Below are 55,641 nucleotides of genomic sequence, written 5' to 3'. Positions count from 1 at the left end.
CGCGGGCAAGCCAGCTCCCACATTTGATTGGGTTTATTCAGTGAACCTGCATAAGCAATCTGCATGATGAGCCTGACATTTTATGATTTTACGGATGCCAGGGCTTGGCGCAGTTTACCTCTTCAAGTCAATTTGGAGAGTGTCATGAGTCCGGTTGCCCACAAAAGCTACGAAGTACGTCTCACCTCACCGTTACCCATTGCCTTCATTCTGCTGTGGAGCTCCGGTTACATCGGCGGCGCGTTCGGCGTCCGTTATGGCGAGCCGTTCACCATGACGTTCTATCGATTTGCCCTGGCGGCGCTGGTTTTCCTGGGAGTTTCACTTGCGATTAAAGCTGAATGGCCGAAAAAGCTGACGCCTTACCTCCACGCTGCTGCAGTTGGGGTGCTTCTGCAGGCGTTGCAGTTCGGTGGCTTGTACACCGGCATTAGTCAGGGCGTTCCGGCAGGGCAAGCCGCCTTGATTGTTGGGTTGATGCCGGTATTTGTCGTGATCGGTGCTTATTGCTTTTTAGGTGAGCAATTGAGTTGGCGCGACCTGCCTGGGTCCATCCTGGGCGTCGGCGGTGTGGTCATTGTCGTAGCCAGCAGCCTTTCCGGCTCCGAGGCGTCATTAGGCGGGTACGGCGCAGTGGGCCTGGCGTTGTTGGGTATCACGTTCGGCACGCTCTATCAGAAGCGCTTTCTAGGTGGCGTGAACCTGTGGGTGGGCTGCTTCATTCAAATGGTTGTCGCGTCGCTGGTTATGTTGCTGCTGGCCTACACCACCGAAACCATGCGCGTGACTGAATGGGCACCATTTGCAGCATCGGTGGCCTGGATCACGTTGATGAATTCAGTTGGGGCGCTGACGCTGCTGTATTTGATGATTCGCCGGGGTGAGGCAAGTAAGGCGACTAACTTGTTTCATGTGATTCCTGCTGTTGCGCAGATCATGGCGTCGTTGGTGTTGGGTGAAGTTCCCAGTGTGGTGGCGATTGTGGGGTTTGTTGTTTCGGCGGTTGGGGTTTATTTGATGAATCATTCGCGGACGAAGTAAGTGGTATTGACAGAAATGCCGGGTGCCTAGCACTAATGCTTGGCGTATTTACTCACTCGCATTGGTGTGTCATGAGAGTCAATCTTGATATTCAGTCGCTGCGCAGTTTTCTCAAGGTCGCTGAGTTGGGTAGTTTTACTCGGGCTGCGCAGGCGCTGAGCCTGACTCAGCCGGCGATCAGTCAGCAGATTCGGCGGTTGGAGGATTTGCTAGGTGTTGAGCTTTTTTGCCCGCGATAACCGTCAGGTGTTGCTCACGCTTGAGGGTGAGCGCCTGACCGGCTACGCCCAGCAGATGGTTAGCGTCAACGATAAGGTGGGGAGCCTGTTTGATGTCAGTCGCACTCAGGAGTCCGTGACGTTGGGCATTCCCGAGTATTTCAGCGAGGAGATCCTGCAGCGCGTTATTCCTGCTGTCGCGCTTGAATTACCTGTAGTACGAATTGTGGTCAAAGTGGCGCGATCCGCAGTGCTCGCGGAGGCTTTCAATGAGGGGCGAGTCGATGTTTGTCTGATGATTGACGAGTTGCAAAAAGTCGCTGGACAGCCTTTGCACGAGCTCTCGTTGGTATGGCTGGGTGGTGAGCGTGGAGCGGCCCTGGTGGCTGGCCAGGAAGTGGCGCTGGCCTTGTTCAAGGCGCCTTGCGTGTTCAGGAGTCTGGCGATTCGACGTCTCGAAGAGAGTGGGGTCAAGTGGCGCTGTGTGTACGAGTGTGAAGATCTGATGTCCTTGCGTTCGGCGGTCCACGCAGGAGTTGGCGTGACGCTTCTGCCTTGGTTCGCCCAAGTGCAGGGCTTGAATAAGCTGGACGCGCTCGCGCATCTTCCGGCGTTGCCCGGATTTGGCGTGGAGCTTAAGCAGAGGGTGGGCTGGGAGCCTTGGTACAGGCCTCAGTTGTTGGCGATTATTGAGGCTGCGTGGCGCGAGGAATACGGCGTTGCATGAATGCTGAAAACACAAACCCCGGCACATGGCCGGGGTTTGTGATGTCACCTTACAACCTTACTTCAACTTGGCAATCGCCGCATTGAGGGTGTTGCTTGGGCGCATGGCCTTGCCTGTCAGCTCCGGGCTCGGCGCGTAGTAGCCGCCGATGTCCACTGGCTTGCCCTGTACGGCGTTGAGCTCGGCAACGATGGTTGCTTCGTTCGCGGTCAGGGTTTCGGCCAGTTCGCCGAACTGCGCTTGCAGTGCAGTGTCTTCGCTCTGGGCGGCCAGGGCTTGTGCCCAGTACAGCGCCAGGTAGAAGTGGCTGCCGCGGTTGTCGATGTTGCCGACTTTGCGCGATGGCGACTTGTTGTTGTCGAGGAACTGGCCAGTGGCCTGGTCCAGGGTCTTGGACAGGACCAGGGCTTTCGGGTTGTTGTACGTCACACCCAAATGCTCAAGGGAAGCCGCCAGGGCCAGGAACTCGCCCAGGGAATCCCAGCGCAGGAAGTTCTCTTCCACCAGCTGCTGCACGTGCTTCGGAGCCGAACCGCCGGCGCCGGTTTCGAACAGGCCGCCGCCGTTCATCAGCGGCACGATGGACAGCATCTTGGCGCTGGTGCCCAGTTCCATGATCGGGAACAGGTCGGTCAGGTAGTCGCGCAGTACGTTGCCGGTCACCGAGATGGTGTCCAGGCCCTTGCGGGTGCGCTCCAGGGTGAACTTCATCGCATCGACCGGGGCCATGATGCGGATGTCCAGGCCTTCGGTGTTGTGGTCTTTCAGGTAGGCCTGAACTTTCTCGACCACGACGCCGTCGTGCGCACGCTTAGGGTCCAGCCAGAAGATCGCTGGGGTGTTGCTGGCGCGAGCACGGTTGACGGCCAGTTTGACCCAGTCCTGGATCGGCGCGTCTTTGGTCTGGCACATGCGGAAGATGTCGCCGGCTTCGACGTTCTGTTCCATCAGCAGGTTGCCCTTGCTGTCGGTGACGCGGACTACGCCGTCAGCCTTGATCTGGAAGGTCTTGTCGTGGGAACCGTACTCTTCGGCTTTCTTCGCCATCAGGCCAACGTTTGGCACGCTGCCCATGGTGGTTGGGTCGAACGCGCCATTGGCCTTGCAGTCTTCGATGACGGCTTGGTAGATGGTGGCGTAGCAGCGATCCGGGATCACGGCCTTGGTGTCGTGCAGCTGGCCGTCGGTGCCCCACATCTTGCCGGAGTCACGGATCATCGCTGGCATCGAGGCGTCGACGATGACGTCGCTCGGTACGTGCAGGTTGGTGATGCCTTTGTCGGAGTTGACCATCGCCAGGGAAGGGCGAGCGGCGTAGACCGCCTGGATGTCGGCTTCGATCTGCGCTTGCTGGTCGGCCGGCAGGGCCTTGATGCGAGCGTACAGGTCGCCGATGCCGTTGTTCAGGTTGAAGCCGATCTGCTCCAGCACGACAGCGTGCTTGGCCAGGGCGTCTTTATAGAACTCGGCAACGATCTGGCCGAACATGATCGGGTCGGAGACCTTCATCATGGTGGCTTTCAGGTGGACCGACAGCAGCACGCCTTGTTGCTTGGCGTCTTCGATTTCAGCGGCGATAAACGCGCGCAGGGCTTTCTTGCTCAGTACGGCGGTGTCGATGATTTCGCCGGCCTGTACCGAAGTCTTTTCCTTCAGGACAGTGGCGGTGCCGTCTTGGGCGATCAGTTCGATCTTCACGGCGTCAGCGGCTTCGATCTGTACGGCTTTTTCGCTGCCGTAGAAGTCGCCGTTGTTCATGTGGGCGATGTGCGACTTGGAGTCGGCCGCCCAGGCGCCCATCTTGTGCGGGTGCTTGCGTGCGTAGTTCTTGACCGACAGCGGTGCGCGGCGGTCGGAGTTGCCTTCGCGCAGTACCGGGTTCACGGCGCTGCCCTTGACCTTGTCGTAACGTGCACGGGTTTCTTTTTCCGCGTCGGTGGTTACGGTTTCCGGGTAGTCCGGCAGGGCGTAGCCCTGGGCCTGCAGTTCCTTGATCGCGGCTTGCAGCTGCGGGGTCGAGGCGCTGATGTTAGGCAGCTTGATGATGTTGGCTTCAGGCGTAACGGCCAGGTCGCCCAGTTCGGCGAGGTGGTCCGGGATAGCCTTGGCGCCCAGTTGCTCGGGGAAGCTTGCGAGGATGCGCGCGGCGAGGGAGATGTCGCGGGTTTCCACGGCAATATCAGCGGAAGCGGTGAAGGCCTCTACGATAGGCAGCAGTGAATAGGTGGCGAGGGCCGGGGCTTCGTCGGTGAAGGTGTAGATGATCTTCGAGCGGGTGGGCATATTCGGATTAACTCTCTTCTTTGCTGAAAGCGTGCGCAGAAACTCGAGATGCGCCGGGTGGAGCGCGTTCGTTCAAAGTCATCCATGAGCGAAATGTCGAGGTTTCTTCGCGGTGATGTTGGGTTGCATCAGTCGAGCGTCAAGCGTTTGGACTATTGTAATAGTCCTGCTTTCTGGCTGAAGGCTACTGTCTAGAGCGGTCAGCCGTCGTGACTCTTGGGTCAGCGGCGGCATTATACATAGGTCGCTATGCTTACGCCGAGCCTTCATACAAAAGGTGTGTCGTCCATTGGTCTAAAGGTCGCAGGTACCGAGCTACGCCAAAAGTCGCAGGATGTGCTCATGATTGGCGATTTTGCCTTTGATTTCAGGCTTGTAGGCGACTAAATATGCTGTTTTCGATGCAAGTGAGCATGACGCGAGGTTTCGGTCGTCATTTATCTGGAGTAGGCTCGAACGCAGCCAGATGTTCAATCCATAGATGGAGTTCAGCATGGGATACAAGAAGATTCAGGTTCCAGCCGTCGGCGACAAAATCACCGTCAATGCAGACCATTCTCTCAATGTTCCTGATCACCCAATCATCCCGTTTATCGAAGGTGACGGTATCGGCGTCGACATCAGCCCGGTGATGATCAAGGTGGTCGACGCCGCTGTTGAAAAAGCCTACGGCGGCAAGCGCAAGATCTCGTGGATGGAGGTGTATGCCGGCGAAAAGGCCACGCAAGTCTACGACCAGGACACCTGGCTGCCCCAGGAAACCCTGGATGCGGTCAAGGATTACGTGGTTTCCATTAAAGGCCCGCTGACCACGCCGGTGGGTGGCGGCATCCGTTCGCTGAACGTGGCCCTGCGCCAGCAGCTCGACCTGTATGTGTGCCTGCGCCCGGTGCGCTGGTTCGAAGGCGTGCCGAGCCCGGTGAAAAAGCCGGGGGATGTGGACATGACCATCTTCCGCGAGAACTCCGAGGATATTTACGCCGGCATCGAATGGAAAGCCGGTTCGCCGGAAGCCATCAAGGTGATCAAGTTCCTCAAGGAGGAAATGGGCGTTACCAAAATTCGTTTTGACCAGGATTGCGGGATTGGCGTGAAGCCGGTTTCCAAGGAAGGTACCGAACGTCTGGCGCGTAAGGCCCTGCAATATGTAGTGGATAACGATCGCGACTCGCTGACCATCGTGCATAAAGGCAACATCATGAAGTTCACCGAAGGCGCCTTTAAAGAGTGGGCCTACGGGATTGCCGAGAAAGAGTTCGGCGCGACGTTGCTCGATGGCGGCCCTTGGATGCAATTCAAGAACCCGAAGACCGGCAAGAATGTCGTGGTTAAAGATGCCATTGCTGACGCCATGCTCCAGCAGATCCTGCTGCGTCCGGCCGAGTATGATGTAATCGCCACCCTCAACCTCAATGGTGATTACCTGTCTGACGCCTTGGCGGCAGAAGTGGGTGGTATTGGTATTGCGCCAGGGGCCAATCTGTCTGACACCGTGGCGATGTTCGAAGCAACCCATGGCACTGCGCCGAAATATGCGGGCAAGGACCAGGTCAACCCCGGTTCGCTGATCCTGTCGGCGGAGATGATGCTGCGCCATATGGGCTGGACCGAAGCGGCCGACCTGATCATCAAGGGCACCAATGGTGCGATTTCGGCCAAGACCGTGACCTACGACTTCGAGCGCTTGATGGATGGCGCGAAATTGGTGTCATCGTCCGGCTTTGGTGAGGCGTTGATCTCTCACATGTAAAGGCAATACAAATAAAGGCCACCCCAAGCTGATTGGGGTGGCCTTTTTTTATCGCGGCGCTCTCACTTGTCGGCGGATCAGGCCGTTTGTTTCTTTTCTTTGTGAGTGTGCGAATGTGCGTGATCGTCAGGCTGCGGTTGTATGGCGTTGGTGATTGCCACGGCGTGCAGCCCTTTGGGTCCTTGAATAATCTCAAAATTCACAGGTTGCCCCGCTTTCAGCGTCTTGTATCCATCCATTTGGATCGCTGAGTAATGCGCAAAAAGATCTTCGCTTTTACCATCTTCAACGACGAAGCCGTAGCCTTTGGCATTGTTGAACCACTTGACCTTACCACTAGCCATCTCCATATCCCTCTGCACCAGACTCCATCACTGGAGTATCATCCAGTTTATCCGTCCTAACCCGAATAAATAAGGTTGACTGCGCGGACCTTTTTTACCCACTGTGGGTTCTATTGGTTGTAACACTGATTTGCCGATAGTCAAGGCGACCAGTCGGTCAGAGTTGAAATTCTGACAGGTCGCCCCCACCACTGTATTTGAACCACTGACGAACCTTTCTTTCCATGCATGCAAACAGCCAGATTCGACTAACATTCAATCAGGATCGCCCGGATCAGGAACATGATGACGACGGTTCTGCAGGCGTTGCTGTCCAGGAGGCCAAGCCTGCTCTACAGGCGCCGCCGATGTACAAGGTGGTTTTGTTTAATGATGACTACACACCGATGGATTTCGTCGTCGAAGTGCTCGAGGTGTTTTTTAACCTGAACCGCGAGTTGGCGACCAAGGTAATGCTGGCCGTTCATACAGAAGGACGGGCAGTATGTGGAGTGTTTACCCGCGACATCGCCGAGACAAAGGCCATGCAGGTCAACCAGTACGCCAGGGAAAGCCAGCATCCGCTACTCTGTGAAATCGAGAAGGACGGTTAACGCCGACCACTTGGGTATGAGGTGAAGCTATGTTAAACCGCGAGCTCGAAGTCACCCTCAATCTTGCCTTCAAGGAGGCCCGTTCGAAGCGTCATGAATTCATGACCGTCGAACACCTGCTGCTGGCACTTTTGGATAACGAAGCAGCCGCCACCGTCTTGCGTGCGTGCGGCGCCAACCTCGACAAACTCAAGCATGATCTGCAGGAGTTTATCGACTCCACAACGCCACTTATTCCAGTCCACGATGAAGACCGTGAAACCCAGCCAACCCTGGGCTTCCAGCGGGTGCTTCAGCGTGCCGTGTTCCATGTGCAGAGCTCCGGTAAGCGTGAAGTCACAGGCGCCAATGTGCTTGTGGCGATCTTCAGCGAACAGGAAAGCCAGGCAGTGTTCCTGCTCAAGCAGCAGAGCGTTGCCCGTATTGATGTCGTCAACTACATCGCCCACGGTATCTCCAAGGTGCCCGGGCACGGCGATCATTCCGAGGGTGAGCAGGATATGCAGGACGACGAGGGCGGTGAGTCTTCTTCTTCGGGCAATCCATTGGATGCCTATGCCAGCAACCTCAACGAACTGGCGCGCCAGGGGCGGATCGATCCGCTGGTGGGGCGCGAGCTTGAAGTTGAGCGCGTAGCGCAGATCCTTGCACGTCGTCGCAAGAACAACCCGTTGCTGGTGGGTGAGGCGGGCGTGGGTAAAACCGCGATTGCCGAAGGCCTGGCCAAGCGCATCGTCGATAACCAGGTGCCGGATCTGCTGGCCAACAGTGTCGTCTACTCCCTGGACCTGGGCGCCTTGCTCGCCGGGACCAAGTACCGTGGCGATTTCGAGAAGCGCTTCAAGGCGTTGCTCGGCGAGCTGAAAAAACGCCCGCAGGCGATCCTGTTCATCGACGAAATCCACACCATTATTGGTGCCGGTGCGGCGTCCGGCGGGGTAATGGATGCGTCCAACCTGCTCAAGCCGTTGCTGTCGTCGGGTGATATCCGTTGCATCGGCTCGACCACGTTCCAGGAATTTCGCGGCATCTTCGAGAAAGACCGTGCCCTGGCGCGTCGCTTCCAGAAAGTCGACGTGTCCGAGCCTTCGGTTGAAGACACCATCGGCATCCTGCGCGGGCTCAAGGGGCGTTTCGAAGCGCACCATGGCATCGAGTACACCGACGAGGCCCTGCGTGCAGCTGCCGAGCTGGCGTCACGCTACATCAATGATCGGCATATGCCGGACAAGGCCATCGACGTGATAGACGAGGCGGGCGCCTATCAGCGCCTGCAGCCGGTCGAGAAGCGTGTGAAGCGCATCGACGTGCCTCAGGTCGAGGACATCGTCGCGAAGATCGCGCGGATTCCGCCTAAACACGTCAACAGTTCCGATAAGGAGCTGCTGCGTAACCTGGAGCGCGATCTCAAGCTCACCGTGTTTGGCCAGGATGCGGCCATCGACGCGCTGTCCACCGCGATCAAGCTGTCCCGTGCGGGGCTCAAGGCGCCGGACAAGCCGGTAGGTTCGTTCCTGTTCGCCGGCCCGACCGGCGTCGGCAAGACCGAAGCGGCGCGGCAGTTGGCCAAGGCCATGGGGATCGAGCTGGTGCGGTTCGACATGTCCGAATACATGGAGCGGCACACTGTGTCGCGCCTGATCGGTGCGCCTCCGGGCTATGTCGGCTTCGACCAGGGCGGTCTGCTGACCGAAGCGATCACCAAGCAACCGCATTGCGTATTGCTGCTCGATGAAATCGAGAAGGCCCACCCGGAAGTCTTCAACCTGCTCCTGCAGGTGATGGACCACGGGACCCTGACCGACAACAACGGGCGCAAGGCGGACTTCCGCAACGTGATCGTGATCATGACCACCAACGCCGGTGCCGAAACGGCCGCGCGGGCCTCGATCGGCTTCAGCCATCAGGATCACTCTTCCGATGCGATGGAAGTGATCAAGAAGAGCTTTACGCCGGAGTTCCGCAACCGCCTGGACACCATTATCCAGTTTGGTCGCCTCAGCCATGAGGTCATCAAAAGCGTGGTGGACAAGTTCCTTACCGAGCTTCAAGCGCAGTTGGAAGACAAGCGCGTGCAGCTGGAAGTGACGGACGCGGCACGCAGCTGGCTGGCCGAAGGTGGCTACGACGCGGCAATGGGCGCACGCCCGATGGCGCGTCTGATCCAGGACAAGATCAAGCGGCCCTTGGCCGAAGAGATTCTGTTCGGCGAACTTTCCGATCATGGTGGCGTGGTGCATATCGATCTGAAGGATGGCGAGCTGACCTTCGAGTTCGAGACCACGGCTGAAATGGCCTGATCGTTGATTGCAATACAGCAAAAAGGCGCCGAAAGGCGCCTTTTTGCTGTCTCCAGGTTTGGAATACCGCCTTCAAGGCAGCAGAGATCAAATGTGGGAGCTGGCTTGCCTGCGATAGCGGTGTATCAGCTAAAAAATTCTTCTCTGACCGACCGCTATCGCAGGCAAGCCAGCTCCCACAGGGAATTCAGGGTGTTCGGTAAATAGCGCACACACAAAAACGCCCGGCATAACCGGGCGTCTTGTATTGACTTGCTTAGCGAGCGCGGTAAGTGATGCGCCCTTTGCTCAAGTCATAGGGCGTCAGCTCGACGCGCACTTTGTCACCGGTAAGAATACGAATGTAGTTCTTGCGCATCTTGCCGGAGATATGCGCGGTTACGACGTGCCCATTTTCCAACTCCACACGAAACATGGTGTTGGGCAGGGTGTCGACGACAGTGCCTTCCATTTCGAAGCTGTCTTCTTTCGACATGCAGTAAAGCCCTCGGTATCCAGTGAATGGCCCGGTGCAACTGCGCCAGGCAAAAGCGGCGTGCATTGTGCCCGAAAAAGGGTGTTTAAGCCAAGGGGTTCTAGTTAAGCGTGACCCATCTTTGATTAATCAGCAGTTCTATGGGGCGATATTGGGTCTTGTAGTTCATCTTTTTGCAGTTTTTGATCCAGTAACCCCAGGTACACCGCCTCCAGTTCCAGGCGCAGGGCTTCACCGATTTGCCACAGGATCGCAAAGCGCCCCAGGCTGCGGCGCTCTTCGGCGGGCTCGTAGAAGGTTGTACACCGCCGACAGCCCGTTGGGCAGCAGGTCGGTCACGGCGACGGCCACCAGCCGACCGTCGAGGCGGAACTCGTAGAAGCGCGAGAAGGGCAGGTCGCGCACCAGGAAGGTGGAAAACTGGTCGCGGCTGGGCGGAAACATATCGCCGTCAGCGTGGCGTTGTTCGATGTAGCGCTGGTAAAGGTCGAAATATTCTTCGCTGTAGCGTGGCTTGGTGGCGGTCACCGTCAGGTCGGCATTGCGCTTGAGAATGCGCTTCTGGTTACGGTCCGGCAGAAATTGCGCCACAGGAATGCGCGCCGGTACACAGGCATTGCAATTCTGGCAATGGGGGCGGTACAGGTGGTCGCCGCTGCGCCGAAAGCCCATTTCCGAGAGGTCGGCGTACACGTGCACGTCCATCGGCTGGCTGGGGTCGAGGAACAGGGTGGTGGCCTGCTCGTCGGGCAGGTAGCTGCAAGAGTGGGCTTGAGTGGCATAAAACTTCAAGCGCGCCAACTCGGTCATGATCAACCCTCGGGGTAAGCTTTGAAACAAGTGTAAGCCACGTGCGCGAAAGTCGCCTAGGAAACCCAGGGTCCGGCATTGGGTTGGTCCAGATGGTCGTGCAGGTACTGTGCAAAGTCACTGCGCGGGATGGCGCGGGCGCCCAGGCTGTGCAGGTGATCGTTGGGCATCTGGCAGTCGATCAGCACAAAACCCCAGGCCTGCAACTGCCGGGTCAGGGTGGCGAAGCCGAATTTCGAGGCGTTGTCGGCACGGCTGAACATGGATTCGCCAAAGAACAATTGGCCCATTGCCAGGCCATAGAGCCCGCCCACCAGCTTGCCCTCGTCCCACACCTCGACGGAATGCGCGTAACCGCGCTGGTGCAGCGCCAGGTAGGCGTCCTGGATGCCTTCGGTGATCCAGGTGCCATCGGCATAGGCACGAGGTGCGGCGCAGGCCTGGATGACGGCGGCGAAGTCCTGGTCGAAGGTCACGGTATAGCGTTGTTGGCGCAACAGTTTGCCGAGGCTGCGGGACACATGCAGTTCTTCGGGGAAAATCACTGTGCGCGGGTCGGGTGACCACCAGAGGATCGGCTGGCCCTCCGAGAACCACGGAAAGCAGCCGTGGCGGTAAGCCTGCACCAGGCGTTCGGCCGACAGGTCGCCACCGGCGGCCAGCAGGCCATTGGGTTCGCGCATGGCCTTGGCCAGCGGCGGGAAGGTCAGGGAGTCACGTTGCAACCAGGTCAGCATGGCATCCAGGCTTGAGGAAGGGGAGGGGAGCGGCAGGTGCCGCGCGTGAGGGTGATTATTGTCGACGCGGCGCCTCAGGGCCAGCCCGAATCGGGCGCAAGTCAGGATTAGCGTGAGCGGGTGTTTCTGCAACTCTCTGCCGGGGATGTGGTCGTAACCGGGGTTACACCATGCAGGCCATTTGCCAAGCTTGCCTTGTTTGGTAAAAACAGCCCATAAGCCTTTGTCAGCAAAGACAATGCATGCTCAAATTGAACATGTTGCAACACTTGAATTGTCTATGCTGCCGGGGGAAGGGCAAGGGCGTGGCAACGGGGGCACAAACCCGTACAATGCGGGCACTGTGGCGTTATCGCCGTTTCACCGCTTCTTCTCCCAGTGTTAAACGTAGAATCAACGACGTTCGTTTAATTTTCAGCTGCTCGGATTGGGCAGTGGTTGCAGTCATTCAATAGATGGACGCGCTAAAAGCGCAGGAAAAGACCCGTTTTGAAGAAATCCGCCGCAACACCTAAAGCAGCAGTCGTGCCGGCCTGGCGCCAGCACCTGCACTACCGCCTCAAGGAAGGTGCGCTGATCGCGATCGGCGCCCTGTGCCTGTTCCTGATGATGGCCTTGCTCACCTATGGCAAGGACGATCCGGGCTGGAGCCACAACAGCAAGATCGACGACGTACAGAACTTTGGCGGCCCCGCCGGCTCCTACAGCGCCGATATCCTGTTCATGGTGTTGGGTTACTTCGCATATATCTTCCCCTTGCTGCTGGCGATCAAGACCTGGCAGATCTTCCGCCAGCGCCACGAACCGTGGCAGTGGAGCGGCTGGCTGTTCTCCTGGCGCCTGATCGGCCTGGTGTTCCTAGTGTTGTCCGGCGCGGCCCTGGCCCATATCCATTTCCATGCACCCACCGGCCTGCCGGCGGGCGCCGGTGGTGCGCTGGGCGAAAGCCTGGGCGACCTGGCGCGCAAGACCCTGAACATCCAGGGCAGCACGTTGATGTTTATTGCCCTGTTCCTGTTCGGCCTGACCGTGTTCACCGACCTGTCGTGGTTCAAGGTGATGGACGTGACCGGCAAGATCACCCTCGACCTGCTGGAGCTGTTCCAGGGCGCCGCCAACCGCTGGTGGGCGGCGCGAGTCGACCGCAAGCGCATGGTCGCGCAATTGCGTGAAGTGGACACCCGCGTCAACGAAGTGGTGGCCCCGAGCACGCCGGACCGCCGTGAACAGGCCAAGGTCAAGGAGCGCCTGATCGAGCGCGAGCAGGCCCTGAGCAAGCACATGTCGGACCGCGAGAAGCAAGTGCCGCCCGTGATCGCACCGGCGCCGCCCAAGGCCCCCGAGCCGAGTGCCCGTGTGCAGAAAGAGAAACAGGCGCCGCTGTTTGTCGACAGCGCCGTCGAAGGCACCTTGCCGCCGATCTCGATTCTCGACCCGGCCGAGAAGAAACAACTCAATTATTCCCCGGAGTCGCTGGCTGCCGTTGGCCATCTGCTGGAAATCAAGCTGAAGGAATTCGGCGTCGAAGTGACCGTGGACTCGATCCACCCCGGTCCCGTCATCACCCGTTACGAAATCCAGCCGGCCGCGGGCGTCAAGGTCAGCCGCATTTCCAACCTGGCCAAAGACCTGGCCCGTTCCCTGGCCGTGACCAGTGTGCGCGTGGTGGAAGTGATCCCCGGCAAGACCACCGTGGGCATCGAGATTCCCAACGAAGACCGCCAGATCGTGCGCTTCTCCGAAGTGCTGTCGACGCCTGAATACGACAACTTCAAGTCGCCAGTCACCCTGGCCCTGGGCCATGACATCGGCGGCAAGCCGGTGATCACCGACCTGGCGAAAATGCCCCACCTGCTGGTGGCCGGTACCACCGGTTCCGGTAAGTCGGTGGGCGTGAACGCGATGATCCTGTCGATCCTGTTCAAGTCCGGCCCGGACGACGCCAAGCTGATCATGATCGACCCGAAGATGTTGGAACTGTCGATCTACGAAGGCATCCCGCACCTGCTGTGCCCGGTCGTCACCGACATGAAGGACGCCGCCAACGCCCTGCGCTGGAGCGTGGCCGAGATGGAGCGGCGCTACAAGCTGATGGCGAAGATGGGCGTGCGCAACCTGGCGGGCTTCAACGCCAAGATCAAGGAAGCCCACGATCGTGGCGAGACCATTGATGACCCGTTGTACAAGCGCGAAAGCATTCATGACGAAGCGCCGAAACTGACCAAGCTGCCGACCATCGTGGTGGTGGTGGACGAATTCGCCGACATGATGATGATCGTCGGCAAGAAGGTCGAAGAACTCATCGCCCGTATCGCCCAGAAGGCCCGTGCGGCCGGTATCCACTTGATCCTCGCGACCCAGCGTCCGTCGGTGGATGTGATCACCGGTCTGATCAAGGCCAACATCCCGACGCGCATGGCGTTTCAGGTATCGAGCAAGATCGACTCCCGGACCATCATCGACCAGGGTGGCGCCGAGCAACTGCTGGGCCACGGCGACATGCTCTACATGCCACCAGGCACCAGCCTGCCGATCCGCGTACACGGCGCCTTTGTTTCCGATGATGAAGTGCACCGCGTGGTGGAAGCCTGGAAGTTGCGCGGAGCACCTGAATACAACGACGACATCCTCAACGGCGTCGAAGAAGCCGGCAGCGGCTTCGAGAATGGCGGCGGTGGCGGTGACGACGATGCGGAAACCGATGCCCTGTACGACGAAGCCGTGGCCTTCGTGCTCGAGAGCCGCCGCGCCTCGATTTCTGCGGTGCAGCGCAAGCTGAAGATCGGCTACAACCGCGCCGCCCGCATGATCGAAGCCATGGAAATGGCTGGCGTTGTGACAGCCATGAACACCAACGGCTCGCGCGAAGTCATCGCCCCCGGGCAGATGCGCGACTGACCCCGTGCCGCGTGGCAGCACGCGGCGCGCCCTTACGACTCAATGAGGACTCCCATGCGCCTTATCCGCATGCTGTTGTTGCCGGCACTGGCCCTGACCGCTGTTTCGGCCCACGCCGACCCGGCCTCCGTCGCCAGCCTGACCAACCTGTTGGACAAATCCAAGACCCTGACCGCGCGCTTCTCCCAGCTGACCCTGGACGGCGGCGGCACCCAGTTGCAGGAAACCGCCGGCGAAATGGCCGTGCAGCGCCCTGGCCTGTTCTTCTGGAAGACCGACGCGCCGAACGAGCAGACCATCGTCTCCGACGGCCAGAAGGTCACCCTGTGGGACCCGGACCTGGAGCAGGTGACCATCAAGAAGCTCGACCCGCGCCTGAACCAGACCCCGGCGCTGTTGCTGTCGGGCGATGTGTCGAAGATCAGCGACAGCTTCGAGATCACCTCCAAGCAAACCAGCAACGTGATCGAGTTCACCCTCAAGCCGAAGTCCAAGGACACGCTGTTTGACACCCTGTCCCTGTCGTTCGGCAACGGCGTGATTAACAACATGCGCCTGATCGACAGCGTCGGCCAACGCACCGATATCCTGTTCTCCGGGGTCAAGGCCAACCAGCCGGTGCCTGCCTCCACGTTCAAGTTCGACATCCCCAAGGGTGCCGACGTGATCCAGGAGTAAAACGCTGCCCATGGACCTGTTTCGCAGTGACCCGATTGCCCAACCCCTGGCCGCGCGCTTGCGCTCGACCAACCTGGATGAGTACGTCGGCCAGGAGCACCTGCTCGCTCGCGGCAAGCCTTTGCGTGAAGCCCTGGAGCAAGGTGCGCTGCACTCGATGATTTTCTGGGGCCCGCCCGGGGTGGGTAAAACCACCCTGGCGCGCCTGCTGGCGAAAGTCTCGGATGCACACTTCGAAACGGTCTCGGCGGTACTCGCCGGGGTCAAGGAGATCCGCCAGGCGGTCGAGGTGGCCAAGCAGCAGGCCGGGCAATACGGCAAGCGCACCATCCTGTTCGTCGACGAAGTGCATCGCTTCAACAAGTCACAGCAGGATGCGTTCCTGCCCTATGTGGAAGACGGCACGCTGATCTTTATCGGCGCCACCACCGAAAACCCGTCGTTCGAATTGAACAACGCCTTGCTCTCGCGGGCGCGGGTCTATGTGCTCAAGAGCCTGGACGAAGTGGCGATGCAAAAGCTGCTGCACCGCGCCTTGAGCGAAGACAAGGGCTTGGGCAAGCGCCAGCTGAGTGTCAGTGAGGAAGGCTTCAAGATTCTGCTGAGCGCCGCCGATGGCGACGGGCGGCGCTTCCTCAACCTGCTGGAAAACGCCTCCGACCTGGCGGAAGACGGCAGCGAGATCGGCGTCGACCTGCTGCAAAGTCTGCTGGGTGACACACGCCGGCGTTTCGACAAGGGCGGTGAAGCCTTCTACGACCAGATCTCGGCGCTGCACAAATCCGTGCGTGGCTCCAACCCCGACGGCGCGCTGTACTGGTTTGCGCGCATGATCGACGGCGGTTGCGACCCGTTGTACCTGGCCCGTCGCGTGGTGCGCATGGCCAGCGAAGACATCGGCAACGCCGACCCGCGTGCGCTGAGCCTGTGCCTGGCGGCATGGGACGTGCAGGAACGCCTCGGCAGCCCGGAAGGCGAGCTGGCCGTGGCCCAGGCCATCACCTACCTGGCCTGCGCGCCGAAAAGCAATGCGGTGTACATGGGCTTCAAGTCCGCCTTGCGCGCCGCCGCTGAATACGGCTCCCTTGAGGTGCCGATGCACCTGCGCAATGCGCCGACGAAGCTGATGAAACAGCTGGGCTACGGTGATGAATACCGCTACGCCCATGACGAGCCGGACGCTTATGCCGCCGGCGAAGACTACTTCCCCGATGAGCTGGAACCGCTGCCGCTCTATCAGCCGGTGCCCCGTGGCCTGGAGCTGAAAATCGGCGAAAAGCTGAATCACCTCGCCCAACTCGATCGACTCAGCCCCCAGACAGCGGAGAAAGTAGTGCTCAAGACGATTCTTGCCGTGTCCACAGCCGGCATCGCTGGTACATTATTGCGTTTCGCCACCGGTACCTGGGTCAGCGCCCATTGGCCGAAGCATTTCTATGCGGCGACCCTGGCGGTCAACCTGGTGGGCTGCTTGATTATCGGGCTGTTGTACGGCTGGTTCCTGTTGCGCCCGGAAGTGCCGATTGAGATTCGCGCCGGCTTGATTGTCGGCTTTGTAGGCGGTCTGACGACCTTTTCATCCTTTTCACTGGATACGCTGCGCCTGCTGGAAAGCGGGCAAGCCCTGGTTGCCTTCGGGTACCTGGGCATCAGCGTGTTCGGCGGGCTGCTCGCCACCTGGGCTGGCCTGTCCCTGACCAAACTTTGATAAACGAGAGACCGGACATGCTCGATTCCAAACTGTTACGTAGCAACCTTCAGGACGTAGCGGACCGCCTGGCATCCCGTGGCTTTGCCCTGGATGTTGCGCGCATCGAAGCGCTGGAAGAACAGCGCAAGACCGTCCAGACCCGCACCGAGGCACTGCAGGCTGAGCGTAATGCCCGTTCCAAATCCATCGGTCAGGCCAAGCAGCGCGGCGAAGACATCGCGCCGCTGATGGCCGACGTCGAGCGCATGGGCACTGAGCTGTCCGACGGCAAGGTCGAGCTGGAAGGCATCCAGTCCGAGCTGGACTCGATCCTGCTGGGCATCCCCAACATCCCGCACGAGTCCGTGCCGGTGGGTGAAGACGAAGACGGTAACGTCGAAGTGCGCCGCTGGGGCACGCCAAAAGCCTTTGATTTCGCGGTCAAGGACCACGTCGCCCTGGGCGAATTGACCGGTGGCCTGGACTTCGAAACCGCCGCCAAGATGTCGGGTGCACGTTTCTCCCTGCTGCGTGGTCCGGTGGCCCGCCTGCACCGCGCCCTGGCGCAGTTCATGATCAACCTGCACACCGGCGAGCACGGCTACGAAGAAGCCTACACGCCGTACCTGGTACAGGCGCCGGCGTTGATGGGCACCAGCCAGCTGCCGAAATTCGAAGAGGACCTGTTCAAGATCAGCCGTGAAGGCGAAGCCGACCTGTACCTGATCCCGACGGCCGAAGTGTCGCTGACCAACATCGTTGCCGGCGAGATCCTCGACGCTAAAGAGCTGCCGCTGAAGTTCGTGGCTCACTCGCCATGCTTCCGCAGCGAAGCCGGTGCCTCGGGCCGCGACACCCGCGGCATGATCCGCCAGCACCAGTTCGACAAGGTCGAGATGGTGCAGATCGTCGAGCCGTCGACCTCCATGGACGCCCTGGAAGGCCTGACCGCCAACGCCGAGCGCGTCCTGCAACTGCTGGAGCTGCCGTACCGCGTCCTCGCGCTGTGCACCGGCGACATGGGTTTCAGCGCCGTGAAGACCTACGACCTCGAAGTGTGGGTGCCGAGCCAGGACAAGTACCGCGAGATCTCGTCGTGCTCCAACTGCGGTGATTTCCAGGCCCGTCGCATGCAGGCGCGTTTCCGCAACCCGGAAACCGGCAAGCCGGAACTGGTGCACACCCTCAACGGTTCGGGCCTGGCCGTAGGCCGTACCCTGGTGGCCGTGCTGGAAAACTACCAGCAGGCTGACGGTTCGATCCGTGTGCCGGACGTGCTCAAGCCGTACATGGCGGGCGTTGAGGTCATCGGCTAAATGGAATTTCTGCCGCTGTTTCATAACCTGCGCGGCAGTCGTGTGTTGGTCGTCGGTGGCGGGGAGATTGCCTTGCGCAAATCCCGGCTGCTGGCCGACGCCGGTGCGTTGCTGCGGGTGGTTGCTCCCCAGATCGAACGCCAGCTCAACGAGTTGGTCCTGGGCAGTGGCGGGGAACTGATTTTGCGCGGTTATCAGGAGGCCGACCTCGACGGTTGCACCCCTGATCATCGCCGCCACCGACGATGAAACGCTGAACGCGCAAGTGTCCAGCGATGCCAAGCGTCGGTGCGTGCCGGTCAATGTGGTCGATGCGCCGGCCTTGTGCAGCGTGATCTTCCCGGCGATTGTCGATCGTTCGCCGTTGGTGATTGCGGTGTCCAGCGGCGGCGATGCGCCGGTGCTGGCACGCTTGATCCGCGCCAAGCTGGAAACCTGGATTCCGTCCACTTATGGCCAATTGGCCGGGTTGGCGGCGCGCTTTCGTGCCCAGGTCAAAGGCTTGTACCCGGATGTGCAGCAGCGTCGCGCGTTCTGGGAAGAAGTGTTCCAGGGCCCGATTGCCGATCGCCAACTGGCCGGGCAGGGCGCCGAAGCCGAGCGTTTGCTGGTGGAAAAAGTCAACGGCAAGGCGCCCCATGCGCCGGGTGAGGTCTACCTGGTGGGCGCCGGCCCCCGGTGATCCGGACCTGCTGACCTTCCGCGCACTGCGCCTGATGCAGCAAGCCGACGTGGTGCTCTACGACCGCCTCGTTGCGCCAGCGATTCTGGAACTGTGCCGCCGCGATGCCGAGCGCGTGTACGTCGGCAAGCGTCGCGCCGACCATGCCGTGCCACAGGACCAGATCAACCAGCAACTGGTGGACCTGGCCAAGCAAGGCAAGCGCGTGCTGCGCCTCAAGGGTGGCGATCCGTTCATCTTTGGCCGTGGTGGCGAGGAGATCGAAGAGCTGGCGGCCCATGGCATCCCGTTCCAGGTCGTGCCGGGCATCACGGCGGCCAGTGGTTGCGCGGCGTACGCCGGGATCCCGCTGACCCACCGCGACTATGCGCAATCGGTGCGTTTCATCACCGGGCATTTGAAGGACGGGACTTCGGACCTGCCCTGGCATGACCTGGTGGGGCCGTCCCAGACCCTGGTGTTCTACATGGGCTTGATTGGCTTGCCGATCATCTGCGAACAGCTGATCAAGCACGGACGCGCAGCCGATACCCCGGCGGCGTTGATCCAGCAAGGCACCACCTCCAACCAGCGCGTGTTTACCGGCACCCTGGCCGACTTGCCGCGCATGGTGGCGGAGCATGAAGTGCATGCGCCGACACTGGTGATCGTGGGTGAGGTGGTGGTGTTGCGTGAAAAGCTCAAGTGGTTCGAAGGCGCGCAGTCTCAGGTCTAAAGCCTAAAAGCATCGCGGGCAAGCCCGCTCCCACAGGGGATCGCATTCCAACTGTGGGAGCGGGCTTGCCCGCGATGAGGCCTTCAAGTCCAGCGAGAAACCCGGATCAGCTCCAAACTGCGTTGCCCTTCAATTTCAAGCGATCATGCTTGGTATCAAATGCTTGCAACGGGCCTTTAGGCACAATCCCCGTCGGATTGATCGTACGGTGACTGGCATAGTAATGCCCCTTGATATGCCCGAAATCCACCGTCTCGGCCACTCCCGGCCACTGATACAACTCCCGTAGCCAATTCGACAGGTTCGGATAATCCGCAATCCGCCGCAAATTGCATTTGAAGTGCCCGTAATACACCGCATCAAAGCGAATCAGCGTAGTAAACAGGCGCACATCCGCTTCGGTCAGGTATTCACCCGCCAGGTAGCGATGGTCACCCAGGTGCTGTTCCAGGTAATCCAATTCGGCAAACACATCATCAAACGCACTTTCATAGGCGTGTTGTGAAGTGGCGAAACCTGCGCGGTACACACCGTTGTTCACGGCCGGGTAAATACGCTCATTCAGTGCGTCGATGGTCGGGCGCAGCGCCTCGGGGTAGAAGTCCAGGGTGTTGCCGGTCAGCCCGTTGAACGCGCTGTTGAACATGCGGATGATCTCCGCCGATTCATTGCTGACGATACGCTTGAGCTTTTTGTCCCACAGCACAGGCACCGTCACCCGGCCGGTGTAGTCGGCGGTGTCAGCGGTATAGCGCTGGTGCATGAAGGCAAAATCGTCGAGGGCGTCGCCGCTGGAGCCGTGGGCCTTGTCGAAGGTCCAGCCGTTTTCCAGCATCAGCCAACTGACCACGGACACGTCGATCAGGCTTTCCAGGCCCTTGAGCTTGCGCAGGATCAGCGTGCGGTGGGCCCAGGGGCAGGCGAGGGACACATACAGGTGGTAGCGGCCGGCTTCGGCCTGGAAGCCGCCTTCGCCGCTAGGGCCGGGCGCGCCGTCGGCGGTCACCCAGTTACGGCGTTGCGCTTGTTCGCGCTGGAATGCGCCGTCCGCGTTACTTTCGTACCACTGGTCTTTCCAGTGTCCTTCGATCAGCAAACCCATGACTGGCTCCTCGGCTAATAAGCATTGGAGCCCAGTCTAAAGGGATGGGTTCGATTTAAAAGCGCAAAGACTGCGGGTGAATGATCGATTAAATCGATTTATCCCGCGCATCCCAGTATTGCTGGGCTAAGGCGAAAGCCTGTTCCCGTGGGTGGCCGAGGCCGCGCAAGGCCAGGGCCATGGTGGCGATCAGCGCGAGTTGCGGGTAGCTGTCCTCTGCATCACCGCGCCACAGCGCTTTCAAATGCTCGGGTTCCAGCGTCGCTGGCTTGACGTGGCGCTGGGCGGAGAGGGCGGGCCACTCTTCGTCCCAGCTTGCGCCGCCGGTGGTGCCGTACAGGTGGCTGGCACTGTCGGGGTTGATCTCGATCTCGCCGCCGTCACCCTTGACCACAATCACGTTGTCGCCGAGCAGGCCGCTGGCATCGCGGTGCACGCCCTGGTAGCCGGGATGGAAAATGCTTTGCAGGCCCAGGCGGGCCTGCAGCGGGTTGAGCAGGCGCGCCAGGGAGTGGATCGGCGAGCGCAGGCCCAGGGTGTTGCGCAAATCGATCATGCGTTGCAGCTGCGGCGCCCAGTCGCCCAGCGGGATAAACGCGAGGTTGCCGTGTGCATAAGCGCTTTCGACCTGCTGCCAATTGCGGCACAGCGGGATCTGCAAGCCTTCCAGCAACTGCTCGGTGTACAGCCGGCCCGCCGTGTGTGCGCCGCCGCCGTGCATAAGGATGCGCACGCCGTTTTGCGCCAGGCACTTGGCCGCCAGCAGATACCACGGCAGGTGGCGTTTCTTGCCGGCGTAGGTCGGCCAGTCCACGTCCACATTCAACGCTGGCGCGTCGAGGCGTTCGCGCACGGCTTCGGTGAAGCCGGCGAGTTCTTCCGGGCTTTCCTCCTTGTGGCGCAGCAGCATCAGGAAGGCGCCGAGCTGGGGTGTCTTCGACCTTTTCGTCGAGCAGCATGCCCATGGCTTCACGGGCTTCCTCGCGGGTGAGGTTGCGCGCGCCGCGCTTGCCTTTGCCGAGGATGCGCACGAACTGCGCAAACGGGTGTTCGGCGGGTGTTTCCAGTGTCAGGGGAGCAAAGTCGGTCATAAGCAATTCGTCGGCCTGGGCAGGCCCGCCAGCTTGGCGGCGAGTTTGGCGGGAGTGCCGTTGAACAGTTTGTTGAGGTGCAGGCTGTTGCCCTTTTCCGGGCCGAGCTTCAACGCGGTGTACTTGATCAGCGGACGCGTGGCCGGGGACAGCTGGAATTCGGCGTAGAAGCCGCGCAGCAGGTCGAGGATCTGCCAGTGGTCGGGCGTCAGCTCCAGGGCTTCTGCGGCGGCCAGGGCGTTGGCGACCTCGGCGGACCAGTCGTCCAGGTTGATCAGGTAACCGTCCTTGTCCAATTCGAGGGTGCGTTCGCCTACGGTCAAGGTGTTCATAACCAGCTGTTGACCTTGTCGTAATCGAGGGACAGTTGCACGAAGCCAGGATAGTCCACGCTGTCGGCCCAGTCCGGTAAGGGCAGGTTGCGCGCCTGCATGTCTTCGGCCAGCACAAACACCTTCACGCCCTTGGTGTGCAGGGCGGGCGCGTGCAGCCCGTAGGCGCCGTCGCCGCACAGCAGGATCGCGTCCTCGGCGCCGCAGATGCGTAGGCAACTGTCGAGGCGGCTGTCGGAAAATGGCGAGTGAGACAGCACATGTAAAGTCGACATCAGAGGGTAATCACCTGGTCGTAACGGTCAATCAATTGGGAAATAGCCTCGTTGCTCAACGGTTGCGCCTCAGTGGGCGGCGTCAAGCCACGCACGGCCATGCTGTGACGGCAGACAAAGACATCGTCGATGCCAAACAGCCCCAATGCCTGCAGGTTGGCACTCAGGTCCTTTTGTTGCACGGCCTTGGCGTTCTGGTGCGGTGCGAGCTGAAACACGCCGTCATCCATGAACAGCAAGCCAATCGGCAAATCAAAGGCACCGCCGGCCAGCACGATATCCAGGGCTTCCCGCGCACCGGGGCCGGACCACGGCGCCTGGCGGCTGATCACCAATAGGGATTTGGACATGTCACGGCCCTCCAAAACAGATCAGGCGGTCGGCGGCCTGGGCCGCATCGTGCAACTGCCCCAGGCCCGACAACGCCCACGGGGCTTCGAGGTTCACCGCGCTGCGCTGATAACGCGAGGCTTCTTCATGATTAAGCACGCCGCGACGCAAGGCGGCGGCAATGCACACGACGCCGTCGAGCTGGTGCAGGCTGACGAACTCACGCCATTGGCGCGCGATGTCTTGCTCATCCTGGGGCGCGACAATGTTGTTGGACGCGCTGTACACGCCATCCTGATAGAAAAACAGCCGCACAATCTCGTGCCCGCCAGCCAGCGCCGCCTGGGCGAACAGCAGGGCGCGGCGCGAGGAGGGCGCGTGAGCGGCGGAAAACACGGCAATCGCAAACTTCATGGAACACTCGGCAAGCAAACGTGGGCCAATGATAAAGCCGTCGCCAGGAAAAAGCCCGCCGTGATCAAAACGGTCACTGTCGCTGATCGTTCTGACGATTGCCCGTAGGACCAAGGCTGCCTAGTCTGTGGGCAATCGAAACGGAATTGGAGTGCCCATGACAGGTCCCCTGGCGTCCCTCAAAGTGCTGGATTTCTCCACCTTGCTGCCTGGCCCGTTTGCGTCCTTGCTGCTCGCGGACATGGGCGCCGAGGTCTTGCGCATCGAATCGCCCACGCGCATGGACCTGCTGCGGGTGTTACCGCCCCATGACCGGGGCACGTCGGCGAGCCATGCCTACCTCAATCGCAATAAACGCAGCCTGGCGCTGGACCTCAAGCAGGCCGAAGCGTTGGAGATCGTACGCGCGTTGGTCAAGGAGTACGACATTGTCCTTGAGCAGTTTCGCCCTGGGGTGATGGAGCGGCTGGGTTTGGGCTATGAGGCGTTGAAGGCGATCAACCCAAAGCTTATTTATGTGTCGATCACCGGCTACGGCCAGACCGGCCCCTACAAGGACCGCGCCGGGCACGATATCAACTACCTGGCGCTGGCCGGCGTGGCCAGCTACACCGGGCGCGAGGACAGCGGGCCGTTGCCCCTGGGCGTGCAATTGGCGGATGTGGGCGGTGGCTCGTTGCATGCGGTGGTGGGGTTGCTGGCGGCGGTGATCGCCCGGCAGCACAGTGGCGTCGGCCAATACCTGGATGTAAGCATGACTGACTGTTCGTTCAGCCTGAATGCCATGGCCGCTGCGGGTTACCTGGCGTGTGGGGTTGAGCCTGGGAGGGAGAGCCATGTGCTCAATGGCGGCAGTTTTTATGACTATTACCGCACGCGGGATGGGCGGTGGATGTCGGTCGGCAGCCTGGAGCCGGCGTTTATGCAGCAACTGTGCGAAACGCTGGGGCGGCCTGAGTTGGCGGCGCAAGGGTTGTCGCCCAAGCCCGAGCAGCAAAAGGCCCTGAAACAGGCGTTGCAGGTTGAGTTCGAGAAACGCAGTTTTGACGAGCTTTGCGCGTTGTTCGCCGAAGTGGATGCTTGTGTCGAACCGGTGCTGAGTTTGAGTGAGGCGGTGGAGCATCCCCAGTTGAAGGCGCGGGCGTTGGTCAGCCAGGTGCCTCGGGGTGATGGTTCGAGCCAGGCGCAACTGGCGTGTCCGTTGAAGTTCTCGCAGGGTTTGCCGGCGCCTCGGCATATTGGGGTGGCGGTGGGGGCGCACAGTGATGAGGTGTTGGCGGAGTTGGGTATGAGTGCTCAGCGAATTGACGAGCTGCGGCGGTCCAGGGTGGTTGGGTAGCGTCTGGGCTGGCGCTATCGCAGGCAAGCCAGCTCCCACATTTTGACCGCGCCGCCGATCCCATGTGGGAGCTGGCTTGCCTGCGATGAGGCCCTCACTCCACCCGAGTTTCCCCAGTGAACACCAGGGTCTGCCGACACCGCCGACACAAATACCGCCGCCCCTGTGCCACCAACCCATGGCGCTGCGCCGAAAACGGAAAGTCACTGTCCGCGCATGGGCAGCGGTAGATATACCGCATCACCTGGCGCCGTTTCACCGCATAGGTATGGCAACGGTCCGGTGGCAGTTCGTAGACCCCGCGCATGATCAGCTGCCATTCCTCGCCATGGGGCTGGATACGCTCGCCAAACAATTGGTGGGCAATCAAATGCGCCACTTCATGGGCCACGGTCTGTTTCAGGAAATGTTGGCTGTTTTCGCGGTACAACTGGGGGTTGAAGCGCAGCAGGTTCTCGTGCAAATGCGCGACACCGGCCTTCTGGCCCCGCAGCTTGAGGCTGACCTGGGGGCGTTTGAAGCTTCGTTTGAAAAAGGATTCGGCTTGTTGGAAACAATCTTCGACGCGGGTGTTGAGCTGCTCGGGCATGCTGTACCTATCTCCAGAGAAGCCCAGTATGCCGCAAAGGCGAGTGTTTCCGAATCTGTCAGGCGCCGAATGGTCGCACATAACGCACAAAGCCACCTTGCGGTGGCCTTGCCCAGGGTTTGAACGCGCTCAACTGGTGTAGATCGGCCCTACGCCCAGGCCCCAGACAATCACGGTAAACGCCATGATTGCCACCAGCACGACCAGCCCTACGGCCAGCACCGAACTGGAAAACAGGAAACCCTCGTCGGGGTCGATGTTCATGAAGGTCGGCAGCCCCACATACAGCAGGTACACCGTGTAGCAAATCGCCGCCGTGCCCACCACCATGCCCAGCCACATATGCGGATACAGCGCGGCCAGCCCGCCGATAAACAATGGTGTCGCGGTGTAGGTGGCGAACGCCACGCAGCGCCGCATGCTCGGGTTGGCGTCGTAGGTACGGGCCATCCAGTGGATGAACGCGCCCATCACCGCCACGCCGCCGAGCATGGCGGCGTAGGACATCAGGGTCATCCACAAGGCGCTTTCCTGCGTCAGCATGACCGGCGCACGGTTGCCGATGACCCAGCCGACCTGGGTGGTGCCGATAAAGGCTGATACGGCGGGGATCGCCGCAAGAATCAGCGTATGGGTGAGGTACATGTGGCCGATGCTTTCTTCTTTATCGCCACGGATTTCCCGCCATTCCTGGTCGGGATGGGTAAATAGCCCCACGACGTGATGGATCATGCCAGTCACTCCTGTCGTTATTACCATCGCCCCCCATCGGAGCGCCCACGGGCCAATTGGCCTGAAAGGTCCCGGATATCTGTGCGACCTCAAGTCGCAGTATAGGAAGGGATGACCGGAATAACTGTAGGGCCTTTAGAGCAAATTGCGCTGTAAACGCTGGGGTTAATCGCGGTGAGGTCTGTCAGGGGTACCTCGGCCTCGGTGGGAGCTGGCTTGTGTGGGAGCTGGCTTGCCTGCGATAGCGGTCTGTCAGTAGCCAATGTGCTGGCTGACCCGCCGCCATCGCAGGCAAGCCAGCTCCCACATTGGATCGGCGTCGCCCATTGCAGTATTTTTGCGTAAAATGCTGCGCTTTTCGTCACACACCTTTTGCGGATCCAAGCGCCATGGGCACTCTTACGGTCAACCAGAACAAACTGCAAAAACGCCTGCGTCGCCTGGCCGGTGAAGCGGTCGCCGATTTCAACATGATCGAGGACGGCGACAAGGTCATGGTCTGCCTCTCCGGTGGCAAAGACAGCTACACCCTGCTCGACGTGCTGCTGCACCTGCAAAAGGTCGCGCCGATCACGTTCCAGATCGTCGCCGTCAACATGGACCAGAAACAACCGGGCTTCCCCGAGCACGTGCTGCCGGCCTACCTCAAAGCGCTCGGCGTCGAGTACCACATCGTCGAGAAAGACACCTATTCGGTGGTCAAGGAACTGATCCCGGAAGGCAAGACCACCTGCTCGCTGTGCTCGCGCCTGCGCCGTGGCACGCTCTACACCTTTGCCGATGAAATCGGCGCAACCAAGATGGCCCTCGGTCATCACCGCGATGACATCGTCGAGACCTTCTTCCTCAATATGTTCTTCAACGGCTCGCTCAAGGCCATGCCGCCCAAGCTGCGGGCCGATGACGGGCGCAACGTGGTGATCCGCCCGCTGGCGTATTGCAACGAGAAGGACATCCAGGCTTACTCCGACTTCAAGCAATTCCCGATCATCCCGTGCAACCTGTGTGGCTCCCAGGAAAACCTGCAGCGCCAGGTGGTCAAGGAGATGCTGCTGGATTGGGAGCGCAAGACCCCAGGCCGCACCGAGAGTATCTTCCGCAGCCTGCAGAACGTGCAGCCGTCGCAGTTGGCCGACCGCAATCTGTTTGACTTCACCAGCCTCAAGATCGATGAGAGCGCCGCTTCGCGCTTCGTCAATGTAGTGAACCTCTAAGGTTCTTCAACGCTCTGAAAGACGGCGCTCATGGGCGCCGTTTTCATTTGAATCCCCAGGAGAGGGCATGCGCGATTACAAGTGGCTGCACGAATACTGTCTGAACCGTTTCGGTTCGGCCGCCGAGTTGGAAGCCCATCTGCCGGTGCCCAACACCCCGGCGCAATTGCGCAAGATCAGCGATGACCGCTACCTGTCGACCCTGGCGCTGCGGGTGTTTCGCGCGGGCTTGAAGCACAGTGTGGTGGACGCCAAGTGGCCGGCATTCGAGAAAGTGTTCTTCGGCTTCGACCCGGAAAAAGTCGTGCTGATGGGCGCCGAGCACCTGGAGCGGCTGATGCAGGACACCAGCATCATCCGCCACCTGGGCAAGCTCAAGAGCGTGCCGCGCAATGCACAGATGATCCTGGACATCGCCCAGGAACACGGCAGCTTCGGCGCGTTTATCGCCGACTGGCCGGTGACCGACATCGTTGGGCTCTGGAAGTACCTGAGCAAGCACGGCCACCAGTTGGGCGGCTTGTCCGCGCCGCGCTTCTTGCGCATGGTCGGCAAGGATACGTTTGTGCCCAGTTACGACGTGGTGGCGGCGCTGAACGCGCAGAAGATCGTCGACAAGGCGCCGACCAGCCTGCGGGACCTGGCGACGGTGCAGGGGGCGTTCAACCAGTGGCATGCCGAGAGTGGGCGGCCGATGTGCCAGTTGTCGATGATGCTGGCCTATACGGTGAATCATTGAGACCGAGGTGATGCCATCGCAGGCAAGCCAGCTCCCACAGTTGACTGCATTCCAAGGTTGAAACTCGGTCAAATGTGGGAGCTGGCTTGCCTGCGATAGCGGACTTCAGGCCGACACAGGTTCTACAGCCAACCGCCGATTGAGCTGATGCCGCCACCGCACATACAACAACGCCGTACAAAACACCGCCAGACTCGCCAGCATCTCCAACACCCCGAACCACTGCCGGTTCGGGTCATACGCCGCCAGCGCGCCCTTGATGAAATACAGGTTCACCGCAAAGCACATCCACGAATGCCCGCGCGCGCTGCCCAGCAGCATCCCCGGCGCGAGCAACAGCAGCGGCACCAGTTCGATCAGCAGGATCACCCACGGCCGTGCGCCGTGCAGGTCGGCGACGAACAGGTAATACCCGCACAGCAAACCCACCAGGGCAAAGAACGCCAGCAGGCTCAACGCCCGTGCGACCTTGACCCGTGGCTCCAGCCACGCCTGGGGCGGCAGGACTTTAGGCTTTTTGGCCACGACCGGCCTCCAGCAGCGTCGCGGTGTTCGCCAGGCGCAGGCCGAGGGCGCGGCACAGGGCGATTTCGTGCTGATCGAGCAGGCGCTTGCCGTCCGGGCCGGCGTGGTGGCTGGCGCCGTAGGGCGTACCGCCGCCCTGGGTGTCGAGCAACGCCTGTTCGCTGTAGGGCAAACCGGTGATCAGCATGCCGTGGTGCAGCAACGGCAGCAGCATCGACATCAGCGTGGTTTCCTGGCCGCCGTGCAGGCTCGCGGTGGAAGTGAACACCCCAGCCGGCTTGCCGACGAGGGCGCCGGTCAGCCACAGGTTGCTGGTGCCGTCGATAAAGTACTTGAGCGGCGCGGCCATGTTGCCGAAGCGCGTCGGGCTGCCCAGGGCCAGGCCCGAGCAGTGTTTCAGATCATCCAGGCTGGCATACAGCGCGCCTTCGTCGGGGATGCTCGGCGCCACGGCTTCGCACTCGGTGGAGATCGCCGGCACGGTGCGCAGGCGCGCTTCCATGCCGCCTTGCTCGATGCCCCGGGCAATCTGCCGGGCCATTTCGCTGACCGAGCCATGGCGGCTGTAATACAACACCAGCACATACGGCGTCGTCACGGCAGGATCTCCAGCACGTTTTCTGGCGGACGGCCAATGATGGCCTTGTCGGCGGTTTCGAGGATCGGGCGCTCCATCAACTTGGGGTGCGCGGCAATGGCGGCGATCAATTGCGCTTCGCTGAGGCTGGCGTCGGCGAGGTTGAGGGTTTTGTATTCCTCTTCGCCGGTGCGCAGCAGTTGGCGCGCGGTGAGGCCCAGCTTGGCGAGCAAGGCCTTGAGTTGCGCGGCGTCCAGCGGCGTTTCCAGGTAGCGCACCACCGTCGGGGTGAGGCCGCGGGCTTCGAGCAGTTCCAGCGCACCGCGGGATTTCGAGCAGCGCGGGTTGTGATAAAGCGTCAGATCGGTCATGTGCGGGTCGCATCTTGCGTAAGGTGGCGGGTATTCTACCCGCGCGGCGTCCTGTCCTTAAACCGTAAGAGGCGATAGGTCGCAGCCAACGTTCATTTTTGCGAAGGATTACCCCATGACAAATCGACTGATCGGTGCATTGGCGATCATCACAACCCTGCTGCTCAGCGGCTGCGGCAACGATTACGGCGTTGACCAGTACGGCCAGAAAGTCGCGGCCGAGCGCTTGGACAAACAATGGGTGGTGGTCAATTACTGGGCCGAATGGTGTGGCCCGTGCCGCACGGAAATCCCCGAGCTGAACGCGCTGGCGGACCAGTTGAAAGGGCAGAACGTCGGGGTGTTCGGGGTCAACTTCGACAATGTGCAGGGCGAGGAGTTGAAGGCCGCCAGCGAGAAGCTGGGGATCAAGTTCACCGTACTGGCGCAGAACCCGGAGGGGATCTTTGATATTCCGCGCAGTGAAGCGTTGCCGGTGACCTACATCATTGATGACAAGGGCAAGGTGCGCGAGCAAATGATGGGTGAGCAGACGGCGGAAGGGGTGATTGCCAAACTGAAGGCACTACGCGGTTAAAGCAACAACACCAAACCAATGTGGGAGCTGGCTTGCCTGCGATACAGGCAGCGCGATGTATCAGGTACACCGCGGCGATATCATCGCAGGCAAGCCAGCTCCCACAGAAAAGCCAGCCCACATTTAGGCTGGGTTAGCCTTCTTCAAGCCACAGGCGAATCGGCTTGCCCTCGGCCGGCCAGAAACGTGTCTGCTCGATCGGCGAAATATCCCAGCGCTGCACGCCTTGCAGGGCCTGGAAGAAGCGGTGTTCCTGCTCCATCAAGGCCTCGGCGCACATTTTGCGGGTGCTGCCGATCTGGCCAAAGCTGAGCTTTTCGCCGTCGACGGTGTACGGCGCAAACCAATGGTTGCAACCGCCATTGCCGTAGGCGCGACCATCCGCACCGAGGGTGACGGTCAGGTGCGCGTAATCCATCAGCGGCCGTTCACCAATCCATTCCACCACGTAGCTGTGGTCCTGCTTGAGCTTGACCGCATCCCCGGCGCAACCTGTCAGGGCCGCACCGACAGCGGCGAGCAGAAGCAGGCCTTTCATTGTGCGGCCTGCTGGCATTTCGGGCAGCGGTGCTTGTTGCCTTCGCTGGCCCAGCCCAACTCCTTGATCCGCGCGTTGGCGGCCGGTTGCAGCGGCTCTTTGCTCAGCTTGGTTTCGACGGCGAATTCAAACTCCAGCACGCTGTCGCAGCTGTCGCAGTTGACCTTCCAGGTGTGAATCTCCAACTCGCCGAATTTCGGCCCCTGGGCCATGGCGACCCATTGGCCTGCCGGGCGGATGGAATAGCGCGCATCGCCTTCGACAGTGAGGCGCATCGACAGGGTTTTGCTGCCGCGCAGGGTGACGATCAGCACGTCGCCGTGCTTGATCGCGCCACCGTTGCCGGTGACCTGGTAACGGCCCGGCACCAGGGCGCGGCATTCGATCAGGGTGTGTTGCGGGCTCAGCAAGCTGAAGCGGAAATCGTGTTCGGCCATGGATCCTCCAAATAGGCGCGGCATCCTATCACGGGTGCCTGCCCATCATGGGCCTGGTATGTGACCGCTGATCATCCCTCGACCAGGTTTTGTGTGCGGCCTTCGGCCCAGGCGGCAATGTTGGCCAGGGTAGTGCCGGCAATGGCGCCGAGGGCTTCGCGGGTCAAGAACGCCTGGTGCGCGGTGATGATCACGTTGGGGAAGGTCAGCAGGCGCGCCAGCACATCATCTTGCAGGGGCAGGTCGGAGCGGTCTTCGAAGAACAATTGGGCTTCTTCCTCGTACACATCCAGCCCCAGGTAGCCGAGCTGGCCGTCCTTGAGCGCTTCGATCAGCGCCGGCGTATCCACCAGGCCGCCACGTCCGGTGTTGATCAGCATCGCGCCGGGTTGCATATGCGCCAGGGAGTCGGCGTTGATCAGGTGTTTGCTGTCGGCGGTGAGCGGGCAATGCAGGCTGATGATCTGCGCCTGCGCCAGCAGCTCGGGCAGGCTTACGTAGCGCGCACCCAAGGCCAGCACCTGCGGGTTGGGGAACGGGTCGTAGGCGAGCAACTGGCAGCCAAAACCGGCCATGATCTTGGCGAACGTGGCGCCGATCTGCCCGGTGCCGACCACGCCGACGGTCTTGCCCACCAGGTCGAAGCCGGTGAGGCCGTGCAGGCTGAAATCGCCATCGCGGGTGCGGTTGTAGGCGCGGTGCAGGCGGCGGTTGAGCGCGAGGATCAGCGCCACCGCATGCTCGGCCACGGCGTGCGGCGAATAGGCGGGGACGCGCACGATGGTCAGGCCGAGGCGCTTGGCGGCGGCCAGGTCCACGTGGTTGTAGCCGGCCGAGCGCAGGGCGATCAGGCGCGTGCCGCCTTTGGCCAGGTGTTCCAGCACCGGGGCGCTGAGGTCATCGTTGATGAATGGGCAGACCACTTCGTGGTGCTCGGCCAGGGCCACGGTGTCGAGGTTGAGGCGCGCGGGTTGGAATTGCAGCTCCAGGCCGGGCGGTAGAGGCTCGCCGAGGAAACTGTCGCGGTCGTAGGTCTGGCTGCTGAAAAGAATCACGCGCATAAAAAATGCTCCCTGCGATTAACCATTTGAAAATACATAACCCCTGTGGGAGCGGGCTTGCCCGCGATAGCGGAGGTTCAGTCAAAACATCGGTGACTGACAGACTGCTATCGTGGGCAAGCCCGCTCCCACACAAGCCCGGTTCCTAAGACTGTGCGTCAGGCGCTGACCCGCGCCTCACTGGCCAGCCGAGCAATGGCCATGTCCAGTTCGTCCAGCGCATTCATGGCCTTGGCATCGTCCTGCTTGAGCAGGGTTTCCGCGCGCTGGCAGGCGGCACGCAGTTGCGGCACGCCACAATAGCGGGTGGCGCCGTGCAGGCGGTGGACGCGTTCGATCAGGGCGTGGTGGTCTTTGGCTTCGCGGGCGACGGTGATGGCCAGGCGGTCGGCTTCCAGCGAGGCCAGCAACATGGCCAGCATGTCGGCGGCCAGGTCGGTCTTGCCGGCGGCCAGGCGCAGGCCTTCTTCGTGGTCCAGCACCAGCAGGCGTACGGCCGGGGCCAGGCCGTCGGTGGCGCGCTCCGGCGCCTGGTTGCGCAGGGCCAGGCCGGTCCATTTGAGCACCACCTGGGCCAGTTGCCGCTCGCTGATGGGCTTGGTCAGGTAGTCATCCATGCCGCTTTGCAGCAGCGCGCGCTTTTCGTTGGCCATGGCGTGGGCGGTGAGGGCGACCACCGGCAATGGCGTGCCGTGGCGTTCGCTTTCCCACTGGCGGATCGCTTCGGTGCTCTGGCGCCCGTCCATGCCGGGCATTTGCACGTCCATCAGTACCAGGTCGAAGGTTTCCTGCTTGACCGCGTCGATGGCGGCGAAACCGCTTTCGACCGCCTGCACCTTGGCGCCCATGTCTTCCAGCAGGGTTTGCACCAGCAGCAGGTTGGCCGGGTTGTCGTCCACGCACAGCACCCGTGGCGCACGGCTGGACAACGGCTCGCCGGGGTCGCTGCGCGAGGGGCGAGGGCTGATCAGGTCGGCCAGGGCGCGGCGCAGCTTGCGGGTGCAGGCCGGCTTGGCCTGCAACTGGCTGTTGGGGTTGGGCACCGATTGGGTGAACAGCATCTGTTCGGTGGTCGGGCACAGCACCAGCACCTTGCAGCCCAGGTGTTCGAGGTCCCACAGGTGCTGGTTGAGGCGCTCCGGGGGAATGTCGTTGGCGGTGATGCCGAGCACCGCCAGGTCGATGGCCTGTTCGGTCTGGTGCGCACTGGTAATGCCGTTGGTCAGGTTTTCCAGGCTGTTGAACGGGGTGACTTCCAGGCCGCAGTCTTCCAACTGATGTTGCAGGGCCTGGCGCGCCAGCTCGTGGTTCTCCAGCACGGCCACGCGCCTCCCCAGCAGCGGCGCAGAGGGCAGGTCGTCAAGGTCATCGCGGGTCTTGGGCAGGTTCAGGCTGATCCAGAATTCCGAGCCTTCGCCCGGCGTGCTATCGACGCCGATCTCACCGCCCATCTGTTCGATCAAGCGCTTGGAAATCACCAGGCCCAGGCCAGTGCCCCCAGGCTGGCGCGACAGCGAGTTGTCGGCCTGACTGAACGCCTGGAACAGCGCGCGCACATCCTGGCTGGACAGGCCGATGCCGGTGTCCTGCACGCTGATGCGCAACTGCACGCTGTCTTCCTGTTCGTCCTCGATCATCGCACGGGCAACGATGGTGCCTTCGCGGGTGAACTTGATCGCGTTGCTGATCAGGTTGGTCAGGATCTGCTTGAGGCGCAGCGGGTCACCCACCAGTGCCAGCGGGGTGTCGCGGTAGACCAGGCTGACCAGTTCCAGCTGCTTGGCGTGGGCGGCGGGGGCGAGGATGGTCAGGGTGTCTTGCAGCAGGTCGCGCAGGTTGAAGGGCACGCTATCGAGGACCAGCTTGCCGGCCTCGATCTTCGAAAAATCGAGGATCTCGTTGATGATGCCCAGCAGGTTGTCGGCGGATTTTTCGATAGTGCTCAGGTAATCCAGCTGGCGCGGCGACAGTTCGCTTTTTTGCAGCAGGTGGGTGAAACCGAGGATGCCGTTGAGCGGGGTGCGGATTTCATGGCTCATATTGGCCAGGAACTCCGACTTGATACGGCTGGCTTCCAAAGCCTCCTTGCGCGCCAGGTCCAGTTCGATGTTCTGGATCTCGATGGTTTCCAGGTTCTGGCGCACGTCTTCGGTGGCCTGGTCGATGCTGTGTTGCAGCTCTTCCTGGGCGTTTTGCAGGGTTTCGGCCATGCGGTTGATGCCCGAGGCGAGCTGGTCCAATTCCTGGCTGCCCAGCGCCGGCAGGCGGGTTTCCAGGTTGCCGTCCTTGAGCTGGGCCACGGCTTGCTTGATCAGGCCAATCGGCGAATTGATCGTGCGACTGATGCGCAGGGCCAGGGTGGCCGTGCCGATCAGGCCGATGGCGATCAACAGCAGGCTGGCGAACAGGCTGCGATAGCCGCGCAGCAACATGCCGTTGTGGGACAGTTCGACTTCGACCCAGCCCAGCAGGCGGTCGGCTTCGTCGGGGATCAATTCGCCCGCGAGGTTGCGATGGCGACCAAACACCGGCAGCAGGTAGCGGGTGGCGTCGTTGCCGGTGCGTTGCAGCAGATGGGAGCTGTTGCCGGCGGGAGGCTGGTTGAGCATGGTCGGGCCGGCGTGGGCCAGGGGCGCGCGGTGGGGGCCGAGGAACGACACGGCGCGCACGTCCGGCTGCTCCAGGGACTGGGTGGCGATGCGCTCCAGCAGGTCGGCGTTCTTCGCGCTCAAGGCCGGTGCCACCAACGGTGCCAGTTGCTCGGCGATCATCTCGCCGCGTTGCAGCAATTGGCTCTGTAATTCCGACAGTTGCATCCAGGTGAAGTAGCCCCCCAACAACAGGGCCATCAGGCTGGTCGGCAATAAGGTCAGCAACAGTACGCGGCCTTTTATCCCCATTCTTCTAAGCACGCCACTCTCCTGCTACCACACTGATATCAATGAACCACGCAAGCATCCGGGCCGCGCCACCTGCGCAGTGTAGCCATTTGCACGCCCTGGAATCTTGCAAATTAATGACAGGCGGCAATCTTCGGGCCATTGGCGGCCGGATGGCGATTGCCTGTGGCGGGTTAATCTTGAATAATCAGTCATTGAGAATGACTTGCAGACGCTAATGAATCCCGCAGTAGTTGGCCTACCCAGTATCCTGACCATCGAAGATGACCCTGTGCTGGGCGCCTATGTCCACGAGCATTTGGGGCGTTGCGGCTTCCAGGTCACCTGGTGCCAGAACGGCCAGCAAGGCCTGGAGATGGCCCGCGACCAGGCGTTCGATGTGGTGTTGATGGACATCTTGCTGCCGGGCATGGATGGCTTGTCGATCCTCACGCATTTGCGCCAGAGCCATTCGATCCCGGTCATCCTGATGTCGGCTTTGGGGGCCGAAGCCGACCGTATCAGCGGATTTCGCCTGGGGGCCGACGACTACCTGCCCAAGCCGTTCAGCATGATCGAATTGCGCGTGCGCATCGAAGCCATCCTGCGTCGCGTCGCCCTCGACCGGCGCCCGTTGCCGAGCCTTGCGCCGTTGCGCGACGACCTGCGGCCCCTGCGTTTCGACGATGAACTGTGTGACGTGTTCTACCAGGAGCAGTGGGCCGGGCTGACCCGCAGCGAATACCGCTTGCTGGAAACCCTGCACCGCAACGGCGAAGAAGTCCTCAGCAAAGCCTTCCTATATCAGCATGTGCTGCAGCGCGGTTATGCGCCCCACGACCGCAGCCTCGACATGCACATCAGCCAGATCCGCCGCAAGCTCAAGGCCATCGGCTACAGCGAGCGGGAAGTGCGCACGGTGTGGGGCAAGGGCTACGTGTTGAGCTGTGCCGATGAGATTCTTTGAGCACCCCTTGACGCGGTTGCCGGGCAAGCACTCGTTATTCTGGAAACTGGCCTGCCTGTTGATCGCCTTTTGTTTGCTGATGATCTGGCTCAGTTGGTCCTGGGGCCGGTACATGGAGCAGAAGAACCAGTACCTGTCCGACGAAGCGCGGATCACCTTGAGTGGTTACGCCGTGAGTGCCGAGCAGGCCTGGAATCGCGGCGGCCATGCCGGTGTCGACGCCTGGCTGCAAGCGATGGGCAAGCGTGAACGCACCTGGATCGGCGTGATTGGCAATGACCTGCAATCGCTGAGCAGCTACCCGCTGACCGACAAGGAAAGCCAGCGCCTCACCTCCCTGCGCGGGCTCGACTGGCCCGTCAGCCGGCATGTGCAGGGTTTGCCGTGGTTGAAAATCCCCTTTCCGGTGGACCCGTCGGCGGGCTCCCTGGTCATCGAGTTGCCACAACGCTTTGTGCCGGGGCGCTACCAGTTGTTCTGGCGCGTGGTGACCAACGGCGTGATTCCGGGTCTGTTTACCTTGTTGCTGTGCATTGGCCTGTATCGCTTGCTGATCATGCCCCTCAATCAACTGCGCGAGCAGGCCAACGCCTGGCGTGCCGATCAGTTGAATACGCGGCTGTCCCACGCGGCCATCAGCCGCCAGGATGAGTTGGGTGAGTTGGGGCGCGCGTTTGACCACATGTCCGAGCGCCTGCAAGGCACTGTGGTGTTGCAGCAGCAGTTGCTGCGGGACATGTCCCACGAGTTGCGCACCCCTTTAAGCCGCTTGCGGGTGGCCTGTGACAGTGAGCAGGATTTGACGCAACTGCGAGAGCGCTTGGGTCGGGAGATCGACGCCATGCAACGCCTGGTGGAGGACAGCCTGCAACTCGCCTGGCTGGACACCGAGCGTGCGCCGCTGCCTGAGGAAGACATCCAGTTGCAGGCGCTCTGGGACATGCTGCGGGAGAACGCGTGTTTCGAAAGCGATTGGCCGGCATCGCGCCTGCCGTGCCTGTTGGAGGCAGATTGCTGGGTGCGCGGCAACTTGAACGCATTGGCCCAGGCCCTGGAAAACATTGTGCGCAACGCCATCCGCCATTCTCCCGCCGACGGTGTGGTCAGCCTGGACGGGCGGCGCGAGGGCGATTACTGGCATCTGTGGCTGGAGGATCAGGGGGGCGGCATCGCGGAACAGGACCTGGAGCGGATCTTTGCGCCGTTCACCCGCCTGGACGGCTCGCGCCCCGGCGACGGCGGCTTTGGCCTCGGCTTAAGCATCGCGCGTAATGCCGTGCAACGCCAGGAGGGCAGCCTGTGGGCGCAAAACACCGGGCTGGGCCTGCGCGTGCACCTGCGCTTGCGGGCGCGTTAGGCCTCAAGCGCGCCGTTGTTTGCGTTTCTTCCATTGGTGGGCCACCCACCAGCGCCAGTACAGCATGGTCAGGCAGTAGGCCAGGGCGCCCAGCACCAAGCCCAGCACCACTGAACCCAGCAGGAACGGCTGCCACAAAGTACTCAGTTGGCCGCTGATCCATTCCCAGGTCAGGTCGTCCGGCAGGCTGCGCGGCGGTACATTCATCAGCCAGGCGCCGGTCAGGTAGGTGCAGAAAAACACCACCGGCATGGTGATCGGGTTGGTCAGCCATACCAGGCTGACGGCGATGGGCATATTGCCGCGCACCGCAATGGCCAGCACGGCCGCCAACAGCATCTGCAAGGGGATCGGGATAAATGCCGCGAACAAACCCACGGCCATGGCCCGCGCCACCGAGTGCCGATTCAGGTGCCAGAGGTTGGGGTCGTGCAGCAAGGTGCCGAGGAATCGTAAGGACTTGTGTTCCCTGATACTGGTCGGGTCGGGCATGTAGCGTTTGAATAAGCGCCGAGGCATAAGGGGTCCAGGTCAGTTCGAGGGGCAAGTATGCCCGCATTCTATAAACAGAAAATTCAGACTTTGTGACAAAACATCATAGGCCGTGCTGCGCGTCCGGCTAAGACTGAATGGATCACTTGAAAGGGATGATCCATGAGAGCAGGGATGTTCGCGTTTGCACTGGGGCTGCTGGCGTTGCGCTATTTGCCGGCATTGCCACCGGTCGGTTGGCTGCTGGCCATGCCGGTGGTGGCGTTGATGCTGTTGCCGTTTCGCACCTATTGGCTGGCGTTCTTCCTTTTCGGCTTGAGTTGGGCGTGCCTGAGCGCGCAGTGGGCGCTGGATGATCGGCTGCGGCCGGCACTGGACGGGCAGACGCGCTGGCTGGAGGGGCGTGTCGTCGGGTTGCCGCAGCAGACGGGCAGCGGTGTGCGTTTCGAGCTGGCCGACAGTCGGTCGCGCAATGCCCGCTTGCCCAAGCGTATCCAGGTGTCCTGGCACGGCGGGCCGCCGGTGCACAGCGGTGAGCGCTGGCGCCTGGCGGTCACCCTCAAGCGGCCCTCCGGGTTGCTCAATTTCCATGGGTTTGACCGCGAAGCCTGGCTGCTGGCCCAGCGCATTGGCGCCACTGGCTCGGTAAAGGATGGCGTGCGTCTGGCCCCGGCGCGCAATGCCTGGCGCGACAACGTACGCCAGCGCCTGCTGGCCGTGGATGCCCAGGGCCGTGAAGCGGCGGTGGCCGCGCTGGTGCTGGGCGACGGCTCCGGGCTGGCACCGCAGGATTGGCGGGTGTTGCAGGCCACTGGCACGGTGCACCTGCTGGTGATTTCCGGCCAGCACATTGGCTTGCTCTCGGGCCTGATCTACGGGCTGATCGCCGGGCTGGCACGCTACGGCTGCTGGCCGCGAACCTTGCCTTGGCTGCCGTGGGCCTGTGGCCTGGCGTTTGCTGCGGCGTTGGGTTACGGCTTGCTGGCGGGGTTCGGCGTGCCGGTGCAACGCGCCTGCGTGATGGTCGGGCTGGTGCTGTTGTGGCGTTTGCGGTTTCGCCACTTGGGGGTGTGGTGGCCGTTGTTGCTCGCGCTCAGTGGGGTGTTGGTGCTTGAGCCGTTGGCCAGCCTGCAAGCGGGGTTCTGGTTGTCGTTTGCGGCGGTTGCGGTCCTGGTGCTGGCGTTCGGTGGGCGTTTGGGGGCGTGGAGTTTCTGGCACGTGTGGACCCGTCCGCAGTGGCTGATTGCTATCGGTTTGTTGCCGATCTTGCTGGTGCTTGGGTTGCCCATCAGCCTCAGTGCGCCGTTGGCCAACCTGTTCGCAGTGCCGTGGATCAGCCTGGTGGTGTTGCCGTTGTCCTTGCTGGGGACGGCGCTGTTGCCGGTGCCATGGCTGGGCGAGGGGCTGTTGTGGTTGGCGGGCGGTGCACTTGATGGGCTGTTCAAGGGCCTTGAACTGTTGGCCGGGCAAGTGCCGGCCTGGGTTCCCGGCGAAGTCCCCTTGGGGTACTGGCTGATCAGCCTGTTGGGCGCGGTGTTGCTGCTGCTGCCCAAAGGCGTGCCGTTTCGGCTGCTGGGCTGGCCGATGCTGCTGTTGGCGGTGTGCCCGCCCAGGGAACCGGTGCCCCATGGCCAGGTGGACGTGTTGCAACTGGATGTGGGGCAGGGCCAGGCGTTGATCCTGCGTACCCGCCACCACACCTTGCTGTACGACGCTGGCCCGCGTTCGGGGATGGTTGATCTGGGTGCGCAGGTGGTGTTGCCCGCCTTGAAAAAACTCGGGGTAGGGCAGTTGGACCTGATGCTGCTCAGCCATGGGGATGCCGATCACGCTGGCGGCGCGGCGGCGGTGGCGCGCGGGTTGGCCGTCCGCCGCGTGGTGGGTGGCGAGACCGAGGGGTTGCCGGCGTTTCTCGGCACCCGGCCGTGCGTGAGCGGTGAGCGCTGGGAATGGGATGGCGTGGTGTTTGAGCTATGGCAATGGCCTGATGCTGTTGAAGGCAATGCGAAGTCCTGCGTGTTGCAGGTTCAGGCCGGTGGCGAGCGCCTGTTGCTGACCGGCGATATCGACCGCGCCGCCGAAAAGGCTTTGCTCGCATCGCCCCTGGCGGTACCAACCGATTGGCTGCAAGCGCCCCACCATGGCAGTCGCAGCTCTTCGTCCTGGCCCTTTGTGCAGCGACTTTCGCCCAAGTCGGTGCTGATTTCCCGAGGTCGTGGCAATGCGTTCGGGCATCCCCACCCGCAAGTGATAGAGCGATATCAGGCGCTGGGCAGCCGTATCTACGACAGCGCCGAGCAAGGTGCCGTGCGCCTGCAATTGGGCGCCTTCGCGCCACCGGTTGTTGCGCGCAGTCAACGTCGCTTCTGGCGCGAAGCGTTACCCTCGGCGCCTGTGGTCGGCGAACCCCGCTGACGTACCGATATGGTAAAGTGGCGCACTTTTTCGAGGGGACATTCACTGTGTGGGAATTGGTCAAATCCGGCGGCTGGATGATGTTGCCGATCATCATGAGTTCTATCGCCGCACTCGGCATCGTTGCCGAACGCCTGTGGACCCTGCGCGCCAGTCGCGTCACCCCCGAACATCTGCTGGGGCAGGTCTGGGGCTGGATCAAGAGCAAACAGCTCGACAAGGAAAAACTCAAGGAGCTGCGGGCCAATTCGCCCCTGGGTGAGATCCTCGCCGCTGGCCTGGCCAACTCCAAGCATGGTCGCGAGATCATGAAAGAGTGCATCGAAGAGGCCGCCGCCCGGGTCATTCATGAACTGGAGCGCTATATCAACGCCCTCGGCACCATCGCCGCCATGGCGCCATTGCTCGGTTTGCTGGGCACCGTGCTGGGCATGATCGACATCTTCAGCTCGTTCATGGGCTCGGGCATGACCACCAACGCCGCTGTGCTCGCCGGTGGTATTTCCAAGGCGTTGATCACCACCGCCGCTGGCCTGATGGTTGGTATTCCTTCGGTGTTCTTCCACCGTTTCCTGCAACGGCGCATCGATGAGCTGGTGGTGGGCATGGAGCAGGAAGCCATCAAGTTGGTGGAAGTGGTGCAGGGCGACCGTGATGTGGACCTGGTCGAGGGCCGAGCGTGAAATTTCGCCGCAAGCAACGGGAAAACGTTGATATCAACCTCGCGTCGCTGATCGACGTGGTGTTTATCCTGCTGCTGTTTTTTGTCGTCACCACCACCTTCACCCGCCAGACCGAGCTGCGCGTCGATTTGCCGGAAGCGGTCAGCGGTTCGCCGGCAGAAGACCAGCAGGTCAAGCAACTGGACATCGCCATCAGCGCCGACGGCGTGTTTTCGGTGAATAACCAGTTATTGGCGAAGAACGACCTCGCCAGCCTGATGGACGCCCTGCAGAAAGAGTCCGGCGGCGACACCAAGATGCCGCTGTCCATCAGTGCCGATGGCAAGACCCAGCATCAGGCCGTGATCACGGCGATGGATGCGGCCGGCAAGCTCGGTTTCAGCCATCTGCGCATGACCACGGTCGAGGCGGCGAGCCAACCCTGATGGCCATGTCTGATCGTTTACTCAAGGCCTGGTACGAAGGGCATCCGGCGCTCACGTTGCTGCGTCCGCTGGAGGCGCTGTATCGCCGCGTGGTACAGGGCAAACGCGCGCGCTTCCTGGCGGGCGAGGGCCAGATCTACCAATCGCCCGTGCCGGTGGTGGTGGTCGGCAATATCACGGTAGGTGGCACCGGCAAGACGCCGTTGATCCTGTGGTTGATCGAGCACTGTCGCCGCAGCGGGTTGCGGGTGGGCGTGGTCAGCCTTGGTTATGGCGCCAAGCCGCCGCAACTGCCGTGGCGGGTCGAAGCCAGCCACAGCGCTGACGTGGCGGGCGATGAGCCGTTGCTGATCGTGCAACGCTGCGGTGTGCCGCTGATGATCGACCCCGACCGCAGCCGTGCGGTCCAGGCGCTGCTGGCCAGTGAAACCCTGGACCTGATCCTGTCCGATGACGGCCTGCAACACTATCGCCTGGCCCGCGACCTTGAGCTGGTGCTGATCGACGCTGCCCGCGGCCTCGGTAACCGCCGTTGTCTACCGGCCGGGCCGTTGCGCGAGCCGGTGGAGCGCCTGCAAAGTGTGGATGCGCTGCTCTATAACGGCGCCGCCGCCGATCGCGAAGATGGCTTTGCCTTTCGCCTGCAACCCACGGCGTTGGTCAACCTGCAAACCGGGGAGCGCCAGCCGGTCGAGCATTTTGCGGTGGGCCAGCAGGTCCATGCGGTGGCCGGTATCGGCAACCCGCAACGTTTCTTCAACACCCTTGAAACGCTACACTGGCAGGCGATACCCCATGCGTTTGCCGACCATGCGCCCTACAGCGCAGAGGTCTTGAATTTTACGCCGTCATTGCCGCTGGTCATGACCGAGAAGGACGCGGTGAAGTGCCGCGCCTTTGCCCAGCCCGACTGGTGGTACCTTGCGGTGGATGCGGTGCCGTCGCCGGCGTTCGTCGCCTGGTTCGACACGCAGCTGATGCGCCTGTTGCCCGCCCGTCTCTTGCCTTAACTGCTTCTTTCCAGGAAACACTCATGGACACCAAATTGCTCGACATCCTCGCTTGCCCGATCTGCAAAGGCCCGCTCAAGCTCAGCGCCGACAAAACCGAGCTGATCAGCAAAGGCGCCGGCCTGGCCTATCCGATCCGTGATGGCATCCCGGTCATGCTGGAAAGCGAAGCCCGCACCCTGACCTCCGATGAGCGCCTGGATAAATGACCACCGCCTTTACCGTTGTCATTCCTTCGCGTTTTGCCTCGACGCGCCTGCCGGGCAAGCCGCTGCAATTGATCGGCAACAAGCCGATGATCCAGCTGGTGTGGGAGCAGGCCTGCAAAAGCAGCGCTGAACGGGTCGTGGTCGCCACCGATGACCCGCGCATCATCGCCGCCTGCCAAGGCTTTGGCGCCGAAGCGGTACTGACCCGCGAAGACCACAACTCCGGCACCGATCGCCTGGCCGAAGTGGCCACGCAGTTGGGCCTGGCCGACGACGCCATTGTGGTCAACGTGCAAGGCGACGAACCGCTGATTCCGCCAAGCGTCATCGACCAGGTGGCCGCCAACCTCGCGGCCCACGGCGAAGCGCGCATGGCGACGCTGGCTGAGCCGATCGAAGACATCAACACCCTGTTCAACCCGAACGTGGTGAAAGTGGTCAGCGACATCAACGGCCTGGCGCTGACGTTCAGCCGCTCGACCCTGCCTTGGGCGCGCGACGCCTTTGCCAAACAGCCAGACCTGTTGCCGGAAGGCGTGCCGTACCGCCGACACATCGGCATTTACGCCTACCGCGCCGGCTTCCTGCATGACTTCGTCAGCTGGGGCCCGTGCTGGCTGGAAAACACCGAATCCCTGGAACAACTGCGTGCCTTGTGGCACGGCGTGCGCATCCACGTGGGCGATGCCCTGGAAGCGCCGCCTGCGGGTGTGGACACGCCGGAAGACCTTGAGCGCGTCCGTCGCCTGCTGGGGGCGTGATGGAAGTCCTGTTTGTCTGCCTGGGCAACATCTGCCGCTCGCCAACGGCCGAAGGTGTGTTGCGCCATAAATTGCGCGACGCGGGTCTGGCTGGGCAGGTCGAGGTCGCCTCCGCCGGCACGGGGGACTGGCATGTCGGCAACCCACCGGACCAGCGCAGCCAGCGTGCCGCGTTGGCACGCGGTTACGACTTGTCGGCGCAGCGTGCGCAACAGGTCAGCCGTGCCGACTTTGCCCGCTACGACCTGATCCTGGCCATGGACCACAGCAACCTGCGTAACCTGAAGGCGCTGCAGCCGGGACAGGGCAAGGCACAGTTGGACTTGTTCCTGCGTCGCTATGACGCTGAGGTTGACGAGGTGCCAGACCCTTACTACGAAGGCGAACAGGGCTTCGAACGGGTCCTGGACCTGATCGAGCAAGCCTGTGATTTATTGGTGATCGAAATCAAGGGGCGGTTATGACCTTGCAAGTGCTCTCGCAGGTATCCCTCAAGCCCTTCAACAGCTTTGGCATTGACGTGCGCGCCCAGCTGTTTGCCGAGGCCCACAGCGATGCGGACGTCCGTGAGGCCTTGGCCTACGCGGTCACGCAAGCGCTGCCGTTGTTGGTAATCGGTGGTGGCAGCAATTTGCTGCTGACTCAGGATATCCCAGCGCTGGTGTTGCGCATGGCCACTCAGGGGATCCGGGTGCTGCATGATGACGGCAAGTCTGTGGTGGTCGAAGCCGAAGCAGGTGAAGCCTGGCACCCGTTTGTGCTGTGGACCCTGGAGCAAGGTTTTTGCGGCCTGGAAAACCTCAGCCTTATCCCAGGTACCGTTGGCGCGGCGCCGATGCAAAACATCGGCGCCTATGGCGTCGAGATCAAGGACGTATTCGCCGGCCTCACCGCCCTGGATCGCCACACCGGCGAACTGCGGGATTTCAGCCTGGAAGAATGCAACTTCGCCTACCGTGACAGCCTGTTCAAGCACGAAACCGGGCGCTGGCTGATCCTGCGTGTGCGTTTCGCCTTGAGCCGCACCCGCCACCTCAAGCTTGATTACGGCCCGGTGCAGCAGCGCCTGGCGGGGCAGGGGATCACTGAGGCGACGCCGAGCGATGTGAGCCGCGCCATCTGCAGCATCCGCCGCGAAAAACTGCCAGACCCGGCAGAACTGGGGAATGCCGGCAGCTTCTTCAAAAACCCGTTGGTATCCCAGGTGCTCGCGACCGAGCTGCAGGCGCTGTACCCAGACCTGGTGGCCTACCCGCAGGCTGACGGCCAGATGAAACTCGCCGCCGGTTGGCTGATCGACAAGGCCGGCTGGAAGGGCTTCAGGGACGGTGATGCCGGCGTACACGCGCTGCAAGCGCTGGTGCTGGTCAACTATGGTGCTGCCACAGGGCACGATATTGCAGACCTGGCGCTGCGTATCCAGCGAGACATTGCTGAGCGCTTCAAGGTCGAACTGGAAATGGAGCCCAACCAGTACTGATCCCTCGAAAACAAAAATGCCCCGTATCTTTCGATACGGGGCATTTTTTTTGCGTTACTGGATCAGTCGTCGCGGCTCATGATGCCGAAGATCTGCAACAGGCTGATAAACAGATTGTAGATCGACACATACAGGCTGACGGTCGCCATGATGTAGTTACGCTCACCGCCGTGGATGATAGCGCTGGTCTGGAACAGGATGCACACCGAGGAGAACAGCACAAAACCCGCGCTGATCGCCAGTTGCAGGCCGCTGATCTGGAAGAACATGCCGGCGACCACGGCCGCCAGCAACACGAAGAAGCCCGCGGTGATGAAACCACCCAGGAAGCTCATGTCCTTGCGGGTGATCAGCACGTAGGCCGACAGACCACCAAACACCAGCGCCGTCATGGCAAACGCCGAACTGACCACTTCCGCACCGCCGGCCATGCCGAGGTAACGGTTAAGGATCGGGCCGAGGAAAAAACCCATGAAGCCGGTCAAGGCAAATGCCGACACCAGGCCCCAGGCCGAGTCACGCAGTTTGTTGGTCAGGAAGAACAGACCGTAGAAGCCGATCAACACGACAAAGATATTCGGATAGCCAACGCGCATCTGCTGCGCCACGAACGCCATCACGCCGCTGAATGCGAGGGTAAGGGCGAGCAAGCCGTATGTGTTGCGCAACACGCGGCTGACTTCAAGCTGCTCAGCCTGCGCGTTACCATTCACTGCGTAATTCTGTTCGCGCATGGCGACACTCCTTCAGTTTTGAAACGTTCAGTCGCAAAGATCATAACAGACGCTCTGTAACAAGCGATGCCGAGAGTTTGACAGTGTGTTTCATTCGGGTATTATGGCGCCCGCTGAGACAGGATGGTCTACTCTAATCCTGTGATGCAAAAGGGAAATTGGCAGAGTGGTTGAATGCACCGGTCTTGAAAACCGGCGAACGTTAATAGCGTTCCCAGGGTTCGAATCCCTGGTTTCCCGCCAAGATTCATACGAAAGCCCCGCAATGCGGGGCTTTTGTGTTTCTGGCATCTGAGAATGCCCGGGCTAGAGCTTCGGATCGTTTCCGCATCATTTCAGGCTGTTTCCGCATCTCCGCCAGATTCGTGGTCGGCGAGTTGGCTTTATGATCTCGCCGACCCGCTGGTAAATCGTCTCTGTGTTGCGCTTGTCCGTGTGCCCCAGGAGGCGGCTGGCATCATCGAGATCCAGAATTTCGCTTGTTGCATTTGGGCGGATATTATAGGCAACACCATCGGTGCATACGGCTTCGAAACAGTTGGCGGCGAGATAGGTTCCTTGGGAGACAAGAAGTGATTAAGCCTAAATCGAGGTTTCAAGCATTTATATTGCTTTTGATATGTGTAGTATTTTTATTTTTTTTGGTGGGTGTTATTGCGACATTTATGGGGGCTTCCATTAATTACTATAAAGCTGGCGTATGGCAACTTGGTTGGTCTGATATTTCGGGTTTATTTCCTGGGGCTGTTGCTTATGCCGTCCCTGTTGGGATAGGGGTCTGGGTTCTATCCTGGCTGAAGGACGGCCGCGGAGACTGAGCGCAACACCAATATTTGCTCCCTTCTGACAGCACAATTCAAAGCCCGAGACACCTCCTCCGCTCAGCTCCAGAATGACGCTCAGCGTAAAAATAGACGTATTTTTCAATAGGTTTTCTATTCCACATAAACGGCGATTCAAAGGGGTTCGGATCCCTATCCTCATGCTATTGATTTATCGCCCGAATTCATTCGTGACCCGCAGTAGAATTCTACTACTGTAATGCACAGACGTTATGTGTATGGACTGCATACAAAAAATAGACACAGGAATCACTTAGTCACCTAAGCATTAGGCAAACAAGGAAAGCTTCGCTCTCGCCAAATGAGATCTTTAGATTTTTTTTTTTCTCTCGGGATTAGACTCCTGCAGCAAAGCCACCCATACTCGCAAATGCCTTCTAAAAGCAGCTCTGCCAATACCGTCGCTCGGCGACGTACTAATAATATCTAGTGCTGAGTGACCACAAAAAAACATACTGAGAGTTAGGAGCAAAGGAATGAAAATATTCGTTATCTTGTTTATCTTTCTATTGGGCGGCTGCGTCTCAAACGCTCCGTTCAGAAGCTCTGATGGTACATGCGTTGGTCATTGGTGGGGGTGCGGAAAATCTTATGAGGTAAATCCCGGTTATGACTTGGGGTTTGTAGAGTTCACAGAGCGTGGAAATGATTTTTCACCAAGTCAAACTTCTGAACTTTTACACAAAATATCTGAAAAATCTAAAATCGAAGACTTGGCGGTAATCGTTTTCGTACATGGCTGGAAACACAATGCCTCGACTGAAGATGAGAACGTCATCAGCTTCAGAAATGCACTGGATTTTCTAGCCCGCTCTGGTGCCACCGGCGACAAAAAGATCCTAGGTATTTACATCGGTTGGCGGGGTATGACCTTTCAAGGCCTACAGCTAGAAAACTTAACATTCTGGGACCGTAAGGCTGTCGCAGAGGAAGTGGGGCGCGGCGGAGTCACCAATTTCCTAACTGACCTTGAGTATATTGTTGGGCAAAAAAATAAAAATTTTATGCTGACGGTTGGTCACAGTTTTGGCGCGGCCATTACGCTTTCAGCATTACATGACACATTGCTCGATAAGATGAAGACGGCAGAGCGTACAGGCACCCTTAAACCGTTTGGCGACGGCGTAGTTCTTTTGAATCCGGCCATAGAAGCCAATCAGGCTCTATTATTGAAGGAAAGTAGTATGCGGATTGGTGCAAAGCACAAACCCATACAATCAATAATGTATGTGGTCAGTTCTCGCGCGGACCTCCCCACCAACTTTGCTTTTCCTCTTGGGCAGATAGTAGGTGTGAATGCCCGTTGGAAGCAGGAAGTGATTCAGCGAGATTATTTTGGTATTCCCTATGCGCTCAAGGAGGTAGATTTGGATGATCAAACCGTTGGCAACTACTCCTTATTCACCACGGGGGTCATGAATGATATTATGATCGAGCCCACTGCCGAGCTTAAGCCTGCTCTGGCTATTGAGCAGCCTCCCTTGCAAAAGTCCTTGTTGCAAACTCGGGCGCTCACGCTGCGCAGCTCAAACATCGCAAATTGGGGGTTTACTTCTTACTGCTCACCGAGCAACAGTTTCTTCACCAGTGCTCACATGCCTTGCTTCGCAAATGACCCGATAGACTTTATTTCGGCTCCTGAATCTTTCATCAAAAACCATAATGACGTTTTTAACAAAAACGTCATTGCGTTACTGTCAGCTATCGTTCATAAGTCACTGTCGGAAAAGCAGGGCGCCACATTAGGTTACTGTGTCAATAACAAGAAATTTGATTTTGGAAAATGCTTTGCTTATTACTTTGAAAAAAACAAAGATATTCCCTACGACAACTGATAGCTACGCGGGATGGCAGGTAGCTGCCATCCTACCTATATATTTTGTTAGCCTTAGACAGACGAACACTTTCGCTCAGTAGTCAGGCAAGCAAGCAAACAAACTGCACGAAAGTTATAGTTCTCCCTAGCCATCATCACCTACAGTTTACGCGGCAAGGTGGTGCCGGGAAGCGGGAGGCGGCTTTTCATAGGTGTTCCATAACTATTGTGGAAGTGTTCCAGAACTTTCCTATTTTGACGGCTTCGCAGTAGCGCCAATCCTCCTGTAAACGCGCTTGGTAATTTCTTGTTTGCTTTGCCCCAGCACCAGGCTTGCGTCGCCAATGTCGACGATTTCCGATGCCGCCTTTGACCGGATAGAGCACCCTTTCGAGATCAGTGGGGCAATAGGAACGGTAGTTACCTAAAGCCCCTGCAGCTATCCGCGTACGCGAGTCTCAGGGCGCCGCTTGCTTTGGGGCGCGATTTAAAATGCAAGCAACGCGCTGACTATTGGAACGATCAGCACAGTACTGATCGCCATCGACAACACATTCCCAATAAAAGGATGCATGTACCCCGGCAACCTCGTGGCAATCGCACAGGCCAGCGGCGGGGCGATCATTGCACCCAGCGCGGCACTGACAATGACGACGGCAGGGCTGCCACCATGGGTCAACACCGCCGCAGGCACCACCGAAACCAACGGTACATAGGTCGGATACCACCCGTGTTTTTGCCATTGCCGCCGCCATAACAGGATGCCCAGCAACGAGGTCAGCGCTTGGCCTGCGACCAGCTGCGGCAACCAGCCTGACCCATAGGCTGGGCTAATGGGATTCAACGCGTAAGCCAACAGAACCCCCACGATCAACCCCAGGCTCGCCCACTCATTGCCAAAAAACGGTGCTTCGGAAAAGTCCGCCAATACCCGCCGTAATGTCCAGCGTATACCGTAGTCTGGCGCCTGCTGGGGTGCGGGCAGCGGCGCGTCGTCCGCAATGTCTGGCTGACGACTGACCAGTCCCGGCAGCGCTCTGCAGAGTAAAAACGCCACCACGCTACCTAGCGCCATCCCCAACACATTGCCTATCACCGCAGGCAACCCCAGCGGGATGCATAGGTAATTCACAAACAACAGGCAACTTGGCGTCACTAAAATCGCGCCAAGCACCGCACCATTCAGCGTGACCTTCCAACCCCCACCGAACAACAACACCATCGCCGCCGGCAACGACACAAACGCTGCGAAGGTGGGTTGCCAGGACTCAGCCGTTACCGTCCAGCCCCAAAGCGCATTACTCAGCAATAACCCAAGCAATGAACTGGTCACAAGCCAGGGCCACAGTCCCGTGCCATAGGCGATGCTGAAACCCTGCCAGCCCTTAGCGTAACGACTGGTCCAGTAACCGAACGCACCGCCCAGCAACAAACCAATGGAGGCAAACTCGTGTTTGTAAAACGCCACCTCGCTGACATCGCCGACTATCCAACGCAGCCATGCGATGGGCGAGGGCAGGCTGGTCACCATGTCGTTGTAGCCGGGCCAGTAAGCCGCTGCGGACGCTGAATACAGCACCGACAATGCGGCGATCAGCCCTAGCGCGGCGACTGTCACCGCAAGCAAAATTACCAGATAACGAACAGCCGAGCCCTGCGACGGATTTGCCGAAATAGAGTCCATGATTGTGCCCTCGTCAGCGCGGTAGGCACGGGTGCTTGCAATAGCCGAGCATGCCGTCATACAGATCCACGCGACGATCGCGTTGCAAGTCGTTCAGGTCATTCCAGATCGGTGCACTGCGTGCGCTGCATAGGTCGATATCGGCGTACAAAATCGCCTGTTCATTGGGTGACGCGACCTTGCCGATGGGCCAGCCGTTGGTGCCGGCAATCAGTGAACAGCCCAGGTAGCGCCCGCCATGTTCCTCACCGATCCGATTGGCGGCAGCAATGAACACATTGTTGACGTGGGCAGCGGTCATGGTCAGGTACGAGGCCATGCACTTGCCGGCTTCGTCGAACAGCGGCGGTGGGGTCCACACCCAGTTGTTCAGACTGCAAATAATATCGGCGCCTTGCTGGGTCAGGATGCGTGGGACTTCGGGAAACCAGATGTCCCAGCAGATCAGCAAGCCGATGCGGCCGATGGGGGTTTCAAACACCGGAAAGCCCAGATTGCCAGGAGTAAACCAGAGCTTTTCTTTGTTCCACAGGTGCGCCTTGCGATACTTACCGATGAAGCCATCCGGGCCCAACAGCACAGCGGTGTCGAACAGCTGCATGCCTTCGCGTTCTGCCAGGCCAGCGACCAGGTAGACCTGATGATTCTGCGCAAAGTCCATCCAGGCCCGTGTGCTTGGCCCGTCCGGAACGGGCTCGGCATGCTCAAAAGCATCCTGGCGATTGCAGAACAGGTACCCTGTATTGGCCAGCTCCGGCAGCACAATCAGGTTGGCCCCATTGTTCACGGCTTGCAGGGCCAGGCTGAGGCTGGTGTCGAGGTTGGATTGACGATTGTGGGTGCCGACTTGCGGATCGAATTGCACAACGGCGACGCGGGCGAGACTGGTAGCTTCGTTCATGGCTCAGACCTCTTTCTTATTGTTGTGGGTCCACACGTAGGTGGATGCTTAAGTAAGAGGTCTTTTTCGTGCGTCCGTCAGTAGTCCGTTTCCGCTTGGGTTGTAGGCTGTCCCTGATAGCGGGGGTAGTCGTCCAGGGTAAAGCCGCCGTTGAAGTTGGAGTGAGTGGTGTTGCAGATGTGGATCACCGCGTCGATGGCGCCGCGCAGACAGGGTTCGGTCCAACCGGCATCCACGGAAAACGACTCTCCCGACAGATACAGCCCGGATACGTGGGCGTAGTCACGGTTGTACTTCATCAGGCTGACGGCATCGTAATAAGTGCCAGCTCGATAGAGCTTGGCGCAGCCCAAGGCGTTTTTGTCGGTCATCCAACGTTGAACCACCGCGTTATGCGTGTCGATGTACGGCGAGATCGGCGTTTTGATGTTGGCGCAACGCAACAGGATACGGTCCAGTTCTGCCACGCATTTGCTGACCAGCGTTTGATCGTCGAAGGACGCCAGTTTGGTGGCGTCATCCTCCCAGGTGTAACTGAGCAGAATGCAGTCGTAGGGATAGGCGTCGTGGTAGCGGTAGGTGTACACGTCGTGGATAAAACTGTCGGTGACCAGGATCTGCGGGATCTGTTTGTTTTTCGACAGGAACCTCTTTTTCAAAGGTGCGTAGACCTTGCAACTGGTTTCCCAATGCGCGGTTTTGTAAGCGTTGGTGATGGTGTACGGCAGCATTGTCTGACTGAAATTTTCCAGTTGGATGTGGGTTTCGATGATCCAGGAGGGCAGGGTCATGATCACTGCATCGAAGTCTTCATGACGCTCGGATTTGCTGCTGGTGTGGCTGGCATTCCAGTCGTAGGTCACGCGAATCTGGCCGTTTTCCAGTTTGGTCAGGCGGGTCACTGAGCTGTCGGTCAGAAAGCCTGCGCCACGCTTAAGGCAATGGTCGTAAAACGAAGAGCTATTAGTTTTGGCCGGCGTAAATAACAGGCACTCATCCAGCGCCGCGAGGCCAAGATAGCGGGGAGCGTCGAAGGCTAGGCCGTTGCAGTCGTCAAGTGTGGATGCGCCCAAATACGGCGATGGCATCGGGTTGCCGTCGTTGTCCACGCGACCATGCACCAGTTGTAATTGGCTGCTGAACCCAAAGATCGCCGTGCGTAGGGGGTAGAGGCAGCAGACGTCATAAAATGCGCCCCAACTACCGTCGCCAATGCCGATGGAATAGAACAGGGTGGACTCTTCCGGGGTCATGCCGAGGCCACCAAAGTCATCAGGGGTATCGGCACTCCACTCCCGGCAGGCCAAGGTCACCAGGTCACGAAAGGACAGGCCGTGGTAGCGCGCGACAATCGCGGCCCATGTGGCTTCCCATTGCGGTGAGCCATAGACCAGCGCGACTTGGCGGGTCATCTGATCTGCAAAATGACGCCACTTGCCGTACACCTGCTGCAGTTTCTCCGTTGGGGGTGGAGTGTCGCCCTCAGGATTTTTCCAAATCAGCATTTGCGGTTCTGACTGCCCCTCCAGTAAACCTTCGCGCAGGTAAATACCGGTACTGCGTACATGGGCTGAACCTGGGTTGGGGAAGTCGGAGAGCTGCAACTCAAAGTGCTTGCAGTAGTAGGCCAGTAACGACTGACCCTCCAGCGGTGCTTCGCCAACCCGGTTGAACATGGGCATTCGCATGGCGCCCATTTCGAAGGACGTTTGACCTATAAAGGGAGATTGGCCGGCGTTGAGCACTGTTAAATGGCGACCGCCAATTCGCTGGGATTGTTCAAGCAATGTGACGTTGTTGAATCCACATCGAAGTAGCTCGCGAGCGGCGGCCAAGCCTGTGACGCCGGCACCGACGATGCAGATCTTGTAGGCGGGCTAGGTGGCGGTGGCGATACCGGATTCTTGCTCAACGAGCTTGCGGTAGTTGAAACATAGGTCTGGCGGGCTGGGGAAGCGACCTCGCCATGCTGAGGGGGCGTGGGGCGGTAAGCGTTTGGCGATTAGGGCGGGGTAGTCGTAGGTGGATCCAATGGTCATGTTTCACGCTCCAGAGTCTGCACGACCGGGCGGGCGTGCAGTTAGCAATGGCGAGTGAAAGTAGCCAAGAGCGTTAAATGCTGGGTGGTAAGCCTTTGTGGCAGTCCGCACAGATCTCTCAGCGTGTGGTTAGGGCCTGCCGAACATCAGGTATTGATCCGACCCAATATCGCTCTTTGTCGAAAGGTGTAAAGCCCATCCGCGGTGCGAATGCCACCGCATTTGTGTTGGTAGTTTGGATGATCAGAAATTTGTAGCCGAACTGGGGTGCCAGCACCACAGAAAATATCCCCTCAAATTTGTCGCTTTTCTGACGAGCTTTTACTCGTCATCTCCTTGTTTTTTTACTACTATCCTTCGTCTGTGTACTCAAGGAAGAGAGGCTGAGCGCCTTGAGTCTGGTAGAAAATTACACTCGATCATTCAATGAGTTATTACTTTTACCCAGAACCTAACGACTCAGCCAGCCGTAATTACTTTTTGGTGAAACCGATGGATAAAATGTGTGGCATCGTTGTAGTGGTAGGCCTTGCCCTCGCGGGATGCGCTACGAAAACTCCAGAAAAACCTGAAGTGACTCCACCTCCTGCCGTCGTCCAGCCAGCACCACCTGAAGTCGCACCTTCGACACCACCAAATTACACCGTGCGGTACGAGGCAGCCCCTGCGGCCGCCAGTTATGACTCCCGAACCGCTGCCTCAGCGGACGCGGATCAGTCCGAAGCAGACACAAACCTGAACCAGAATCGCGCTGAGCAGTGCCGTAAAGAGCTGGATGTCTTGAAGCTCTACAACAAAGCGTCTTACGTGAAATACGAGGCGGAATACCAAGCCATTGCGGCCAAGACTGCCAAGTACATGGAAGTCAAAGACTCGTTGGGTTCAGATTTGAACTACATGGTCATGCCCGCTTATCAATTCCAAATTCGTGAATTCTGCTTCCGAGTCAAGACTCGTCTGTCGCAGCTGGTGCTGCGCCAGGCCAAGTAACGTTTCCACGTTAGAGTGCGTCTTTAGCCATTAAGGAAGCGCTGAAAAGGCTTCGCAGGACGCCGCACTCCCAGGGTTCGAACTCCTGGTTTGCGCCAAGATTCAGACGAAAGCCTCGCGAAAGCGGGGCTTTTGTGTTTCTGGCCTCCATCCCCCCCAGATCAAGAATTTCATTGGCCGCTTTCCATGGATTTGAACCGGATGCACTGAGATAGACTCAACCAATTTTTAAAGGGAGCCTCAACGCCATGGAATTGAAGTCGCCGAATAAAAACATTCGAATCGTAGGCATTGCCGGGGTGGTGGCGGGCGTAGCCACCCTCGCAATGAACGCCGAAGGTTTCATGCACACGTTTGGAGTAGGTATTCTGGCGGGAGGTTTGGTGCTGTTTGTACTTCCTTCGTTCGTGACACGGCGCCAAAAGTGAAAGCGGACCTGGAGATTTCTGGCAGGGAAGTGCCAACACCGGACGAGATCTGGCAGCTCAACAATGACATTTTCGAATACAACGACCTCGCGTTCGTGCGCTGTCGAGCGGTTGCGTCTGGGTGGTGATCTGCAACCTGTCAGCCATCAGGCAGTTGCCGAATGATTGGTGGCCACATCCTGCAAAATAAACACCCCCGGCCTTGAGCTCCACTGATGTTCACGGAGTAACAAATGCGGATCTACATCACCGGAGCCTCCTGCGCAGGCGTGACCACCCTGGGCCAAAACCTCGCCAGCCTGCTCGCCATGCCGCACGTCGATGTCGATGATTTTTACTGGATGCCCACCAACCCGCCGTTTACGACCAAGCGACCCGCCAATGAGCGCGTGTCATTGATCCGGCAAGCATTCGGTGGCGATGAGTGGGTGCTGACCGGCTCCTGCATGGGCTGGGGAGATGCGCTGATTGCCGCAGTCGATCTGATTGTATTCGTTGTGACACCCACGCCCGTTCGCCTGGAGCGGCTGGCTGCACGCGAGACGGAGCGTTTTGGCGAACGGATCGCACCGGGTGGCGATATGCATGGGATTCACATCGCCTTTCGCGAGTGGGCCTCGCAGTATGACGACCCGAGCTTTTCAGGACGTAATCGCGCATGGCATGAGGCGTGGCTGACAGGGCAAACGGCTCCGGTCTTACGAATTGATGGGATGAGCCCTGCTGAAAAGATGGCTGCGGATGTCATTCATGGGTTGTCCAGCGCCCACCTTCCGTACTAATCCCACTCACCCAAGCCTGTTCTCTTTGGTCCTGCAAGCCCCGCTTCCATTGGACGTGAGCATTTTCGGCTGCAATCCTGCCAACCGACACTGCTCACGGACAAGGACGCTAACAATGCTCGGTTACTACGCCCCACTACAGCCACCTCTACCTCACCACCCTGATGGTGGTCACCACGCTGTTTTTCGCCCTGCCGATTTTTATCGCGCCGATCGCCTGGGCGCGCGCCATGCGCTGGACGATTCCCGAGCACCAGCATTTGGCGATCTATTTTGGCCGCTGCCTGGGGGCATTCATCCTGGTGGTGGAAGCGGCCATGTTGCGCTCGGTCACCACCGGCACCAGTTTCAGCTACGCCTTCGATGTGCTGTTTGTGGTGTTTGCGTTGATGTTTGTCGTGCATGTCTATGGCGCGCTGAAGCGCATTCAGCCCATTACCGAAACCCTGGAAATTGGCTTCTGGATGATTCTGTTCGTGCTCAACACGCTGTTCTACCCCGCGACGTCCATCACCCTGTAGCACCACGAAACACAGTACCGACAAACCCATATCGACACCGGGCCTGCTCAACTAGACTAGCCGTCACAACAGCTGCCAACAGCGCCCGGTGAGCCCTCCATGATCGCCCATACCCCCACGCTTTTTGCCTGTGTCGCCCTGGTGGCGACGATCATGGCGTTTTGTCTGATCCTGGTCGGCCAGTTCAATCGGGGTGACAGCCTGCTCACCATTGGCTTCGGCTTGCTGGCCCACGCTTTGGCCTACATCGGCTACACCTTCTACGGGCATGCGCCGTTGTGGTTTACCTACGGCGTCGCCAATACGCTGCTGGCCGTGGCGTTGGCTTTTTACGGTGCCAGCGTGTTTCGCATCGTTGAGCTGCCTGTCGCCTGGTGGCGGGCGTTTGCGCCTGCGGTGCTGATGGCGGTGTTGATGGCCAGCCTGATCGACACCCTGGAACCGCGCATGCTCGCCGCCACCTTTGTGTTGATGTTGCAGTGCGCGTTGATCATCTATTGGACCCTGCGCTACATCCCCGCCCAGGGGCGGGCGCGCCTGTTGTTGATCATTGGCTCGAGCATCAGCCTGATTGGCCTGGGCATGCGTGTGGTGGCGGTGTTCGGCGGCGGTGCGGCGGAAATGCGCTATGACGTCAGCAACCTCAAGCAAACCATCTCGGTGAGTATCGGCACGTTCACGGCGATGATGATTTCGCTGGGCCTGGTGTTGCTGTCCAAGGAGCGC

At 60.1% G+C, this 55,641-nt stretch carries 53 protein-coding genes, 1 tRNA gene and 6 pseudogenes (1 of these 60 cut by a window edge); 34 read left to right on the top strand and 26 right to left on the bottom strand.

Going from position 1 to position 55,641, the window contains the following annotated elements:
* The first annotated feature begins 144 nt into the window (after positions 1-144).
* Genes PSH87_RS16685 through PSH87_RS16680 form a run of 3 tightly spaced genes read left to right on the top strand, consistent with a single transcriptional unit; the run spans position 145 to position 1,986 of the window.
* On the top strand, positions 145-1,041 hold the full coding sequence (locus PSH87_RS16685; protein WP_305430282.1) for a DMT family transporter: 897 nt from the start codon (positions 145-147) through the stop codon (positions 1,039-1,041).
* A 35-nt stretch (positions 1,042-1,076) separates the two neighbouring features.
* On the top strand, positions 1,077-1,280 hold the full coding sequence (locus tag PSH87_RS28865) for a LysR family transcriptional regulator (protein WP_370695275.1): 204 nt from the start codon (positions 1,077-1,079) through the stop codon (positions 1,278-1,280).
* Positions 1,255-1,986 (top strand): LysR substrate-binding domain-containing protein, encoded by a 732-nt coding sequence (locus PSH87_RS16680; RefSeq protein WP_305430281.1) that lies wholly within the window; start codon positions 1,255-1,257, stop codon positions 1,984-1,986. Before PSH87_RS28865 ends, PSH87_RS16680 begins: the two co-directional genes overlap by 26 nt.
* Positions 1,987-2,043: 57 nt before the next feature.
* Here the strand turns inward: PSH87_RS16680 and PSH87_RS16675 are convergent, their stop codons facing one another.
* Positions 2,044-4,269: an NADP-dependent isocitrate dehydrogenase gene (locus tag PSH87_RS16675; RefSeq protein WP_017737160.1), complete on the bottom strand. Its 2,226-nt coding sequence runs from the start codon at positions 4,267-4,269 to the stop codon at positions 2,044-2,046.
* Between the two features lie 493 nt (positions 4,270-4,762).
* On the opposite strand from PSH87_RS16675, the gene icd reads away from it, so the two are divergent.
* On the top strand, positions 4,763-6,019 hold the full coding sequence (gene icd, locus PSH87_RS16670; protein WP_026136829.1) for an NADP-dependent isocitrate dehydrogenase: 1,257 nt from the start codon (positions 4,763-4,765) through the stop codon (positions 6,017-6,019).
* 77 nt (positions 6,020-6,096) lie between these two features.
* Here icd and cspD read toward each other — a convergent pair whose 3' ends face one another.
* On the bottom strand, positions 6,097-6,363 hold the full coding sequence (gene cspD / locus PSH87_RS16665) for a cold shock domain-containing protein CspD (protein ID WP_157356515.1): 267 nt from the start codon (positions 6,361-6,363) through the stop codon (positions 6,097-6,099).
* Positions 6,364-6,587: 224 nt separating this feature from the next.
* On the opposite strand from cspD, the gene clpS reads away from it, so the two are divergent.
* Together clpS and clpA are read left to right on the top strand one after the other, a co-directional pair.
* Positions 6,588-6,956 (top strand): ATP-dependent Clp protease adapter ClpS, encoded by a 369-nt coding sequence (gene clpS / locus PSH87_RS16660; RefSeq protein ID WP_017737163.1) that lies wholly within the window; start codon positions 6,588-6,590, stop codon positions 6,954-6,956.
* Between the two features lie 29 nt (positions 6,957-6,985).
* On the top strand, positions 6,986-9,256 hold the full coding sequence (gene clpA / locus PSH87_RS16655; protein WP_017737164.1) for an ATP-dependent Clp protease ATP-binding subunit ClpA: 2,271 nt from the start codon (positions 6,986-6,988) through the stop codon (positions 9,254-9,256).
* A gap of 256 nt (positions 9,257-9,512) precedes the next feature.
* On the opposite strand, the gene infA is transcribed toward clpA, so the two are convergent.
* The 3 genes and pseudogenes from infA to aat all read right to left on the bottom strand — a co-directional run bounded on the left by infA (position 9,513) and on the right by aat (position 11,278).
* Positions 9,513-9,731 (bottom strand): translation initiation factor IF-1, encoded by a 219-nt coding sequence (gene infA, locus PSH87_RS16650; RefSeq protein WP_002553999.1) that lies wholly within the window; start codon positions 9,729-9,731, stop codon positions 9,513-9,515.
* Between the two features lie 100 nt (positions 9,732-9,831).
* Positions 9,832-10,541: pseudogene (locus PSH87_RS16645) on the bottom strand (arginyltransferase).
* 56 nt (positions 10,542-10,597) lie between these two features.
* On the bottom strand, positions 10,598-11,278 hold the full coding sequence (gene aat, locus PSH87_RS16640) for a leucyl/phenylalanyl-tRNA--protein transferase (RefSeq protein ID WP_017737166.1): 681 nt from the start codon (positions 11,276-11,278) through the stop codon (positions 10,598-10,600).
* Positions 11,279-11,767: 489 nt separating this feature from the next.
* Here aat and PSH87_RS16635 point away from each other — a divergent pair, with 489 nt between their 5' ends.
* The 6 genes and pseudogenes from PSH87_RS16635 to cysG all read left to right on the top strand — a co-directional run bounded on the left by PSH87_RS16635 (position 11,768) and on the right by cysG (position 19,257).
* The gene (locus PSH87_RS16635) at positions 11,768-14,176 is read left to right on the top strand and encodes a DNA translocase FtsK (RefSeq protein WP_026136830.1); all 2,409 of its coding nucleotides are present in this window, start codon (positions 11,768-11,770) and stop codon (positions 14,174-14,176) included.
* A 54-nt stretch (positions 14,177-14,230) separates the two neighbouring features.
* The gene (lolA, locus tag PSH87_RS16630; protein ID WP_207043820.1) at positions 14,231-14,854 is read left to right on the top strand and encodes an outer membrane lipoprotein chaperone LolA; all 624 of its coding nucleotides are present in this window, start codon (positions 14,231-14,233) and stop codon (positions 14,852-14,854) included.
* Between the two features lie 10 nt (positions 14,855-14,864).
* A pseudogene (locus PSH87_RS16625) lies at positions 14,865-16,184 on the top strand (replication-associated recombination protein A); the annotation flags it as partial.
* Positions 16,185-16,187: 3 nt separating this feature from the next.
* Positions 16,188-16,562, top strand: a complete 375-nt coding sequence (gene crcB / locus PSH87_RS16620; RefSeq protein WP_305434330.1) for a fluoride efflux transporter CrcB — start codon at positions 16,188-16,190, stop codon at positions 16,560-16,562.
* Positions 16,563-16,579: 17 nt separating this feature from the next.
* Positions 16,580-17,860 (top strand): serine--tRNA ligase, encoded by a 1,281-nt coding sequence (gene serS / locus PSH87_RS16615; RefSeq protein ID WP_017737171.1) that lies wholly within the window; start codon positions 16,580-16,582, stop codon positions 17,858-17,860.
* Positions 17,861-19,257, top strand: a pseudogene (gene cysG / locus PSH87_RS16610) (siroheme synthase CysG).
* A gap of 106 nt (positions 19,258-19,363) precedes the next feature.
* Here the strand turns inward: cysG and PSH87_RS16605 are convergent.
* The 6 genes and pseudogenes from PSH87_RS16605 to tusD form a co-directional block, all read right to left on the bottom strand.
* The gene (locus PSH87_RS16605; RefSeq protein WP_305430276.1) at positions 19,364-20,359 is read right to left on the bottom strand and encodes a glutathione S-transferase family protein; all 996 of its coding nucleotides are present in this window, start codon (positions 20,357-20,359) and stop codon (positions 19,364-19,366) included.
* Between the two features lie 88 nt (positions 20,360-20,447).
* Positions 20,448-21,450: pseudogene (locus tag PSH87_RS16600) on the bottom strand (glycosyl transferase family protein).
* A complete protein-coding gene (locus PSH87_RS16595; protein ID WP_017737175.1) occupies positions 21,447-21,782 on the bottom strand; it encodes a TusE/DsrC/DsvC family sulfur relay protein in 336 nt (111 codons plus the stop codon). The pseudogene PSH87_RS16600 and the gene PSH87_RS16595 overlap by 4 nt, the downstream one beginning before the upstream one ends.
* The gene (gene tusB / locus PSH87_RS16590; protein WP_305430274.1) at positions 21,779-22,057 is read right to left on the bottom strand and encodes a sulfurtransferase complex subunit TusB; all 279 of its coding nucleotides are present in this window, start codon (positions 22,055-22,057) and stop codon (positions 21,779-21,781) included. The genes PSH87_RS16595 and tusB overlap by 4 nt, the downstream gene beginning before the upstream one ends.
* The gene (tusC, locus tag PSH87_RS16585) at positions 22,057-22,407 is read right to left on the bottom strand and encodes a sulfurtransferase complex subunit TusC (RefSeq protein WP_017737177.1); all 351 of its coding nucleotides are present in this window, start codon (positions 22,405-22,407) and stop codon (positions 22,057-22,059) included. Before tusC ends, tusB begins: the two co-directional genes overlap by 1 nt.
* Before the next feature lies 1 nt (position 22,408).
* A complete protein-coding gene (tusD, locus tag PSH87_RS16580; protein ID WP_017737178.1) occupies positions 22,409-22,801 on the bottom strand; it encodes a sulfurtransferase complex subunit TusD in 393 nt (130 codons plus the stop codon).
* Positions 22,802-22,958: 157 nt separating this feature from the next.
* On the opposite strand from tusD, the gene PSH87_RS16575 reads away from it, so the two are divergent.
* A complete protein-coding gene (locus PSH87_RS16575; protein ID WP_305430271.1) occupies positions 22,959-24,140 on the top strand; it encodes a CaiB/BaiF CoA-transferase family protein in 1,182 nt (393 codons plus the stop codon).
* A 94-nt stretch (positions 24,141-24,234) separates the two neighbouring features.
* On the opposite strand, the gene PSH87_RS16570 is transcribed toward PSH87_RS16575, so the two are convergent.
* Together PSH87_RS16570 and PSH87_RS16565 are read right to left on the bottom strand one after the other, a co-directional pair.
* On the bottom strand, positions 24,235-24,729 hold the full coding sequence (locus tag PSH87_RS16570; RefSeq protein ID WP_017737180.1) for a SprT family zinc-dependent metalloprotease: 495 nt from the start codon (positions 24,727-24,729) through the stop codon (positions 24,235-24,237).
* Positions 24,730-24,858: 129 nt separating this feature from the next.
* A complete protein-coding gene (locus PSH87_RS16565) occupies positions 24,859-25,461 on the bottom strand; it encodes a Yip1 family protein (RefSeq protein ID WP_017737181.1) in 603 nt (200 codons plus the stop codon).
* Positions 25,462-25,850: 389 nt separating this feature from the next.
* Here PSH87_RS16565 and ttcA point away from each other — a divergent pair, with 389 nt between their 5' ends.
* Both ttcA and PSH87_RS16555 read left to right on the top strand, forming a co-directional pair.
* Positions 25,851-26,675, top strand: a complete 825-nt coding sequence (gene ttcA, locus PSH87_RS16560) for a tRNA 2-thiocytidine(32) synthetase TtcA (protein ID WP_017736046.1) — start codon at positions 25,851-25,853, stop codon at positions 26,673-26,675.
* Positions 26,676-26,742: 67 nt separating this feature from the next.
* Positions 26,743-27,414 carry a DNA-3-methyladenine glycosylase I gene (locus tag PSH87_RS16555; RefSeq protein ID WP_017736045.1) on the top strand — a complete coding sequence of 224 codons (672 nt, stop codon included), beginning with the start codon at positions 26,743-26,745 and terminating at the stop codon, positions 27,412-27,414.
* A gap of 105 nt (positions 27,415-27,519) precedes the next feature.
* Here the strand turns inward: PSH87_RS16555 and PSH87_RS16550 are convergent, their stop codons facing one another.
* The 3 genes from PSH87_RS16550 to arsC are packed head-to-tail and all read right to left on the bottom strand — an operon-like array spanning position 27,520 to position 28,887.
* The gene (locus PSH87_RS16550; RefSeq protein ID WP_305430269.1) at positions 27,520-27,939 is read right to left on the bottom strand and encodes a DUF2069 domain-containing protein; all 420 of its coding nucleotides are present in this window, start codon (positions 27,937-27,939) and stop codon (positions 27,520-27,522) included.
* On the bottom strand, positions 27,923-28,537 hold the full coding sequence (gene wrbA, locus PSH87_RS16545) for an NAD(P)H:quinone oxidoreductase (protein ID WP_017736043.1): 615 nt from the start codon (positions 28,535-28,537) through the stop codon (positions 27,923-27,925). Before wrbA ends, PSH87_RS16550 begins: the two co-directional genes overlap by 17 nt.
* Positions 28,534-28,887 carry an arsenate reductase (glutaredoxin) gene (arsC, locus tag PSH87_RS16540; protein WP_017736042.1) on the bottom strand — a complete coding sequence of 118 codons (354 nt, stop codon included), beginning with the start codon at positions 28,885-28,887 and terminating at the stop codon, positions 28,534-28,536. The genes wrbA and arsC overlap by 4 nt, the downstream gene beginning before the upstream one ends.
* A gap of 115 nt (positions 28,888-29,002) precedes the next feature.
* On the opposite strand from arsC, the gene PSH87_RS16535 reads away from it, so the two are divergent.
* Positions 29,003-29,464 carry a TlpA disulfide reductase family protein gene (locus tag PSH87_RS16535; RefSeq protein ID WP_305430268.1) on the top strand — a complete coding sequence of 154 codons (462 nt, stop codon included), beginning with the start codon at positions 29,003-29,005 and terminating at the stop codon, positions 29,462-29,464.
* A 133-nt stretch (positions 29,465-29,597) separates the two neighbouring features.
* Here the strand turns inward: PSH87_RS16535 and PSH87_RS16530 are convergent, their stop codons facing one another.
* From PSH87_RS16530 to PSH87_RS16515, 4 genes are all read right to left on the bottom strand, one after another.
* Positions 29,598-30,002 carry an META domain-containing protein gene (locus PSH87_RS16530; protein ID WP_017736040.1) on the bottom strand — a complete coding sequence of 135 codons (405 nt, stop codon included), beginning with the start codon at positions 30,000-30,002 and terminating at the stop codon, positions 29,598-29,600.
* Positions 29,999-30,439: a hypothetical protein gene (locus PSH87_RS16525; RefSeq protein ID WP_017736039.1), complete on the bottom strand. Its 441-nt coding sequence runs from the start codon at positions 30,437-30,439 to the stop codon at positions 29,999-30,001. Before PSH87_RS16525 ends, PSH87_RS16530 begins: the two co-directional genes overlap by 4 nt.
* 71 nt (positions 30,440-30,510) lie before the next feature.
* The gene (locus PSH87_RS16520) at positions 30,511-31,500 is read right to left on the bottom strand and encodes a 2-hydroxyacid dehydrogenase (RefSeq protein WP_017736038.1); all 990 of its coding nucleotides are present in this window, start codon (positions 31,498-31,500) and stop codon (positions 30,511-30,513) included.
* Between the two features lie 158 nt (positions 31,501-31,658).
* Entirely contained in the window at positions 31,659-34,412 is a 2,754-nt protein-coding gene (locus PSH87_RS16515; protein ID WP_305430266.1) for a response regulator, read from the bottom strand.
* Positions 34,413-34,617: 205 nt separating this feature from the next.
* On the opposite strand from PSH87_RS16515, the gene PSH87_RS16510 reads away from it, so the two are divergent.
* A complete protein-coding gene (locus PSH87_RS16510) occupies positions 34,618-35,346 on the top strand; it encodes a response regulator transcription factor (protein WP_305430265.1) in 729 nt (242 codons plus the stop codon).
* Positions 35,333-36,703, top strand: coding sequence for a sensor histidine kinase (locus PSH87_RS16505; RefSeq protein ID WP_305430264.1), 1,371 nt, complete (start codon positions 35,333-35,335; stop codon positions 36,701-36,703). Before PSH87_RS16510 ends, PSH87_RS16505 begins: the two co-directional genes overlap by 14 nt.
* Before the next feature lie 3 nt (positions 36,704-36,706).
* Here the strand turns inward: PSH87_RS16505 and PSH87_RS16500 are convergent, their stop codons facing one another.
* A complete protein-coding gene (locus PSH87_RS16500; protein ID WP_017736034.1) occupies positions 36,707-37,222 on the bottom strand; it encodes a DUF2062 domain-containing protein in 516 nt (171 codons plus the stop codon).
* Between the two features lie 147 nt (positions 37,223-37,369).
* Between PSH87_RS16500 and PSH87_RS16495 the strand changes: the two genes are divergently transcribed.
* Genes PSH87_RS16495 through murB form a run of 8 tightly spaced genes read left to right on the top strand, consistent with a single transcriptional unit; the run spans position 37,370 to position 44,178 of the window.
* Positions 37,370-39,610 (top strand): ComEC/Rec2 family competence protein, encoded by a 2,241-nt coding sequence (locus PSH87_RS16495; protein ID WP_305430262.1) that lies wholly within the window; start codon positions 37,370-37,372, stop codon positions 39,608-39,610.
* Between the two features lie 47 nt (positions 39,611-39,657).
* The gene (locus tag PSH87_RS16490; RefSeq protein WP_017736032.1) at positions 39,658-40,293 is read left to right on the top strand and encodes a MotA/TolQ/ExbB proton channel family protein; all 636 of its coding nucleotides are present in this window, start codon (positions 39,658-39,660) and stop codon (positions 40,291-40,293) included.
* A complete protein-coding gene (locus tag PSH87_RS16485; protein WP_017736031.1) occupies positions 40,290-40,718 on the top strand; it encodes a biopolymer transporter ExbD in 429 nt (142 codons plus the stop codon). Before PSH87_RS16490 ends, PSH87_RS16485 begins: the two co-directional genes overlap by 4 nt.
* Positions 40,718-41,728: a tetraacyldisaccharide 4'-kinase gene (gene lpxK / locus PSH87_RS16480; RefSeq protein WP_305430259.1), complete on the top strand. Its 1,011-nt coding sequence runs from the start codon at positions 40,718-40,720 to the stop codon at positions 41,726-41,728. Before PSH87_RS16485 ends, lpxK begins: the two co-directional genes overlap by 1 nt.
* 23 nt (positions 41,729-41,751) lie before the next feature.
* On the top strand, positions 41,752-41,937 hold the full coding sequence (locus tag PSH87_RS16475) for a Trm112 family protein (protein WP_017736029.1): 186 nt from the start codon (positions 41,752-41,754) through the stop codon (positions 41,935-41,937).
* Positions 41,934-42,698 carry a 3-deoxy-manno-octulosonate cytidylyltransferase gene (kdsB, locus tag PSH87_RS16470; RefSeq protein ID WP_017736028.1) on the top strand — a complete coding sequence of 255 codons (765 nt, stop codon included), beginning with the start codon at positions 41,934-41,936 and terminating at the stop codon, positions 42,696-42,698. The genes PSH87_RS16475 and kdsB overlap by 4 nt, the downstream gene beginning before the upstream one ends.
* Positions 42,698-43,162 (top strand): low molecular weight protein-tyrosine-phosphatase, encoded by a 465-nt coding sequence (locus PSH87_RS16465; RefSeq protein ID WP_207043887.1) that lies wholly within the window; start codon positions 42,698-42,700, stop codon positions 43,160-43,162. The genes kdsB and PSH87_RS16465 overlap by 1 nt, the downstream gene beginning before the upstream one ends.
* Positions 43,159-44,178, top strand: coding sequence for a UDP-N-acetylmuramate dehydrogenase (gene murB, locus PSH87_RS16460; RefSeq protein ID WP_305430257.1), 1,020 nt, complete (start codon positions 43,159-43,161; stop codon positions 44,176-44,178). Before PSH87_RS16465 ends, murB begins: the two co-directional genes overlap by 4 nt.
* Positions 44,179-44,240: 62 nt before the next feature.
* Here the strand turns inward: murB and PSH87_RS16455 are convergent, their stop codons facing one another.
* Complete coding sequence (locus PSH87_RS16455) at positions 44,241-44,912, bottom strand: Bax inhibitor-1/YccA family protein (RefSeq protein WP_305430256.1); 672 nt, start codon at positions 44,910-44,912, stop codon at positions 44,241-44,243.
* Between the two features lie 152 nt (positions 44,913-45,064).
* Here PSH87_RS16455 and PSH87_RS16450 point away from each other — a divergent pair.
* From PSH87_RS16450 to PSH87_RS16440, 3 genes are all read left to right on the top strand, one after another.
* Positions 45,065-45,155, top strand: a tRNA-Ser gene (locus PSH87_RS16450).
* Positions 45,156-45,484: 329 nt separating this feature from the next.
* On the top strand, positions 45,485-45,730 hold the full coding sequence (locus PSH87_RS16445; RefSeq protein ID WP_305430255.1) for a hypothetical protein: 246 nt from the start codon (positions 45,485-45,487) through the stop codon (positions 45,728-45,730).
* A gap of 500 nt (positions 45,731-46,230) precedes the next feature.
* Entirely contained in the window at positions 46,231-47,589 is a 1,359-nt protein-coding gene (locus PSH87_RS16440) for a hypothetical protein (RefSeq protein ID WP_305430253.1), read from the top strand.
* Between the two features lie 231 nt (positions 47,590-47,820).
* On the opposite strand, the pseudogene PSH87_RS16435 reads toward PSH87_RS16440, so the two are convergent.
* The 4 genes and pseudogenes from PSH87_RS16435 to PSH87_RS16420 form a co-directional block, all read right to left on the bottom strand.
* Positions 47,821-47,949, bottom strand: a pseudogene (locus PSH87_RS16435) (integrase); the annotation flags it as partial.
* Positions 47,950-48,057: 108 nt separating this feature from the next.
* Positions 48,058-49,254, bottom strand: coding sequence for a hypothetical protein (locus PSH87_RS16430; protein WP_305430251.1), 1,197 nt, complete (start codon positions 49,252-49,254; stop codon positions 48,058-48,060).
* Between the two features lie 13 nt (positions 49,255-49,267).
* Complete coding sequence (locus tag PSH87_RS16425; protein ID WP_305430250.1) at positions 49,268-50,155, bottom strand: nitrilase family protein; 888 nt, start codon at positions 50,153-50,155, stop codon at positions 49,268-49,270.
* Positions 50,156-50,232: 77 nt separating this feature from the next.
* The gene (locus PSH87_RS16420) at positions 50,233-52,020 is read right to left on the bottom strand and encodes an FAD-dependent oxidoreductase (RefSeq protein ID WP_305434329.1); all 1,788 of its coding nucleotides are present in this window, start codon (positions 52,018-52,020) and stop codon (positions 50,233-50,235) included.
* A 600-nt stretch (positions 52,021-52,620) separates the two neighbouring features.
* On the opposite strand from PSH87_RS16420, the gene PSH87_RS16415 reads away from it, so the two are divergent.
* The 5 genes and pseudogenes from PSH87_RS16415 to PSH87_RS16395 all read left to right on the top strand — a co-directional run.
* Positions 52,621-53,184, top strand: a complete 564-nt coding sequence (locus tag PSH87_RS16415) for a hypothetical protein (RefSeq protein WP_305430248.1) — start codon at positions 52,621-52,623, stop codon at positions 53,182-53,184.
* Positions 53,185-53,432: 248 nt separating this feature from the next.
* Positions 53,433-53,612 carry a hypothetical protein gene (locus PSH87_RS16410; protein ID WP_305430246.1) on the top strand — a complete coding sequence of 60 codons (180 nt, stop codon included), beginning with the start codon at positions 53,433-53,435 and terminating at the stop codon, positions 53,610-53,612.
* 233 nt (positions 53,613-53,845) lie between these two features.
* Entirely contained in the window at positions 53,846-54,394 is a 549-nt protein-coding gene (locus PSH87_RS16405) for an adenylate kinase (protein ID WP_305430245.1), read from the top strand.
* A gap of 164 nt (positions 54,395-54,558) precedes the next feature.
* A complete protein-coding gene (locus PSH87_RS16400) occupies positions 54,559-54,915 on the top strand; it encodes a hypothetical protein (RefSeq protein WP_305430244.1) in 357 nt (118 codons plus the stop codon).
* 99 nt (positions 54,916-55,014) lie between these two features.
* A pseudogene (locus PSH87_RS16395) lies at positions 55,015-55,641 on the top strand (GGDEF domain-containing protein) (it continues 535 nt past the right edge of the window).

It is taken from the genome of Pseudomonas sp. FP453, from assembly GCF_030687495.1.
Lineage (GTDB): Bacteria > Pseudomonadota > Gammaproteobacteria > Pseudomonadales > Pseudomonadaceae > Aquipseudomonas.
Note: the sequence above shows the minus strand (reverse complement) of the source record. Positions and strands in the feature narration are given on the sequence as shown.

Excerpts from the sequence above, each read along its gene's own strand:
- PSH87_RS16685 (WP_305430282.1), top strand. The coding sequence starts at position 145 with ATGAGTCCGGTTGCCCACAAAAGCTACGAAGTACGTCTCACCTCACCG.
- PSH87_RS28865 (WP_370695275.1), top strand. The coding sequence starts at position 1,077 with ATGCTTGGCGTATTTACTCACTCGCATTGGTGTGTCATGAGAGTCAAT.
- PSH87_RS16675 (WP_017737160.1), bottom strand. The coding sequence starts at position 4,269 with ATGCCCACCCGCTCGAAGATCATCTACACCTTCACCGACGAAGCCCCG.
- icd (WP_026136829.1), top strand. The coding sequence starts at position 4,763 with ATGGGATACAAGAAGATTCAGGTTCCAGCCGTCGGCGACAAAATCACC.
- cspD (WP_157356515.1), bottom strand. The coding sequence starts at position 6,363 with ATGGCTAGTGGTAAGGTCAAGTGGTTCAACAATGCCAAAGGCTACGGC.
- clpS (WP_017737163.1), top strand. The coding sequence starts at position 6,588 with ATGCATGCAAACAGCCAGATTCGACTAACATTCAATCAGGATCGCCCG.
- clpA (WP_017737164.1), top strand. The coding sequence starts at position 6,986 with ATGTTAAACCGCGAGCTCGAAGTCACCCTCAATCTTGCCTTCAAGGAG.
- infA (WP_002553999.1), bottom strand. The coding sequence starts at position 9,731 with ATGTCGAAAGAAGACAGCTTCGAAATGGAAGGCACTGTCGTCGACACC.
- aat (WP_017737166.1), bottom strand. The coding sequence starts at position 11,278 with ATGCTGACCTGGTTGCAACGTGACTCCCTGACCTTCCCGCCGCTGGCC.
- lolA (WP_207043820.1), top strand. The coding sequence starts at position 14,231 with ATGCGCCTTATCCGCATGCTGTTGTTGCCGGCACTGGCCCTGACCGCT.
- serS (WP_017737171.1), top strand. The coding sequence starts at position 16,580 with ATGCTCGATTCCAAACTGTTACGTAGCAACCTTCAGGACGTAGCGGAC.
- PSH87_RS16605 (WP_305430276.1), bottom strand. The coding sequence starts at position 20,359 with ATGGGTTTGCTGATCGAAGGACACTGGAAAGACCAGTGGTACGAAAGT.
- PSH87_RS16595 (WP_017737175.1), bottom strand. The coding sequence starts at position 21,782 with ATGAACACCTTGACCGTAGGCGAACGCACCCTCGAATTGGACAAGGAC.
- tusB (WP_305430274.1), bottom strand. The coding sequence starts at position 22,057 with ATGTCGACTTTACATGTGCTGTCTCACTCGCCATTTTCCGACAGCCGC.
- tusC (WP_017737177.1), bottom strand. The coding sequence starts at position 22,407 with ATGTCCAAATCCCTATTGGTGATCAGCCGCCAGGCGCCGTGGTCCGGC.
- tusD (WP_017737178.1), bottom strand. The coding sequence starts at position 22,801 with ATGAAGTTTGCGATTGCCGTGTTTTCCGCCGCTCACGCGCCCTCCTCG.
- PSH87_RS16575 (WP_305430271.1), top strand. The coding sequence starts at position 22,959 with ATGACAGGTCCCCTGGCGTCCCTCAAAGTGCTGGATTTCTCCACCTTG.
- PSH87_RS16570 (WP_017737180.1), bottom strand. The coding sequence starts at position 24,729 with ATGCCCGAGCAGCTCAACACCCGCGTCGAAGATTGTTTCCAACAAGCC.
- PSH87_RS16565 (WP_017737181.1), bottom strand. The coding sequence starts at position 25,461 with ATGATCCATCACGTCGTGGGGCTATTTACCCATCCCGACCAGGAATGG.
- ttcA (WP_017736046.1), top strand. The coding sequence starts at position 25,851 with ATGGGCACTCTTACGGTCAACCAGAACAAACTGCAAAAACGCCTGCGT.
- PSH87_RS16555 (WP_017736045.1), top strand. The coding sequence starts at position 26,743 with ATGCGCGATTACAAGTGGCTGCACGAATACTGTCTGAACCGTTTCGGT.
- arsC (WP_017736042.1), bottom strand. The coding sequence starts at position 28,887 with ATGACCGATCTGACGCTTTATCACAACCCGCGCTGCTCGAAATCCCGC.
- PSH87_RS16535 (WP_305430268.1), top strand. The coding sequence starts at position 29,003 with ATGACAAATCGACTGATCGGTGCATTGGCGATCATCACAACCCTGCTG.
- PSH87_RS16530 (WP_017736040.1), bottom strand. The coding sequence starts at position 30,002 with ATGAAAGGCCTGCTTCTGCTCGCCGCTGTCGGTGCGGCCCTGACAGGT.
- PSH87_RS16525 (WP_017736039.1), bottom strand. The coding sequence starts at position 30,439 with ATGGCCGAACACGATTTCCGCTTCAGCTTGCTGAGCCCGCAACACACC.
- PSH87_RS16520 (WP_017736038.1), bottom strand. The coding sequence starts at position 31,500 with ATGCGCGTGATTCTTTTCAGCAGCCAGACCTACGACCGCGACAGTTTC.
- PSH87_RS16510 (WP_305430265.1), top strand. The coding sequence starts at position 34,618 with ATGAATCCCGCAGTAGTTGGCCTACCCAGTATCCTGACCATCGAAGAT.
- PSH87_RS16505 (WP_305430264.1), top strand. The coding sequence starts at position 35,333 with ATGAGATTCTTTGAGCACCCCTTGACGCGGTTGCCGGGCAAGCACTCG.
- PSH87_RS16500 (WP_017736034.1), bottom strand. The coding sequence starts at position 37,222 with ATGCCTCGGCGCTTATTCAAACGCTACATGCCCGACCCGACCAGTATC.
- PSH87_RS16495 (WP_305430262.1), top strand. The coding sequence starts at position 37,370 with ATGTTCGCGTTTGCACTGGGGCTGCTGGCGTTGCGCTATTTGCCGGCA.
- lpxK (WP_305430259.1), top strand. The coding sequence starts at position 40,718 with ATGGCCATGTCTGATCGTTTACTCAAGGCCTGGTACGAAGGGCATCCG.
- PSH87_RS16475 (WP_017736029.1), top strand. The coding sequence starts at position 41,752 with ATGGACACCAAATTGCTCGACATCCTCGCTTGCCCGATCTGCAAAGGC.
- kdsB (WP_017736028.1), top strand. The coding sequence starts at position 41,934 with ATGACCACCGCCTTTACCGTTGTCATTCCTTCGCGTTTTGCCTCGACG.
- PSH87_RS16465 (WP_207043887.1), top strand. The coding sequence starts at position 42,698 with ATGGAAGTCCTGTTTGTCTGCCTGGGCAACATCTGCCGCTCGCCAACG.
- murB (WP_305430257.1), top strand. The coding sequence starts at position 43,159 with ATGACCTTGCAAGTGCTCTCGCAGGTATCCCTCAAGCCCTTCAACAGC.
- PSH87_RS16455 (WP_305430256.1), bottom strand. The coding sequence starts at position 44,912 with ATGCGCGAACAGAATTACGCAGTGAATGGTAACGCGCAGGCTGAGCAG.
- PSH87_RS16440 (WP_305430253.1), top strand. The coding sequence starts at position 46,231 with ATGAAAATATTCGTTATCTTGTTTATCTTTCTATTGGGCGGCTGCGTC.
- PSH87_RS16430 (WP_305430251.1), bottom strand. The coding sequence starts at position 49,254 with ATGGACTCTATTTCGGCAAATCCGTCGCAGGGCTCGGCTGTTCGTTAT.
- PSH87_RS16425 (WP_305430250.1), bottom strand. The coding sequence starts at position 50,155 with ATGAACGAAGCTACCAGTCTCGCCCGCGTCGCCGTTGTGCAATTCGAT.
- PSH87_RS16415 (WP_305430248.1), top strand. The coding sequence starts at position 52,621 with ATGAGTTATTACTTTTACCCAGAACCTAACGACTCAGCCAGCCGTAAT.
- PSH87_RS16410 (WP_305430246.1), top strand. The coding sequence starts at position 53,433 with ATGGAATTGAAGTCGCCGAATAAAAACATTCGAATCGTAGGCATTGCC.
- PSH87_RS16405 (WP_305430245.1), top strand. The coding sequence starts at position 53,846 with ATGCGGATCTACATCACCGGAGCCTCCTGCGCAGGCGTGACCACCCTG.
- PSH87_RS16400 (WP_305430244.1), top strand. The coding sequence starts at position 54,559 with ATGGTGGTCACCACGCTGTTTTTCGCCCTGCCGATTTTTATCGCGCCG.